The following is a 56,824-nucleotide window of genomic DNA, read 5'->3' on the forward strand; positions in this document are numbered from 1 at the left end:
GATGTCGCCGTTGGCAAACTGATGGTTGGTGTCCACCGCGTCGATCGCGTTGTTGAACCGGAAAGCACCGATGGCCACGCCCATCACGATGAGCACGACGGCGATCGCGCCTGCTGTGGCATACCAGCGACGGCTGGGCCGAAGTTCGATTGCCGGTATCTGCGGCGGTGGGAAGGGCTTCACGAGCACACCCTAGATCGTCCTGTCCGGCCGACGAGCCGCCGGGTCCTGCCCGGCCGATCATGTGACTGGTTCAACGTCGGCTCGTCGGCATGGCCATGGGGCGGCAGACTTGACGAACGCGGGGTGTGCCCGGCTGAAGCCGCAGCTTCGCGCCGCCGGACAGGCTCTAGCGCGTTCGGACCGAGGCGGCTCCTGCATTGGCACGGGTGGGCTTGGACGCCGTGAGCCGGCTTGATCCGAAGACACGGCCGCATAACCCCGGCCCCGCGTGGGGGCGGGCGGGGCTGTCCGGCGCAGTCCCGTGCTGCCCGGGACGGAGAGGACCGGTGGTGATGACCAGAGGGCCGCGTGGGGAGGGGTGCGTCGGCGGGTACGGCCCTTGCCGGATTCGGCCGAAGCCTGGATGGGCACTGACCCGATCGTGCCGCGCCCCCTGAACGGGCACAGGTGATCTTGCGAAGAATGCAGGGCATCCAGGTCGCCGGGTTCTGGCAGCAGCAGGACAAGGCGACCACGAGGGGGCTGGGCGCAGCGCGCCGGCACGCGCGCGGGGTATCACGCGCGGGCCGCGTGCACGGGTGCTCGTGTGCACACGAGTCGGCGCCCCGCGGCCGGTCAGTCGTCAGTGTGGGTGTCGGCCTGTGCCGAGGGTCCGGCGGGCGCCGGTTCGGGCGGGCGGCTCGGCGGCAGCCTGGGCGCCGGGGAGTCGTTCGGCGGCGGTCCGGGGGCCCGGACCGCCGTCCTTGGGCTCGGGGAGGGCGGCGGGCCGGGGGCCGGTGCCCTCGCCGCTCGATTCTCGCCGGACTTCATTATCATCACCTGCCCGGACTGACGGACCTGTGGGTCCAGGGCGCGCATGTCGTGCGCCTGCGGGGGCTCCTGGACCACCACGTCCCCCTCGGCCCGGACCAGGCCGCCGTACGCCTCGGCGTCCGCCGCGCCGATTTCGACCACGTAGTACGCCTCGGCTGGGTGACCCCCGTGGGCGCGGCGGAGGTCGACTACGGCCGGGCGGCCGGGGGAGTGGTGGAGGTCCCGCTGCGCAGCCTGGTCAACGTGTTAACCGGTCCGGAGGCAGCGCCGTCTGCCTCGTGGACGGCGGAGCGGTCCACCTGTACCGGGAGGCGGACCGGTCCGCCGGACAGGCCGAGCGCGGGGGAGCGGGACTCGCTCAGCGGCCGTCGATCAGCGCTTCGGCCAGCTGCGGGGAGAACACGCCAGCCGGCGGGGACCCTGCCGGGCACTGCGAGGAGTTGCCGTCGGAGTCGCCGGGGCTCTTGAGCCAGAGCTGGTACTCCGCGCCGCCCGCGCTGCCGGCCCGCGACGTCGCGCCGAGCTTGCGCCGGGCCGGGTTGCAGAAGCCGACGTGGCCGCTGCCGGGGGAGCCGGGGACGACGTGGCCGCCGTTGCCGTTACGGGACGTGTCCACCACCCATCGGGTGGTGAGGCCGAAGTCCGTCCTGAGCTGGGCCCCCAGTCGCTTCGCGTAGTCGTCGGCGACGGCGGTGTCGTCGAAGTTGGACACGTTGACCGAGACGCCGCGGGCCAGGGAAGCCCCGGAGCGGTTGAGCAGGTAGGCCATCTTCTTGAGGCCGATGCCCTGGTTGCCGCTGAGGTCCGGACCGAGGGTCCAGGTCGCGTTGCCCGCATCGAGGTAGGTCTGCACGAACGTACCCTGCTGCTGGAGGTGCTGGGTGGCATACCACAGCATGTCGAAGCGCTGTTCGGCCGTGCCCTTCATGCAGGCGTCGTCCGAGGACTGGGCCACCGCGTCCGGCTCCAGCACGACGATCGCCGGACGGCCCGCGATGCCCCGGGCGAACTTGTCGGCCCACGCCTTGTACAGGTCGGGAGAGCCGGCGCCGCCCGAAGAGGGACCGCCGCAGTCCCGTCCGGGGATGTTGTAAGCGACCAGGACCGGCACCCGACCCTGTGCCGCGGCGGCACCGACGTAGTCGGACACCTCCGTCTGAATGCCGGTGGCCGCATTGCCGTCGGCGTCCCAGTCCCCGAACCACTTCACGGTGTTCCGGTCCGCGATGGCCGCCTTGATCTTGGCGGCCCGGGCGTCACCCGGGTTGCTCTTGACCCAGGTCGCGGCGTTGTTCGCGGGGTCAACGTAGAAGCCCTCGCGGGCGGTGGAGGTGGTCAGCGAGACGTTGTCGATGACGATGTCCGTCGTGACCGGCTGGCCGCCGAACTGGAACGTGATCGCTCCGGTCGTCGTGTCAATGCTGGAGGTGAACGGCATGGTGAAGCGCTGGGAGACGGTCGTCAGATCGACGGTCCGGTCCAGCGGGGCCGTGTGGGGCGCCGCTCCGAGCTGGGCGGTCGTACGCATCTTCGCCGGCACAGAGGCCTTGGCGTCGAAGGACAAGGTGTAGGCCACTCCGGGACGGAGACGGACGTCGTCCTGCCCGATCATCGCGTCCCACAGCTTGCCAGTACCCCCGTTGACGGTCGCGACCGCCGACCCGCCCGCGGCAGTCAGGGTGGCGCCGCTGGACCACCAGTCGGCGGTCCCGAGGGTGAACGTCCCGTTCTTCGCCAGCTCACCGTAGAGCGCCTGTGGCGCGGCCGCAGCCGGGTTAGCCGGAGCCGCGGTAGAAGGCGGGGCGAGCGATGACAGCAGAGCGGTGGCCAGCACCGGAGCAGCGACCGCCGGGAGCAACCTGGGCCTCACAGTCATGGGAGCCTTCCTTCTTCGGTCGTACGGGCCGGTCGTGACGGGCCGGCCGTTACGGCGCGGAGGCGTACCCCGATGAAGGCCCCCCTCGTGCGTCTACCGAGCCCTCCCCCGTCGCACGAACCCCGCTCCATGATCACCTGGCGCTGCGTCACGACACCACAGAAGAGGGCGATGTGTGACTTCTTCCACAGCGCCCTCCGAACCTCCCTGGCTATCGGGGGAAGCACAGTCGGCGCACCGAACCGCGACGAGGACCCGGGGGTCTTCCGTGCGGTACGGGCATCGATCTGGTGCGGCTGGCGGGATCCGCACCCCGCCCAGAGCAGCTCGCCCGCGGGCGACCCGCCCAGGCCGGCCGCCCCTGAGGCTCCGGCGCTCCGGCGCCCGGCCGGAATGATCTGCCTATCATCAGGATGCATCCATGCCGCCGGGTCCACTCGGGAGCCAAGACGGCGGCTGCACAAGCAACATGAGGGGGAATCAGAACCATGTGGCACGAAGGGAAGCGCCGAATATCCGTCGGTGTCGCGGCGTGCGCCGCGGCCCTGGTCGTGGGCGGGGTCCAGCTGCAGGCCAGCGCGTACGGCGCGGAGGTCACAGCAGCAGCGACGGCCACGTTAGAGGCGCCCTCGCCCGTCCCCGCGTTCCACGAGGGGGACCACGGGTCCTCAAAGAGCGACGGCAACGTCTTCGTGGACGGTGTCATGACGCTCGACGGCCCCCCTGGCCGCGGAGCGGACGCCGAAGTCCAGGAACACCGCACCGGCAGATCCCGCCCCGCAGCCGCCCTCGGGCGAGGGGTGGAAGTCGGGTGGGCCCAGCAAGTGGGTGGCGACCGGCTACACGATCAAGTTCTACGACCAGAAGTCCGCGGACTGGCTGGGCGGTTACGTGAAGGCGTCGGCCGCTGACCTCCAGCGGATCACCAACCTCCCGGTGAAGGTCGACACCGAGCCGGTCGGCTGGGACTACGTCCGCCCCGCGGGCGAGGTCGTCCTCGCCCTCCTGCACCGCCCCTGCAAGCTGCCCCCCGCTGGCAGCAACGAGCCGTGGAAGATCGTCCGGGACGGCAGCGGCACACCGGGCTGGAGCTGCGGTTATGTCAGCTCCTCCCTGCCCGACACCGCCACCAGCGGCCACGCCTACATCAACGACGAGTTCTTCACCGCCGACGGCAAGGCCACGGCCGACATGACCGAGGCGGGCCTGCGCAACCACATCGCCCACGAACTCGGCCACACCTTCGGCTTCGCACACGCCGACCGCAGTGCGACGCGCGGCGACTGCGTCACGGGCACCGACGCCGGGCAGTCCCCGGTGATGTGCTCCGTCGTGACCGCGTACACGGACAAGCGTGCCGGGACGTACGTGCAGCAGTTCGACGCCCAGGGCATGCGCGCGTTCGCGGCCAACACGGGCCTGAAGCCGCCCCCGCAGGGCCCCGTCGGTGGCGTGGGCGGAATGTGCCTGGACGCCAAGAACGGCAAGTCCGCCAACGGCACCGCACTCCAGCTCTGGACCTGCAACGGCAGCGCCGCACAATCCTGGGTGCTCGGCGCCGACGGCACCTTCCGCGCGTTCGGCAAGTGCCGGGACAACGCAGGCAACGAGACCGCCAACGGCAACAAGATCCAGCTCTACGACTGCAACGGCACCGGCGCCCAGAAGTGGTCCGTCAACGCCAAGGGCCAGATCGCGCACGTAGCCTCCGGCAAGGTCCTGGACGCCGCCAACGGCTCCTCGGCCAAGGGCACGGTCATCCAGCTCTACACCGCCAACACGGGCAAGGGACAGCTCTGGACGGTCCCGAAGTAGCTCAGCCCTCCGGAAGGAGGTCACGCAGTCCCGCACGGAAGGTGGGGCAGTCCAGGAGGGAGGAGTGGCAGCAGGTCAGGGCTCGTATGACACTGTGACCTGCGATTTTCTCCGCCTCGATGGACGGGTGCACGTTCACCGGGTCTCCTGAGCAAGGAAAGCCGTCGCACGCTTGAGGACCTCGACGTCCTCCCGCAGCCGGCGGTTCTCCCGCTTGTGCGCGGCCAGCTCCTCACGTTCACTGCTGTCGGGGCTGCGTTGCTCAGCCGCCGCCCGTCGGCAGCCAGCAGCCGTGCAGGCCGAGTGGGACCCGGACCGGGATGCGGGCGCGGGCCACGGGGCCGGAGGCGGGGTCCTGGGCCGGGACGACGAGGAACCACGCGGACCCGTCGGTGCGGTCGGTGGCGAACGTCAGCCAGTAGCCGTGCTCCTCGGAGTCCCGCCCCGGCACCGGTGCGAAGACCGGCTCCCCGACGGACAGGTCCCCGGCATCCCAGACGCGGGCGGTGCCGGTCTCGGTGTCGTGGAAGCGCACGGCGTCGTACTCGCCGGGCAGCAGGTCCCTGCGGCCGGTCTCGGTGGCCAGCGCGGCGTAGCGGTGGCGTCGGCCGATGCGTCGGTCGTCGATGCGGGGGAACTCCACCCGGGCGTCGTCCAGCGTGGTCCGGGCCATGGTGCCCGCCACCGGGTCGATGCGCGCCCGTACGAGTCCACCTCTCGCGGGGGCCGCGCCGGGCTCCGGTTCTCCGCCGACGGTCAGTCGGCTCCACTGCACGTAGTCCAGGACCACCGGGGCATCCGGGCCGGGTCCGTCGTCGTACGCGTTCACCGTGTGCCAGAGCCAGAACGCCTCGTCGGCAGCCCAGCGCGGTGGTCCGCCGTCGCGCGGGACGAGGACCACGCGGGTCCCGCGCTCGGGCCGCCAGGCGAGGAACGAGCCGCCCGCCATGGCCTCGGCAAAGTCGAAGAAGGCGGGCGCGAGGACGATGACCGCGTAGCGCTCGGTCAGGGCCATGTCGTGGATCATCATCGGCTCGTCCACGCCGTCGACCGGCGTGGGCCCCCGCGTGAGCGCACCATCGCGGCCGATGACCGACCAGGTCAGGTACGGCGCCTCCAGGCCGTAACAGAAGAGGACCATCTCGCCGGTGACCGGATCGATCTTGGGGTGGGCGGTGATGCCCATCGGCAGGGCGCCGTCGAAGTCCTCACGGCCGAGGGTCTCCAAGCCGGCGCCGATTCGGTAGGGGCACGCGGACTCGGCGAGAGCCAGCAGCCGGCCGCCGTGCCGTACGACGTTGATATCTGGCATGTCCCTGAAAGCGCCCGCAAGTTCGGGCCCGACCTGGTCGGCGTCCGGCATGATCATCGACTCCAGGCCGCCCCACAGGGCCCGGCCGGCCCGTTCCTCGGCCCGCAGCGCGGGGGTGCGTACGAAGCGGTTGCGGTAGCGGGCGCGGCCCTGCGAGAGCCAGACCCCGTGCAGCATGCCGTCCCCGTCGATGGGGTACAGGTACGAGCCGATCGGGGTGAAACGGGGATTGGGGCCGTTGCGCAGGTACAGCCCGTCCAGCGCCGGCGGGATCTCGCCGGTCACCTCAAGGCCGGCGACGTCGACCTCCTTGCTCACCGGCGCGAACGAGCCCAGTAGGTGGGGAACCCGGGTGGGGTCGAAGCGCGGGGGCGTGTGCGTATTCATGGGACCTCCCGGGGCGTGCTGGCTTCGGTCTTTACCGGCACTTCCCAGTGAAACGCGTTGGCCGCGCCGGTGCCAGCCGTCGGTTACCCGCGGGCCCGGCGGAGCCGGCAGGCGAGCGGAGGGGGCGCGTGCCTGTGCAGGGTGGAATTGAGGCGGGTTCCGGCCCGGGAGAGGGCCAGGAGGGGGGCCGAGGCCAGGAGGGCCGGGGCCAAGAGGGGGCACGTACCGTACGGCGCGTGTGGCTGCTTTCGGGGCGGGGCCACCCGGACGGCGGCTCCGGCCGTCCGCGTGTCAGGCGAGCCGGCGACCTGCTGCGCCTCGCCGACACCACCGCCGCACAGCGCGGGCGCGTCACCCCCAACGCCCAGCTGCTCGCCCACCTTCGGCAACCGGCCTCCCCGCCCCGACACTCCCGGCGCAGCAACCGGCCCCGGCACTGGACGCGGCGAGGTCCTGGCCGCGGCGCAGCGGTGCGCGTGGCCCTTGGCCGAACCGGGCGAGGGTCTGTAAAGTTTAACTGACCGTATAAACCCGATTCCGCCCGCACTCACACCATCAGGCGACGACAGAAAACACTCAAAGACTCACGAACCTCCCTCTTTAGGGCCATGGTGCCGTCGTGTGTGTCGCCATTTGCAGAGCCGCAGGCCGCTCCACGGATGGGCGCGCTGGACTGCCCGGGCGACGGTAGTGCGCTTAACGTCGTGGGTGCTGGAGCCGCGTGTCAACCGGCCGCGATGCGTAGACGAGTGAGAGGGACTTTCCATGGCAGTCGTTATGACCTTTTCCTGGCCCGAGCTCACACCCGACCTCTACGACGCGGTGCGCCAGAGGGTGCGCTGGGAAGAGGATTCTCCGGACGGGTGCGTGCTGCACGCCGCGTGGTTCGTCTCCAACGGTCTCAACGTCCTCGACATCTGGGAGTCGGAGGACCACTTCAAGCGGTTCATCGCCGACAGAGTCGCGCCCGTACTCAAGGGTGAACTGGGCGTGCAGAGCGACCCCGAGCCACAGTTCTTCCCGCTCCACCGCCGTTTCATCGCCCCGGGCATCAGCGGCGGCGGCGCCTGACGTAGTTCACCTCCGAGCAAGGGCCGGGCCGGGGCGGGCAACGCCCTGGGCGACCCCTGCTCAGCTCGGCGACTGCGCTCGGACCGCGTCATACTCCGCGACCCGGCCCACCGCTCCGGGCCCAGGGGCGGCCGGCCCCGCAAGCACCAGCCAGGGTGAAGTGCTCGGCGAGCTCGCGTGCCGCCCGGGGGCGCAGCGGGACGGTCCGGCCGATGGTACGGAGGCGGCCTGGCACGTCGTGGCGGCAGAGAACGAGGAGTTGGGGGCGTGCGAGGGTGCCGATGATTCTTCGGTGGTGTCTCTGCGCCTGATCTTGGTCCAGGCCCGGGATCCGGGAAGGTAGCGCTGGTTCATCCTATCGACGACCAAGCCCTCGACGCCGAAGTTCCACGTCAGCTACAGCGTCTCGGGTGCCACCCGGTTGATGCACCGGCTGGGCTTCAGTCCGCAGGTCCCCGCCCGGCGGGTCGCCGAGCGCGAGGAGCAGGTCGTCGTCGTGTGGAAGGAGGCGACCTGGGCGGAGGTAAAAGGGCGAGGGCGGCCTGTGGGGGCTACGTCTGCTTCGAGGACGAAGCCGGGTTCACCCGCAGGCCGCCCCGGGGCGGACATGGGGCCGGCGCGGAGTGACTCCGGTCGTCACCATCAGCGGCCGGCGCTCGGGACGGCTGTCGGTGGCCGGGCTGATCGCGATGCGGCCGGGTTCCCGGACCCGGCTGTGCCACCGACTTCGATCCCACACCGCGGGCAAAGGCGCACGTCGCAGCATGGGCGAGCGGGACTTCATCGCGCTCCTCGACGGCGCCCACCAGCTGGTCAGGTCCCCGATCGTGCTGGTCTGGGACCGGCTGAACACCCAGGTCTCCCGCAGGATGCGCGACTTCGTCGCCGCGCGGGAGTGGCTGACGGTGTTCCTGCTGCCCGCCTGCTCACCCGACCTCAACCCGGTCGAGTGGGTATGGGCCCACGTCAAGCGCAGCCTCGCCAACCTCGCCGTCTGGCCCTCGACCGCCTCGAAACCCTCGTCCGTAACCGCCTCAAACGCCTTCAATACCGGCCCCACACCCTCGACGGCTTCATAGCCGGCACCGGCCTCACCCTCGACACACCAATCTCACCCTGAAAAGCCGAAGTCAGTAGACACTCCCGCACACCGCCGCCACGGACTTGACTGCGGCCGCTGTCTGCGGCTCCCTCATTCCACCACTGGCAGAGGGTGGGTCGGCGGCTGGTGCTTGACGGCTGCGTTGGTCTGGTGAGGGTGGTGGTGAGTTCTTCACCCACAGCAGCTGCGTTCCGCCTGCCCTCAGTCGCCGAGGATCCGTTCCCACAGCAGGCCGTCCCGCCAGCTCCCGTCGAGGAGGATCGAGGAGTGGGAAACGCCGTACGGGCTGAATCCGTTGCGGCGCAGTACCCGTTGCGATGGCAGGTTCTCCAGGTTGGTGGAGGCCTCGGCGCGGTGCAGGCCGAGTTCGTCCGTCATGACGCGGAGCACGTGGCCGACGGCGCGTCCGGCGTGCCCTTGGTTCTGGGCGACACTGGCGATCCAGTATCCGACGGAGCCGCGGCGCAGGTGTGGCTGCGGCAGGATGCCTCCGACGGTGACCTGTCCGATCACGCGGTCGTCGGCGAGCACCACACCCGGCCAGATGGTGCCGGCCCGGTGTCCGGCGAGCAGGCCGTCAATCCGCTCTGCCTGGCCTTCCGGGGTGAAGAAGTCGGCGGGTTGTGCCGGTTCCCACCGTCGGAAGGCCTCGACGTCCCGCATCCGGTGGGCGGCGATCGGGGTGGCGTCGGCGGGCTCGATCAATCGGATCGCAGTACTGGTGTGCATGGGTCGGTCCTTGTCGCGGTGCATGGGATGAGACGGTCGGGCCAGGGGAGGGCGCACATGTCGGCGCGCCCTACACCCGCCGCAGGATCGAGTCGATCGCGCAGCTCGAGTTCTCGCCGAACAGGTCCAAATACCGGTAGATGTTCGGCCGGGCCTCCGGCGAGCATCCGGATCGGGTGATCAATCTGGGCATCTGCACGAGTTCCGTCTCGGCGTCGGGCCGGTGCCGGCGCAGGCTCCGACTCAATACTCGGCATCGACGTTGACGTCGTGCCAAGAAATACCCAGGTCGAGGGCTTCTCAGTACTACCCCGCCGGTGGGTGGTGGAACGGAGCCTGGGCTGGATCATGATGCACCGCCGACTCGCCCGCGACTACGAGACCAAACGAACCCTCCGAAAGCGTGATCCGCCTCGCCGCAATCTCCACCCTCGCCAAACGCGCAACTGGCGAAACCACCCCAACCTGGCGAGACGCATAAACCACAATCGCCCACGAACTACCTGAACCAGACGTCCTCTTAGAAGGCCGGAGCGTACCGTTGGCAGCGGGCGTAGTGGACTTCTTCGGGCGCGCCGGGCTCGTGCGGCGGTTGACCAGCTTCTCCAGGGCCCCGGCATCACGCGCGGCCCGTCACTCGGTGACGTGCGAGTGGTACAGACGCTCGCGGCGCAGGATCGCGCCCTTCTCATTCTTCGGGGCAGCGTCGTACTCGGCCACGATCCGCAGCTTGTACTCGGGAGAGAAGGAACGAGCTTCGGCCTCGGCGCAGGGTCTATGCCGGCGATGTTCTTGCTGGTCACGAAGGGTGGTACTCCTGTCGTGCCCTCCCAGGCTAACCCCGACAAAGCGGGATGTCTCACCCAAGATTGACAGAAAGAGCAGGCTGGGGGCTGACGTGACACCAGGTGCGTGACACCGGCGCGGGGGTGCGGCCCGGTGCGGCTACGTCGCCTGGGAGTCGCCGCCAGTAAGCAGTTCCTGCTCGATTTCCCGCGCCGCCCTCATCAGCTCCAGGGCCTCGCGGCGCAGGTCGCTGGCGCGCTCGCGCAGCTGCTTCACGCGCCGGCGCTGCTGCTGGGGGCTGAACGCGTTGATGTACTGCCCGCGCGGCCCGACGAGCAGCCCTTCGGCCACCAGCTGGCGTACGGCGGCCGCGGCCTCCTTGCAGCCGATGTCGTAGCGGGTCATGAACCACTCGCTGGGCTCGTAGCTGCGGTGGATCGCGGTGCGCAGCAGCCGGTAGGCGCGCTCGGTCGGCGTCGTCGTGCCGACGCTGTAGGGCCGGTAGCCCTCGAACAGGGTCATCATCCCTTCGGCGGCGAGCTGCTCCAGCGTGGAACGGACCACGTCCGTCGACAGCCGGAGATCGCCCGCGATCTCGGCCAGCGCGGGCAGATGGGTGCCCGGCTCGGTGCACGAGAGCCGCACCCACCGGCGCACCGCCTGGACGTCGTCGTCGCCCGCCACCACGTTGTCCACCGTCGTCATGCCCGCGCCCCCTGCTCTCCGGTGATCCGGTCCGGGGACCAGCCTGGTGGGCGACACGGCGCGCGCGCCATGAACTTGCCGCGGTTTGCCAGGACCGGCCCTACGCGCGGCGGATATGGGTGGATACGTGTTCGACGACAGGTAGGGTCCGAGCCTCCGTACGGAAGGGGCCCTCCGGTGGCGAACCTGGTCTACAAGCGAGTCTCGACTGACCAGCAGTCCACCGCCCGGCAGAAGCTCGTCCTGGACGAGGCCGCAATCGAGAACCCGGTCGTCTTCGAGGAAGAGCACCTCCAGCCGCCTCCACCCCCTCCAACGCCCGAAGTTCCGCGAGCTGCTGACGTACGCGCGGCCGGGCGACACGTGACACCAGATTCGGCTTCACCGAGGGAACGTGCCGGCCGATCCCACCGCCCTTCATTCCGCGGCCGGACCTGCTTTTTGGAAGGTCCTCCAGTACTGGCGTCGCTTCTCGTCCCGCACCACGACGCCGAGACGGGCCAGTTCCCCACCGAGTTCCCAAACGTCCTCGTGGGAGGGCCCCTTCTTCTCCAGCGACTCCTGGCGGGCCTTGAGGAGGGCGTTCGCGCCCTCTGGGAGGCCGGGAGTACCCGGGACCCAGAGGCGGAATTCACCCTGGTGCGGATCGACGTCCGCCCACGCATAGCCGTGCTCGGTGAAGGCGTCCGCAACGCGGCCGGTGTCCAGGTCGCATTCCTGTCGAGTGAGTTCGCCACCGTCGTGGCCGAGCAGGACGAGTTGCTTGCCGTGTCGGAACACCGTGGCGATGACATCGCGCGGGAACACCCGTTCCCGTCCCTTGCTTGTTAGCACAACGCACTCACCCGACAGGCGAATCACCAACTGCTCGTACTGGGCGACAAGTCCGAGGACCAGCCCTGCCACCGCGCCCGCGGCGGGCAGCGTCGGGGCGGGGGCGGAGACAACCAGCTCGGCCGGTCCCTGCAGCGGTGCCCAGGGCAGTGTCACCAGCCAGTCGGCCAGGAAGTCGACGAGCCAGCCGACACCCACCCCCACCAGCACGAAAACGGCGTAAACGCACACGGTGCTCAAAGCCGACTGCCGGAGCACGGTGAGTCGACCCGCCTGCGACTCCCGCCCCGTTTCCTTGCACATGTCCATGTCCCCCCTCGCCTCCAGCACTGCGCAATAATAGACTGAGCACTCGGTCTATTATTATTCGTCCGAGACCGGAGTCAAGAGCTGACCGGAAAGAGGCCCCGATGAGGACAGTCGACCCAGCCAGGCGTCAGGCGCGGCGCCGGCACATCATCAACGCCGCGACCGAACTCTTCGCCGTCAAAGGCTTCGAGCGCACCACCACGGCGGAGATCTGCAAGACCGCTGGCATGAGCGCGGGCAACCTGTTCCACTACTTCCCCAACAAGCGCGCGATCTTCCACGCCGTTTTCGAGGACGACGAGCACGACGGCGCCACCAAAACCGAGCGTTTCGCCGCCGCCCGCACCGCCGACGATCCGTGGACCGCCCTCCTCGACACCGTGGACCTTCTCGCCGCCCCCGCCGCGGAGCCGCTGGTCCCCGCCCTCGTCATGGAGGCGATGATCCAGGCCTACCGCGACCCCGAGCTCGAAGCACTGCTGAGCCGCGACAACGACGAAGAACGGTCCACCATCACCGCCCTGCTGCACAACGCGGCCGCGGCAGGCCAGATCGACCCCGCCCTGGACCCGGACAACACCGCGGCATGGGTCATGGCCCTCATCGCCTCCCTGTACACCAGCGCCGCCACCGATCCCACCTTCAGCCCAGCCGACCAGCTCCCCACCCTGCGCCTGATCCTCCACCGCTTCCTACGGCCCAACACCCACCAGGAGCCTGAGCGATGAACGGGCACCCATAGGACCCAATACAGCGACAGGCACACAGGGTGATCCTCCGGCCGTGTCGGCGGCGAATACGCGACACCTCAACATGCGCGTCTACCAGTCCCGGGGCCGGGTACGTACGGGCGAGGGCTTCGGCGATGGCCGCCGAGAGTTCGTCGACGGTGCGGACCTGGTAGCTGGGCGGGGTAATCCAGGCGGGGGCCATCCGCTCCGACATCAGGACGTGCTCGAACTCGGCTACCGCACCCAGGATCTGCTGGCCTGGGATTTGAACCAGCTGCCCGCGAAGAAGCGGCTCAAGGCGGCCGCCGCCGACCTCCCCGGCCGCTCGAACATGACCGTGTGGGGGTCGGGGTCGGGGTGCGTGGGCTTGTGGTGCGGGGCGCGGCTGTGTTCTGCCGGGGGTGCCTGCGGTGGGTGGCACCCCGCCTCCGGGTTGGCTGGGCTGCGCCGGGCTGTTCGGCGGGCCGGCTGGTCGCGTGCGTGCGGGTGGTGTGGAGCTGGGCGGTGGGGTGGTGCGGCTTGTGCTGGGTGGGTTGGTGCTGCCGGCGGTGTGGGTGCGGGGTTGCCTGACCGTGTGGCTTCTCCGGGGTGGTGCGGCGGTGTCGGTGCCCGGGTGTGGGTGCGGCATGGTGCGGGTGCGGCATGGGGCGGGAATCCTCGACCGTGCGCCCCGGGGCGTGGTGGGGCGGGGGTTGGGCGATGCGGTGGTGCGACGTCGGCCGGTGGCTGCGTGGCCTGGCGTAGCGGACGATGCGGGTGCCGGGTGCCGGGTGCCGGGTGCCGGGGTGCCGGGGTGCCGGGGTACGGGGTACGGGGTACGGGGTACGGGGTACGGGTGGTGCGGGGTGCGCGTGGCGTCAGGGGCGCTCGGTGTCCAGCTTCTGCCCGGAGCTGTCCGGTGGGCTGGCCTCGCCTGGTGGCTGGTGGCTGGTGGCTGGGCGTGGGGTGCCGTGTGGTGTGTTTGTGGTGTGGTGTGGTGTGGCGGGTGCCGGTTCGCCCGGGTGGGGCCGGGCGGCCGTACGGCGTAGGGCTGCTTGCCCGTGACGGTGTGCCGGGTGCTGCGAGGAGCCGGCGCACGGGTGAGCTGGCTGGTGCGGCGCTGCGGCGGTGCGGCGCGGGCAAGTGGGTTTGCTCTTGTGTGGTGCTGGTGTTGTCGTGCCGTGTTGTAGTCGGTAGCCGGTGGTGCGGGTGCGGGTGCGGGTGCGGGTGTGGGTGTGGGTGTGGGTGTGGGTGTGGGTGGGTGGGGGTTAGGGGTGGGTGGTGACGGTGGAGTGGAAGATGGTGCGGTCTTCTTGGTGGCCGGTGATGTCGACGCGGCCGGGGGTGGTGGGGGTGGCGTCGATCCAGCAGGGGGTGTCGAGTTCGGCGTAGTGGTGGAATCGGGTGGCGATGGAGGCGGGGGTGTAGGTGCCGGGGGGGTGGAGGGCGGTGGCGGCCTGGCGGGCGGCTTCGATGAGGACCATGCCGGGGTGGTGGTCGTTGGCGTGTTCGAAGAGGATGGGGTGGTCGAGGTCGGGGTTGAGCTGCCAGCGGCGGGGGTGGTCGGTGGGGGCGAGGACGACGTCGAGGGGGAGGATCCGGCCGGCGGTGGCGGGGGGCAGGGGGGTGTGGCGGGGGAGGGGGTGGGTTGAGCCTTTCTGGCCGTGGTCGCCGCGGAGCCGGCGGTAGGTGGAGGGGGCGACGCAGGAGAAGGTGGCGGTGCCGCGGGCGACGGGTTCGCCGCCGCGGTGGATGGTGACTTCGAGGTGGCCGGAGAAGCGGTTGCCCTTCCAGCCGAAGTCGGTGCAGGAGGCGTGGATGGCGAGGTCGCTGGGGCCGCGGCCGATGCGCAGGCGTTCGGGCCGGGAGGTGAAGTCCAGGCTCCAGAGCAGGACGTTGTGGCCGAGGGGGACGCCGTAGACGGCGTGGCAGAGGTAGAGGCCGGTCTGTCTGACGGTCTCGCCGGCCTGGACGGGGTCGTGGCTGGTGCCGTCGGCGCTGGTGAAGAAGGTGTGGGCGCGGGGCCACTGCCCGGTCAGGAGGTAGGTGTCCTCGCCGGTGCGCTCGCAGCCGGTGAGGAACACCTCGGCGAGGGAGCTGCGGTGGACGTACTCCCGGGGGACGGTGGTGGTCAGGCCCGGTACCTCGTTGCAGCGTGTCCAGGTGTGCCCCGTTTCGGGCAGGGGGGGGACGGGTGTGCTCGTCTGGATCGTCAGCATGGTCATGGACATCTCCCGCGGAACCGTTTGACGGATGGGACGGGTTGCTCACGCGATTCGCAAGATACGGACTCTCCGGTTTTGTTTGCAAGGTCCCAGCGGGGTACGGATGTCGCCCGCCGGCCGGGGCCGGGGGGCGGGGGGCGGGGCGGCGGGGGGCGGGCATGACGCCGACCAGCGGATATCGGGGCGGGAGGCACCGGCCGTGCCGCCAGGCCCGCAACTCCAAGTGGGAGCCGCGCTTCCGGTCGTATGCGCCGGTCCGACAGGGTGTCGGCACGCACTGTTCAGACGGCGGCCGCTCGCCGGGCCCCGGGGGGCGGCGGCGCGCCGGGCCGGGTCCGGCAAACCATTGGCAGGGGGGGTGGGTCGGTGTAAGACTCGGGGGCGCCGCCGGTAAGTTAAGAACCGGATGGGCGGTTTTTTAAACAGGGTGTTGACCGTCCGGTACGCCCTGTCGCCGCCGTCCATCCTGGAGAGCTCCCAGATGAACCGTCAGTGCCCGATGCCGATCGACCTTTCCGGCGCGCAGATGCATGCCGAGGCGGCCCGTTTCCGCGAGCGGGCGCCGGCGGTGTCGGTGCTGCTGCCGGGAGGGGTCGGTGCGTGGGCGGTGACCCGGCACGCGGACATCCGCCGCCTGCTGGTCGATCCGCGGGTGTCCAAGGACGCCTACCGCCACTGGCCCGCGTGGGCCGCGGGGGAGGTCGGCGGCGAGTGGCCGCTGGCGATCTGGGTGTCGGTGCAGAACATGATCACCGCGTACGGGGAGGAGCACACGCGCCTGCGCAGACCGGTGGCCGCCGCGTTCACCTCGCGGCGGGTCGCCGCGATGCGGCCCCGGGTCGAGGAGGTCGTCACCGGGCTCCTGGACCGGCTCCAGGCGCTCCCGCCGGGCCGGGTGGTGGACCTGCGGGGGGAGTTCGCGCACGAGCTGCCGACCCGGATCGTCTCGGAGCTGTTCGGGATACCGGAGCGCTGGTGGGCGCCCCTGCACAAGATAATCAAGGCGTTCTTCGACACGGCGATCACCGCCGAGGACGCCCAGCGCAACGCGGCCGACCTCCACGTCACCATGGCCGGCCTGGTCGCCTACCGGCGCGAGCACCCCGGCGATGACATGACCAGCGCCCTGATCGCCGCCCGCGACGCCGCCGCCGGCGCCGACACCGCCGACACCGCCGATGCCGCCGTCGAGACCGGTTCCGGCCCCGGGACCGGTCCCGGGGCCGCCGGGGAGACCGCCGCCGGTGCCGGTTCCCAGACTGCCGGTGCCGGTGCCGGTGGCGGTGGCGGTGGCAGTGGCAGTGGCAGTGGTGGCGCCCGTGCCGGTGGTGGGGAGCGTTCCGCCGCGGGCTGCCCCGCCGCCGGGCGTGCTGCCCCCGGCCGGCCCGGGGTGGAGGGTGCGGGCGGGGCGGGGGAGCGGTTCAGTGAGAAGGAGCTGGTCGACAACCTGATCCTGCTCTTCACGGCCGGCTATGAGACCTCCGTCAACCTGATCAGCACCGCCCTGTACGAACTGCTCCGCAACCCCGCCCAGTTGAAGCTGGTGCTGGAGGGCGCCGCCTCCTGGGAGGACGTGGTCGAGGAGGCGCTGCGCATCGAGCCGCCGGCCGCGTACGGGCTGCTGCGGTTCGCGGTGGAGGACATCGACATGGGTGGCGGTGTGGTGATCCCGAAGGGGGACCCGATCATCGTCTCGTTCGGGTCGGTGGGGCGGGACCCGGACCTGCACGGGGCGGACGCGGACCGTTTCGACGCCATGCGCCCCAGCCGCGGGCAGCACCTGTCGTTCGGGTTCGGGACGCACTACTGCCTGGGGGCGACCCTGGCCCGCCTGGAGTGCGCGATCGCGGTACGGCGGCTGTTCGAACGGTTCCCCGCAGCGACGCTGGCACTGGGGGAGTCGGGGGAACCGGGGCGGGTGGAGTCGTTCATCTCCAACGGGCTGCGCGAGCTGCCCGTGCTCCTGGGGGACCCCGCACGAGACGCCTGACACCCCCGGCCCCCCTGGGCACCCCCGGCCCCCTGGGCACCCCCGGCCCCCCTGGGCACCCCCGGCCCCCCCTGGGCACCCCCGGCCCCCCCCTGGGCACCCCCGGTTCCGCGGGCACCCCCCCGGCTTCCAGGGCGCCCCCCGGCCCCGGCCCCCGGGCACCCCCCCCGGCCCCGGCACCCCCGGCTTCCCGGGCACCCCGGCCCCCGGGACGCGCCCCGCGCCGTCCGGCGGCCGATGGGGCCGGCTGCGGGGGCCGGGGCGCCCCGGGGGCCGGGGGGAGCGGCATCTGTGGCGCGAGGGCGCGGGGCCGTGCGGGCTGCGGTGTGCGCGGGCCGCGGATGCTGGGGCGTGGGGCGTGGGGCGTGGGGCGTGGGGCGTGGGGGTACGGGCGCGGGGCTCGGCGGGACGTCCGGGGAGCAAGGGCGCGGGGGACCGTCCCGGCGGTGCGCCCGGGGCGCGGCGCGGGACCGTCCGGGCGGTGTTGCGCGGGGTGTTCGGGGTGTGGGGCGCGGGCGTTTCGTGGCGTAGGGGTGCGGGCGGGACGGTTCGGGGTGCCGGTGCGTCCCGGGGCGGGTGGTGGGGTGCGCGGGTGCGGCGCCGGCGCGTGCGGGGGCTCGGGGGCGTTCTGCAGGTCTGCCGGGTGCCGGGTGCCGGGTGCGGGGGTGCGGGGGTGCGGGGGTGTCGGGGTGTCGGGGTGGCGGGCGTGGGGCGTCTGGGGCGTGGGATGCGGGATGTTGGGTGCGGGGGACCGTCCGCGGTGCGTCTGGGCGTGACGGCGCGGGACCGTTCGGGCTGTGGTGCGTGCGGCGCTTGGTGCGCGGGGTGTTCGGGCTGCGGTGCGTGTGGGGCGCGGGCGTTCCGGGTGCGGGGAGCCGGTGCGTCCGGAGCGCACGGGCGGGGGTCGTTCGCGCCGTGGTGTGTCCGGAGCGCACGGGCGGGGGTCGTTCGCGCCGTGGTGTGTCCGGAGCGCACGGGCGGGGGTCGTTCGGGCCGTGGCGCGTCCGGAGCGCGGGCGCGGGGTCCTCCGGCGGGCTCGGGGCCGGGCGGGGGACGTTCGGGGAAGCGGGGTTCGGGGGTGGGGGCCGGGGCGTGGGGCGTTGGGGGCGCGGTGGGTGCGGGTTGCGGCGGGTCCGGGGGTGCCGGGGGTGCCGGGCCGTCCGTGGGGCGTGGGTGCGGGGGTCGTTCGGGGTGGGTGGGGTGTGTTGCGGACGTGAAGGTGCGGCGGGGGGTTCCCGGGTGCGGGGTGTGGGGTGCGGGGGTGGTGCGGGGGTCGGGTGCGGGAGTGGTGCGGGGGTGGTCCGGGGGTGTGGCCAGTGGGGTTGGCGGGGTGCAAGTGGTGGGTGGGGCGGGCGGGTTCGGGGGTGGCGGTGCGGGGCGGGTGTCCGGGGGGCCGTTCACGGCCGCTTGATAAAATACGGACCTTCTGGTTGGTTTTAGTGAGGGTGGCCGATCCGGTATGCGGATCGGGCGGGTACGAGCCCTCGGACAACGGAGGCACCGTGGCACGGCAGGAGCGTGCGGTACGTACGCGGCGCGCGATCTTGGAGGCGGCGGCGTCGGTCTTCGACGAGCGGGGCTACGACGCGGCCACCATCGCCGACATCCTCTCCCGGGCGGGTGTCACCAAGGGCGCCCTCTACTTCCACTTCGCCTCCAAGCAGGAGCTGGCCCAGGGTGTCCTGGACGAGCAGTTCGCCGAGGGCGGGGTGCCCCACCGCGAGAGCAAGCTGCAGGAACTCGTCGACGTGGCGATGGTGCTGGCGTACCGGATGAAGCGCGAGCCGATGCTCAGCGCCGGGGCGCGGCTCTCGCTCGGCCCGGGGATGCGGGAGATCTTCGGCGGGGGGTCGGTGCCGGGCTGGATCGAGTTCACGCGGACCCTGCTGTGCCGGGCCAAGGAGCAGGGAGAGCTGCTGCCGCACGTGGACCCGGCCGAGACGGCGTGGATCCTTTCGGCCTGCTGGACGGGTGTGCAGATCTACTCCCAGACCCTCAGCGACCGTACGGACATCGAGGAGCGGGTCGCGGCCGTCTACCAGCACATCTGCCCCAGCATCGCGACGCCCGCGATGCTCGCGCGCCTGGACATCGCCCCCGACCGGGGGCAGCGCGTGACCGCGGAGATGGGCCCGGGGCCGGGGCGGCCGGTGCCCGAGCCCGACCCGGCGTTCTCCTGAGCCCGCCCCTTCTCCGTACGCGCCGCCGGGAGGGCTGAGCGCGGGCGCGGGGCGCGCCTGCGGGGCGCAATACCGCGGTGCCGCGCCCCGTGCCGGTGTTCCGCGGCGTCCGGCGGGTACGGGAGGTACGGGAGCCCCCGGCGGTACGCGATGCCCGGGCCGTCCCCCGGCGCGGCGGCCGGCCGGGGGCGGAGCGGCGGGTTCCGGCCGGCCGGGCCGCGCCTCCAGCGGGACGCGAGCCGGGCTCCGGTGAGGAGGCCGACTGTGACCGCGAAGATCTTGTACCCCCTGAGGCAAACCGCGTTGGCGGTTTGTGGAGACTCCATGGCGAAGCAGGAGCGTGCGGCGCGCACGCGGGAATCTCTGGTCCGTGCGGCCGCGGAGGTGTTCGCCGAGCAGGGGTTCGTCACCGCCTCGATCGCGGCGATCAGCCGCCGGGCCGGGGTGAGCGCCGGCGGTCTGCACTTCCACTTCGAGAGCAAGACCGCGCTCGCCCAGGCCGTCGAGGACCGTGCGGCCGAGGCCCTGCGGCACATCACCGCAGGCCGGCGCGCCTTCGCGACGGCGACAGCGGCCGGCACGGCGGCGACTGCCACGGCGGCCGGTGGGCCCGGTGGGCCCGGTGGGCCCGGTGCGCCTGGTGGGCCCGGTGGCCCTGACGGGCCTGGTGCGGGGGGAGTTGCGGGCCTGCCGGGTGAGGCCGCGGCGCCGGGTGCGGACGATAGGTCCGGTGCGGGCGACGGGTCGGGTGCGGGGGGTGGTTCCCGTGTGCTGGGTGTGGCGGGCGGGGGAGGGGCCGGCCGGTGTGGGGGGCCGCCGGGGCCGAACGCGCTGCAGGTGCTGGTGGATTCCACGCACGCGCTGATGGCGCTGCTCGCGGGGGACGTGGTGGTACGGGCCGGGTACGGGCTGTGCGCGGACGCCTCCCGCAGGAGCGGGGTCGACCTGCGGCGGCAGTGGACCCTGTGGGTCCAGGAGGCGGTGGGTGCCGCGGCGCGGGAGGGGGCCCTGGCCGAGGGGGTCTGCGCGCGGGACGCGGCGAGTGCGGTGGTCGCCTCGACGGTGGGGCTGGAGGTCCTGGGTGCCGGCGAGCGGGACTGGGTCGCGCCCCACACCCTCACCCGGTTCTGGTCGCTGATGCTGCCGCGGCTCGCGGCGGCCGGCACCCTGGACGCGCTGCTGCCCCAGGGATCGGCGGCCGGCCGCGCCGAGGCCCCCCGCACCCCGGAGACGGCCTGAAACCCCGCCGTCCCCGGGCCCCGGGCCGGGGGGCCCGAGTTGGAGCCGGAGTTCCGAGCTGGTGCAGGCGTCGGGCGCCAGGCCGGAGTTCCGAGTGGCGGCGGGTCGGGAGTGGGCCCCTGAGGCGGAGCCGGAGTCGAGGCCCGCTCGGGGAGCCGGAGCCGGGCTCCGAGCCGGGAGTCCCGAGCTGGAGCCTGAGCCGGGTTCCAGGTCAGGGTGCCGGGGTGGCGGCGAGTCGGGAGCCGTGTCCGAGACGGAGTCAGGCCCCGGGCGGGGAGCCGGGCCCGGGGCCGGGAGTCCTGAGTTGGAGCTGGAGTTCCGAGCTGGTGCAGGCGTCGGGCGCCAGGCCGGAGTTCCGAGTGCCGGCGGGTCGGGAGTGGGCCCCGAGCCGAAGGCGGAGTCAGATCCCGGGTGAGGAGCCCCCGGTCCGGGCCCCGGGCGGGGGCTCTGAGTTCGGCGCGGAGTTCCGTGCCGGTGCCGGCCCCGGGCCCGGGGTCCCGAGGCGGCACCGGGTCAGGAGCCGTGTCCGAGGCGGAGCCGGAGTCAGGGCCCCGGGCGGGGGCCCCGAGTTGGCACCGGGGTCCCCGGGCGGGGGCCCCGAGTTGGCACCGGGGTCGGGAGCCGCCTTCGAGCCGGAGTCAGTGCCCCAGGCCTGCAGACCGAGTTGGACCCGGACCCGGACCCTGTCCCGGAGGGCCGGGGCTCGCGCGCAGAGCTGGGGTCCGGCCCCGAGTCGGAGTCGGGCTCTGAGCCCGGGCCGGCTCGACCGTATGGCTCGTTGGGCTGCCCGGCTGCCCGGCTGCCCGGCTGCCCGGCTGCCCGGCTGCCCGGCTGCCCGAGGGCCCGAGGGCGGTCGGTTGGGGCTGTGGCGCATCCCGCGGTAGCCGTTGGCCGAACGGGGCGGGCGGACAGACCGAGAGGCGCCCGCGCCTGCTCCCGGAGTCTGTCGCGCCGTGCGGCACCCTGGCCGTACGCCTCGCCGGCACCCGCCCCGCAACCCCGCCCGGTGTCCCGCCGCGGTGCCTGTGGCCTGCCGCCCCGCCCACCCGACCGCGTCCCGCCCGCCGACTCCGTTCGTCCGCAGGGGGCTTGCGCCGCCGCGCCCCCGCCCGGTGCGCCGTTGCCGTACGCCCCGGACGGCCGGCCCCCGCCCGTCCTTCCCGGACCCGCCCGTCCTTCCCGGGCCGGGCCGGCAGCAGAGCAGACCGTGTGGTCTCTTTGTGGTGGGGTTGAGGGGGTTCCCCTGTCCGCGTTGAGGGGTGGTCGAGGGGTGCCGGGCCGCCTCCGCTTCATGCGGAGGCGGATGAACGACCTGTTCAGGGGCGGTACTTGAGCGGTGGTGGCGTCCCGCTGGTATCAAAAACAGCACGACCGGTTTGATATTGACAAACCGTCGGTCCTGTTTTCTACTGGCGGTGCGACTCATCCAAGGACAGGGGAGTACGGCGTGGACATCGATGTACTGGGCGCGTTGGCTGTGCGGGAGAACGGACTCTCCATCACACCGACCGCCCCCAAGCCCCGGCAGGTCCTGGCGCTCCTGGCCCTCCATGCCGATCAGGTGGTACCCGTCTCGGCCCTCATAGAGGAGCTGTGGGCGGGTGAACCGCCCCGCAGTGCCCGCACGACGCTCCAGACGTACGTCCTGCAGTTACGCGCCCTCATCGCGACCGCCCTGGAACGCGGCGGCCCCGACGGCGGCCCCGACGGCGGGCCCGGACCGCAGGCCCCGGCGCGGACCGCGAAGGACGTCCTGGCCACCCTGCCCGGCGGCTACCTCCTCTCCAGCGGCGGCGGCACCCTGGACGTCAGGGAGTTCGACCGGCTCGCCGGGACCGGCTACCGGGCGATGGACGCCGGGGACTTCGCCGGCGCGGCCCGGCTGCTGCGCGAGGCCCTGGCCCTGTGGTCCGGGCCCGCGTTCGCCGACGTACAGGGCGGCGTCCAGCTCGACATGGAGACCCGGCGGCTGGAGGAGACGCGCCTGTGCGCCCTGGACCAGCGGATCGACGCCGACCTGCGGCTGGGCCGGCACCGCGAACTCCTGGCCGAGCTGACGGTCCTGGCCAGCCGATACCGCACGCACGAGAACCTCCACGGCCAGTTCATGCTCGCCCTGCACCGCTCGGGCCGCCGCGGCGAGGCACTGGACGTCTACCAGCGGCTGCGCGGAACCCTCGTGCGCGAACTGGGCCTGGAGCCGTCGGTGGCCCTGCGCCGCCTGCAGCGCTCCATCCTGATGGCGGGCCCCGAAAGCCTGACCGAGGCCGGGTCCGGTGCGGACTCCGGGGGCGAGCGGCTCGTACGCGTCTGAGCCCCACGGGCTTCGCAAGCCGCGGGGCCCGCGGGGCCCGCTGTCGGTGGTGAGAGGAGACGGCTCGGTGCAGGAGAGGTCGGAACGGACCCGTAGGCGGCTGGTCTACGCCGGGGCCGAGATGTTCCACCGCAACGGCTACGCCAACGCGACGCTGGGAGAGATCGCGAGCGCGGCCGGAGTGACGAAAGGGGCGCTGTACTTCCACTTCGCCTCCAAGGACGAACTCGCCGAAGCCGTGCAGCAACGCGGGTGCGCGCTGCTGCACGACTCGGTACGGGCCCTGCGCGAGTCCGGGGTCCCGCCCCTGCAGGCCCTCATCGACACCACGCACTGGCTGGCGTGGACGCTCCATGCCGACCCGGCCGTCGCGGCGAGCTTCCGGATCACCAAGGAGTGCGGCGCACCGCCACGGGCACCGGCCGGCACCCGCCCCGCGGTCGTGGACTTCCACGCCGCGTGGATCTCCGCCGTCTCCACCCTGCTGCGCCTGGCGCGGGACGCGGGCGAACTCTCCGCGCAGGGCCGCGCCTGGGACGGCGCGCAGGCCCTGGTCGTGGCCGCCGCGTGCGGGATCGAGGTCATGTCCGGCACCGGGATGCCCTACGGCGAACTCCAGCGCAAGGTGACGGCGCTGTGGGCCCTGCTGCTGCCCGCCCTCGTGGCCGAGGGCCGGGCACGGGAGTACCGCACGCAGGCCGCGGCCGCCGTCGGCGCCGAACGCGCCCCGGACACCCCGGCGACCGCGAACACCCCGTACACCCCGTACACCCCTGACGCCCCCAACACCCCTGACGCCCCGGATGCCGTGGGCGCTCCGGACGGCCGCCCCGCGGACGCGCAAGCCGTACGGAGCAGCCGGTGACCGGGGCCCGGTGGGCGTGAACGGCAGGAGCGTGGTGCCGCTGTGGGCGGCGCCACTGGACACGGCACCCCCGCCCGCAACCCCGGGGAACCCCCGCAACACCCCACCGGAGAGCCCCGCACCGCCGGGTCACACGCGGCCGGGTCCCGCACCACAGCGTCCCGCACCGCCGGGACCCGCACCGCCGGGACCCGCACCGCCGGGACCCGCACCGCCGGGTCACACGCGGCCGGGTACGGCACCGCGGAGTGCGGGGCCGGCGGGCGGCGGGAACCGTACGGGCCAGGCCGGCCCGGACGCCGCGTCCCCCGGCGACACGCCGCCGCAGGACACCCCGGGGGCCGCCTCCGGCCCCGACACCCGCCGCCGCCCGCCGGTAGCGCCCCGCTGGCGCGCCCGTCCCCGCCGCCACGGGAGCCGCCGGCCAGCCCGCCGCGCGCCCGCCGGCCCCCGCCCGCCGGCGGTCGCGGACCGGCCGGTCGCGGATCGGCCGGGGCCAGCCGGCGGGCGGGCCGCACACGGCCCCGGCCCCTCGGTGTCCCCTTGTGCCGCGCCCGTGGAGGCGGGCTCGAAAGGGGCTCGAGGATCCGGTGACACCGGCCGGGGCTCGCTACCGTGCCCGGACCGCACGACACCGCCACACCGGACACACCGCCACACCGGACACCGACCCATCGGCCACACCGCCACACCGAAGTGACCCGCATCCAACACGGACACCGGACACGGACACCGGACACGGGTACGGGACCCCGTGCCCAGACCCCGTGCGCGGGGTGCCGAACAACCCAGGGGAACGCGACGACGTGCGGGGGAGACCGTGAAGATACAGGTGCTGGGTCCGTTGACCGCCGAGGTCAACGGGGGGTCGATCGTTCCGAGTGCCCGCAAGCCGCGGCAGATCCTCACCCTCCTCGCCCTGTACCCGGGGCGGGTGGTGCCGGTGCCCACCCTCATGGAGGAGATCTGGGGCACCGGCCTGCCGCAGAGCGCGCTGACGACCCTGCAGACGTACATCCTCCAGCTGCGCCGCCGTCTGGGAACCGCGATGGGCCCGGGCGGCCCCGGCGGCGCCAAGGAGGTCCTCGCCACCCGGCACGGCGGCTACCTGCTGCAGATACCCGAGGACAGCGTCGACGTGCACGAGTACGAGCGTCTGGTCGTGCGGGGCCGCGGCCTGGTCGGGCGGGGGGACGACGAGGGCGCGGCGGCGGCGCTGCGTGCGGCGCTCGCGCTGTGGCAGGGGCCGGCGCTGGTCGACGTGCGCCTGGGCCCGGTCCTGGAGATCGAGGTGATGCGGCTGCGGGAGAGCCGCCTGGTGACGGTGGAACGCCGCATCGACGCCGACCTGCGGCTGGGCCGCCACAGTGAACTCCTGGCCGAACTCGCCGATCTGACGGCCCGCCACCCCCAGCACGAGGGACTCCACTCCCAGGTCATGGTCGCCCTCTACCGCGCCGGACGCCAGGCCGGCGCCCTGGACGTCTACCGCAGACTCAGAGCCCGCCTCATCGAGGACCTCGGCGTGGAGCCCTCACCGCAACTGCAGCGCCTGCACCAGGCGATGCTCGCCGTCGACCCCGCCCTGGACGTGCAGGCGGGGGCGCGGCGCGGCTCGACGTTCGACCTGTACGCCGTGTGAGGCGGGCCGCCTAGCATGCGGGGCATATGAACCGCGCCGACGAAGACCCGATGCCCTACCGCCTCCACGTGGACCAGGCGGACCTCGACGACCTGGCCGTACGCCTGGACCGCACCCGCTGGCCCGACGAACTGCCCGGTGCGGGAGAGGCGTACGGGATGCCGCTGGGCCGGGCCCGCGACCTCGTCCGGTACTGGCGCCACCGCTACGACTGGCGGGCCGCCGAGGAGCGCCTCAACGCCTGGCCGCAGTTCACCGCCGTCATCGACGGGGCGCGGGTGCACTTCGCGCACCTGCGTTCGCCCGAACCCGGCGCGAGGGCGCTGCTGATGACCCACGGCTGGCCCGGCTCCCTCGTCGAGTTCCAGCAGGTCGCCGGCCCGCTGACCGATCCGCGGGCCCACGGAGGCGATCCGGCCGACGCCTTCCACCTGGTGCTGCCCTCCATCCCCGGCTTCGGTCTGTCGGGGCCGACCCGCGAACGCGGCTGGGAGTTCAAGCGGGTCGCACGGGCCTTCGGGGTGCTGATGGAGCGCCTGGGGTACGCGGCGTACGGGGTCCAGGGCGGCGACTGGGGCGCCGCGATCTCGCGGGAGCTCGGCAGGATCCGGCCCGGGAACGTCACCGGGGTCCACCTGAACCTGCTGCCCGGCGCCGGGGCGAGCGCCGAGCCGGACCCGGCGGAGCTGGCCGCGCTGGAGGGCGTCGAGCGGGAGCGGACGCTGGCCTCCTGGGAACGCCAGCGGACCTGGACGCGCGAGCGGCAGGGGTACGCCGGCATCCAGGCGACCCGCCCCCAGACCCTCGCCTACGGGCTGAACGACTCGCCCGCCGGGCTGCTGGCCTGGATCGGGGAGAAGTTCACCGAGTGGGCCGATCCGCGCTGCCCGGTGGACCGCGACCAGATGCTCACCAACGTGATGCTGTACTGGCTGACCGCAACGGCCGGTTCCGCCGCCCGGATCTACTACGAGCGGGCGCACGCCGACTACGCCGGGCAGCCGCCCGAGGTGTCGCGCACGCCGACCGCGCTGGCCGACTTCCCCCGCGACAACTTCATCCCGCTGCGGCACATCGCCGCCCGCACCGACAACATCGTGCGCTGGACCTCCTACGACCGGGGCGGGCACTTCCCCGCCATGGAGGTCCCCGATCTCCTCGTCGGGGACGTACGGGCCTTCTTCCGCGATCTCGCCTGACACCCCACACCCGCCCCGGCTCACCCCACCCCGACCCGGCCCACCCCCAGTCCGTCCCGCCCCACCCCGCCCCGTCCCGTCCCGTCCCCGCCCCGGGCGGGGCGGGGTCTGCCGGGGCCGGGCGGGGGTTCAGGCCTGGGCCGTGCCCGCCCGGCCCACGGCGTCCAGCGCCGCCTGCCAGGGGAAGTGCGGCGGGGCGTCCTGGCCGGGCGGGCCGGGGGTGAAGCCGCCCTCGCCGTAGAGGACCTCGACGCCGGCGCCGCGCAGCACGGCCAGGGACGGCTCGAACCGGGGGTGCGCGGCCAGGGCGCTGTTGGTGCAGGGCACGGCGACGGCGGGGGTGGCCTTGCCCAGGGCCTCGGCGGCCACCCCGACGACGAACCGGTCGGTCAGGCCCAGGGCCCAGGAGTTGACCGTGTTGAAGGTGGCGGGCGCGAACAGCAGCGCGTCGGCCGCCGGCCACACGTCGTCCTCGCCGGGCAGCTTGTACTGCCAGCGCACGGGGTGCCCGGTCAGCGCGGCCAGCCCGTCCAGGCTCCCCGCCACCCAGTGCGCCGCCGTGGGCGTCAGCCCCAGGCACACATCCCAGCCGCGGGTCTGGGCGTCCTCGATCGCATGGGCCACGTCGAAGACGGGCGGGGCGGCGGAACAGAACAGGTAGAGCGTCCTCGTGGTCATACCGCCATGTGATCATATGGCGCGAACCGCGCCGGCCCCCCCGTACACCGGCCGCGCAATCCGGCCCCCCCGCCAGAGCCCCGTACCCCCCGCGCCGGAGCCCCGCGCCGGGCCCCGTGCACGGTCGCCGGGAGGGCGGCAGGGGGGCGGCCACTACGGCCAGTCGATGTCGTCGTCGGGGTACACGCCGCGGGCCCGTCCCGGTGTCCGGGCCGCGGCCGGCGGGAGCGGGGCGTGTGCTGCGGGTGTCCGGGACACGTGCGGTGCGCACGCCGGTGGCCTCATCGTCGACTCCAAGGCGCTGAATTGCGGGAAGAGCAGGTCAACGGCCGGTCCGACGGCCGGTTCTGGAGAGTCTGCCTCGACCCGGTCGAGAACCGCTCAAGGAACGCACGACGTCCGCACGAGACGGGCGGGCAACCGGTGGCAAAGGTTTGCCCGCGTGTTGCCGCCGCCCCTACGCTCGGTGCCGGTTACCCGACAGAATTGTTTCCCCGCGACCCCAGGGATGCCCATGCTGCGACAGCCCGCGTTCGGACACCGCCTCAGGAGGCTGCGGACGGCCCGGGGCCTGTCACAGACCGCGCTGGCCGGCGAGGGCATGTCCACCAGCTACCTCTCCCGCCTGGAATCCGGCGCACGCCAGCCCACCGACCGCGCCGTGGACTACCTGGCCGGCCGGCTGGGCCTGGAGCCCGGCGACTTCCGGGAACAGGCCACCGGCTCCCTCGCCCACGCCCTGACCCTCGCCGCGTCCACCGGCTCCCACGACGCCGCCGAGGCACTGCGCCGGGCCCTGGCCGCCGAGGGCCACGAAAGCCCGGTACTGCGCTGGCAGGCCCTGTGGCTCCTGGCCCGCGCCGCCCGCCTCCAGGGCGACCACACGGCCGAACGCGACCACCTCACCCGCCTCGTCGCCGTCGGCGAGGAAGTCGACGTCAGCGAGCTGCGCGTCCGCGGCCTGACCCGCCTCGCCCGCTGCCTGCGCTCCATCGGCGAGATCACCCCCGCCCTGGACGCCGCCGTCGAGGCCCACCGCATCGCCCTGGGCGAGCAGTTGGGCGTGGAGGACCGGGCCGCCGCCCTGCTCGCCCTGGTCTCCGTACAGGCCGAGGCCGGCCGGGTCGGCGACGCCCGCGTGTACGCCGACGAGCTGACCGCCCTCGTCGAGGGCCGCACCGACGCCCTGTGGGCCGAGGCCATGTGGACCTCCGCCGCCGTCCGCGCCCGCCAGGGCGACTACGCCGGCGCGCAGGCCTGCCTGGACGAGGCCCTGGACCGCTTCGGCAGCCAGGAGGACCTCATCCTGTGGATCCGGCTGCGCCTGACCACCGCCCGCCTGCACCTGCAGCGGCTGCCCGCCGACCCCGTCCGGGCCGGCCGCCGCGCCGCCGAGGCCGAGGCCGCCCTCGCCTTCGCCGGCACCCCCGCCCTGCGGCAGGACCTCACCGCCCTCAAAGCCGACCTCGCCTTCGCCACCGGCCGCTACGACCAGGCCCGCACCCTGCTCGCCGAACTCGCCGCCGACCAGCCCCGGATGACCTACCGCGGCCAGGTACGGCTGGAGATACTGCGCCACCAGCTGCTGATCCTGGGCGGCGACCCCGCCGGCGTACAGGGCCTGCGGACCCTGGCCCAACAGGCCCAGGACGACGCCAACATCGACCTCGCCGCCGAGATCTGGCGGGTCCTGGCCGACGCCCTCACCCAGGCCGGCACCCCCACACCCCCCGCAGCCTCCACACCCCCCGCAGCCCCCGCAGCCTCCACACCCGCCGCAGCCCCCGCAGCCTCCACACCCGCCGCAGCCCCCGCACCCCTCGCGCCTTCCGCCGCGCCCGCCGCCGGGGGTTGAGGAAGCCTCGAGTCCCCTGGTGCAGGCTGGAGTACAGCCGCACCGACGACCAGGGAAAGGGCCGGTCCATGTCCTCGCAGCGCGTGCACACCAGCGAGCAGACCGTGCCGGTGGCCGCCCCGGCCGGCGTGGTCTACGGCCTGCTGGCCGACGCCGTGCGCTGGCCGCTGCTGCTGCCCTCACCCGTCCACGTCGAGCGGATCGACTTCGACGGGGTGCGCGAACGGCTGCGGCTGTGGGACGTGACGGGCGAACGGGTCCGCTCCTTCCACCTGCGCCGGGTACTGCACCCGCACTCCAGGACCGTCGAGTTCGAACGCGAGGACACCGCCCTCCCGGGCGCCGCAACCACCGGCACCTGGACGGTCCGCGCCCTCGACGACGACCGCTCCGTGCTGACCCTGCGCCAGGACCGCACCCTGGAACACCTGCCCGCCGCCGAGAGCGCCCGCAGCCGCCACCAGTGGCAGCAGGAGCCCGCCGCCGAACTCGCCCACCTCAAGGACATCGCCGAACGCTGGGAACACCTGGACGCCACCCTGCTGTCCTTCGAGGACAGCGTGCACCTCACCGGCCCCGCCGAGTCGGCCTACGACTTCCTCTACCGGATCGCGGACTGGCCCGAACGCCTGCCCCACGTGGAGACCGCCACCGTCGTCGAGGACACCCCCGGCGTGCAGATCGCCTCCGTCGACACCTGCGCCACCCCCGACGGCCGCACCCTCGCCACCCGGGCGGTACGCCTGTGCTTCCCCTCCGCCGCCCGCATCGTCTACAAGGAACTGGTGACACCCCGCCTGATCGCCGCACACAGCGGCGAGTGGTCCCTGGTACCGGACGGCGACGGCGTACGGGCCGTCTGCGCCCGGCAGGTGATGCTCCGCGAGGAGGCCGTCGAAGAGGTCCTGGGCCCCGGCACCGGCCTCGCCGAGGCCCGCCGGTACGTGCGCACCTGGCTGGGACGGGCCGGCGCCCAGACGCTGCGCCTGGCCCGCTGGCACGCCCAGAACACGGTCCGCCGCCTGCGATGAGCACCCGCGGACGGGCACGGGCAGGCAGGGGAACGCGCGGGCGGGCGCAGCCACGTCCGGGAACGCGCGGGCGGGGACGGGGACCTGACGGGTACGTGAGGGGTACATGAGGGGCACGCGAGTACGCGCACGAGAAGGAGGCCGCGGATGAACCCCGCCCGCTCCGGCCCGCCCGGAGCTCCCGCCGCACACGCCGCCGCGCCGGCCGCACCCGCGCCCGGCGCACCCCTGCACGTCCCCGGCCCGGACGGCCCCTGGGACGAGGTCGGCGACCGCCTCGACGACACCGGCCGGGCCGTGGTGTGCACGACGTGGGGGCAGTGGCTGACCGCCGTGCTCCTGGACCCCGCGCTGCGCGCGCTGCTCGGCGACGACTGGCCGCGCTACCGCCAGACCCCGGCCGCGGCCGGGCGGATCCGGTTCGCCGTCTCCCGCGCCGTGGCGAAGTACGCGGCCGCCGCCGCCCTGAACGTACCCGCGCACACCCTGGACCCGGACCCGGACCGCGGCCCCGGCGCACGGCACGTCCTGCGCGGCCCGGACGGGGAGGCGGAGGTCGCCCTGGCACACGCGGGGGAGCTGATCGTGGTCGGCGTCAGCCGCACCGGCCCGATCGGCGTCCACGCCCGCCACACCGACCGCGACACCGCCTTCGGACCGCTCCTGGAACGGGTGTGCACCGCGCAGGAGGGCGCGGCGCTGGCCGCGCTGCCCGAGGAGGAGCGGCGGGCCCGCCTGCTGGCGCTGTGGGGCCTGAAGGAGGCCTGCGCCCGGGCGCTGGGCCCCGGCAGCGGGATCCCCCTGACCGGCTTCGGGTTCACCCGCGACGACCGCGGCCGCCTCACCCCGGCCCCGCTGCCGGGCACCGCGGGGTTCGCGGCCGGGCACTGGAGCGTGGCCGGACACCTCGTCCAGGGCCGCTACCTGGTCAGCGAGGCCCACCACCACCGCCCCGCCGCCCCCGCCGGCGCCCTGCCCGTCCCGGACGCCCCCGCCGTCTCTGCCGGTCCGGCCGGGCCGCCGGCGCCGGTCGACGCCGGTTCGCGGGGCGCTGCAGGCCCGCTCGAGGAACAGGGGCCCGGACCCGGGGCGCTACTACGCTTCCCGCGACCGGTCACCTCCGGCCGGGGCGAGGGAGGGCGTACGCCGTGAACCCGAGGGAACCCGCCACAGCTACCGGCCCGCACACCCCGCCCCGCCCGCACGGCGGGTCCGGCCCGCACACCCCGCCCCGCCCGCACGGCGGGTCCCGCCCGCACACCCCGCCCGGCCCGCACGGCGGGTCCCGCCCGCACGGCCGGTCCGGCCCGACCCTGCCGCCCCTCGCGCCGTGCCCGCCGTGCCCGCCGGACCGTGTCCGTGCCGGGGCCTGAGGGGCACTGCCGCACCCGCCCGCCGGCCCGCACCGTCCGGGGGACCGGATGAGCGGTACGGGCACCGCGGACGGTCCCGGGACGCTCCTCGCGGTGGTGCACGAGGTGCTCCCGGGCGCGCCCGGAGGCGTCCTCACCCTGGAACTGCGCGGGCTGCCCGACGACGCGCACGCCGAACGGTTCGCCGCGTGGATCGCCGGCCGCCACCGCCGCACCCACCTCGCCCTGGAGGGCCGCGGACCCGGCCGGCACACCCTGCGCCTCCTGCCCGGCAACCCCCCGCCGGGCACGCCCCCGACGGCCCCCGCGCAACCCGCCCCCGCCCCGCTGCGCCCCGGACTGCTGGCCGACCTCCTGGGCCCCGGACCGGGAGCCGGCGACCCCGTGGCCCTGACCGGGTACCAGCGCGAGCTGCTCCTGGACTGCGCCGCCGGCCCTCCCGGCCGGGGCGGCGACCTGGAACAGGTGCACTGGAACTGGTCCGGCCCCCTGGACCGGGACCGCTTCCGCGCGGCCTGGCAGTCCCTGTCCGCACGCGAGTCGGTCCTGCGGGCCGCCTTCGACTGGACGGCGCTGCCCCGCCTGGTCCTGCACCCCCGCGCCACCGTCGACATCACCCACCACACCCGCACCACCACCGCCTGGCAGGACCTCCTCGAAGCCGACCGCCGCCGCGGCCTGGACCCCTCCCGCCCGCCGCTGCTGCGCCTGAGCGTCCTGGAGGGACGGACGGCAGAACCCGCCCGGGTCCTGCTGACCTGCCACCGCGCCCTGCTCGACGAGGACGCCGTCCACCTCCTGCTCCGCGAGTTCTACCGCGCCTACCTGGCCGGGGGCCGCCTGCCGGGCGGCGAACGCCGCCCCGACCTGCGCGACCACGCCCGCTGGCTGGCCCGTCAGGACAGCACCGGCGCCCGCGAGCTGTGGACGCGCACCGCGCCCCCCGCCCGCCCGGCGACCGCGGCGGGCCGGCCCGGCCCCGGCACCGGCCAGAGCGGCGCCGGACGCCTGCGCCGCCGCCTCGGCGAGCCGCACAGCTCCCGCCTGCGGTCCTGGGCCGCCGACCGGGGCGCCGGCGAGAGCAGCGCCCTGCACGCGGCCTGGGCCCTGCTGCTGTACCGGGCGGCCGGCCGGCCCGGCCCCCTGCGGGTGACGTTCGCGGTCCGCCTCCACGGCCGGGACACCGCCCTGCCCGGCGCCGCGGGCCTGCCCGGACCGCCCGCCGGACCCCTGCCGGTGACGGTGCGGGTCGACCCGGCGGCGCCCCTGGGAGACCTCCTGCACCAGGTACGCGACGCCCTGCTCGACCTGGCGGCCTACCCGTGGGTCAGCGCCGACCTCATCCGCGCCTGGACCGGCCGGCCCGGCCCGGCACACCTCGCCGAGAGCGCCGTCTCCTTCACCGCCCCGGCCGAACTCCCGCCCGCCGTACGCGCGGAACTGGCCGCCCGCGGCGTCACCGCCGGCCCGCCGCGCACCGCGGGCACCGCCACCGCCCTGCCCGTCACGGTCGGCGCCCGCCACGAGAACGACGGCACACTGCTCCTGGACGCCGTCTACGACCGGGCGCGCCTGGCCGACGCGGACGCCTCGGCGCTCCTGGCCCAGTGCACCACCCTGCTGCGGGGCCTGCCCGGCCTCACCGGCCCCCACTGCACCGCCGGCCGGGCCCTGGACCTCCTCGCCGGCACCGAACCCCCCGCCATGGCCCCCCGCCCGCCCGCACCCCGGCGCCCCGCCCTGGACACGCTGCGCCCGGGGGAGCCCTCGGCCGGCGTGGTCTGCCTGCTCGCGGCCCCGGGCGTCACGGCCGGCGCCTACGCCCTGTTCGCCCGCCGCCACCGCGGCCCCGAGAGGATCGTCGTGCTGGAGTGCGACGGGCCGCCGTACACCGCCGTCCCCGCGGCGCTGGCCGGCCTGCGGGGGCCCGGCGGGCGGCTGGTGCTGGGCGGGTGCGGCCCCGGAGCGGGCGCGGCGTACGCTCTCGCGCGGCTCCTCGCGGACGCCGGGGGCGTCCCGGTGGGCGTGGTCATGACCGGCCTCGCCGGTCCCGGGGACAGCGCGGACGCGCTCGCCCGCGGCCTCGCGGCCCTGCCGGCACGGCGCCCCTGACGGCGCCCGGCCCGCCGGGTCGGCGCCCGGCCGGTCCCGGCCGGGCGGGGGAGGGGCGCCAGGGGTGCTCTAGGCGGCGAAGAGGTCGAAGGTGGAGGTCCGCCGCGGTCCGGCGAGGACGTCCAGGGCGGGGTCGACGGCGAGCATCGCCTGGTGCAGGCGCTGCAGTTGCGGTGAGGGCTCCACGCCGAGGTCCTCGATGAGGCGGGCTCTGAGTCTGCGGTAGACGTCCAGGGCGCCGGCCTGGCGTCCGGCGCGGTAGAGGGCGACCATGACCTGGGAGTGGAGTCCCTCGTGCTGGGGGTGGCGGGCCGTCAGATCGGCGAGTTCGGCCAGGAGTTCACTGTGGCGGCCCAGCCGCAGGTCGGCGTCGATGCGGCGTTCCACCGTCACCAGGCGGCTCTCCTGCAGCCGCATCACCTCGATGTCGAGGATCGGCCCGACCCGTACGTCGACCAGCGCCGGGCCCCGCCACAGGTCCAGCGCGGCCCGCAGGCGGTCGGCGGAGACCTGGCTGTCGCCCGTCTCGAAGGCGGCCTGTCCCTCGCGCACCAGACGCTCGTAGTCGTGCACGTCGACGCTGTCCTCGGGTATCTGCAGCAGGTAGCCGCCGTGCCGGGTGGCGAGGACCTCCTTGGCGCCGCCGGGCGCGTCGGGCCCCATCGCGGTGCCCAGGCGGCGGCGCAGCTGGAGGATGTACGTCTGCAGGGTCGTCAGCGCGCTCTGCGGCGGCTGCGTCCCCCAGATCTCCTCCATGAGGGTGGGCACGGGCATGACACGCCCGGGATAGAGCGCGAGAAGCGACAGCACCTGCCTGGGCTTGCCCGCGGTCGGGACGATCGACCCCCCGTTGACCTCGGCACTCAACGGACCCAGCACCCGAATCCTCATGGTCTCCTCCGTACTCGTCGAGTCCCCTGGCTGTTTTTCCCAGATGGCCAGGGAACTGCCCCCGTTGCGGGCACGCTAGCCGGGGTGGACACCGCCCATCCCCTTCCTGTAGCGGGCCTCAAGTCGCCTTCCAACCACAGGCGTTGAGCGGACGGCGGCGTACGGAACACACACGGGGCGCGGGCAGGCGCGGGCAGGCACGGGCGCGGGTACGGGCGGGCGTGAAGCCGGCGGATACGGCGGGTACGGCGGACCGGCGGCCGGGGGAGCGGGCCGGCTACGGCCAGTCGATGCGGCCGGCCGCCGGGGCGGCCGCGGGACCGGCCTGCGGCGCGGCGGAGACCGAGGCCGGCGGGACCGGCCAGTCGATGGAGCCGCCGCCGTCGGCGGCGGCCACGCCACCCGCGGCCAGGACGGCGGCCGTGGCGAGAGCGGCGGTGGCGACGACGCGGGCGATGTTCCTCATGGTGACCCCTCCAGGGCAACTTCGTGATCCTGCTTGGCAAGTCTTCTGCCAAGAAGATTGGCAACATCCGCTCGGAATTCACTCGTCAATCACTGGAGAAATGCTGGAGCACGGGCCGTAACACCCCCCGAAATCCACCCCCGCCCACCCCCGAAGAACCACCTCAACCACCCTGACCTGCACAGACATTGACATGCCGGGAGCCGGTCCCGGTCTTGCCGGAATGTGCCAAGAACCCCCGGCTGGAGTTTCACCGGAGCGGACATTGCCAAAAACCCCGGCGGCTGGGCAATGTATTGCCAAGCGTGATGGCAATACGTGGAACACCGGGGCCGTGGACGTGCCGCGGCCGACAGCGGGGGAGGCCCCACATGAACGCGCCGACGCACCACGGACAGCGAACGGCCCACCTGGACACCGCGGGCACCGGCCCGATGCCGGCCGCCGTGAGCGCGGTGCTCGCCGACTGCACCGCCCGCGACGACCGCTTCGGGGCCCGCGCACTGGAGGAGCACCTCGCCGCCGCCGGCGGCCCCCCGGTCCGCGAACGCCTCGGCCGCCTCCTGGGCGTACCGGCCGGCGACACCCTCCCGGTCACCAGCGCCGCCGACGCCTTCGACGCCTTCGTCTCCCGCCTGGACCCCGGCCCCCGCGACCGGATCTGGACCACCCCCCACGAGGGCGTCGCCCACCTCGCCACCCTCCAGGCCCTGCGCGACCGCACCCGCTGCCACCTGGACGTCGTCCCGCTGCGCACCGACGGCGACCTCGACCTGGACTGGATGCGCGCCCGCATCGGCCCCGACGTCGCCCTCGTCAGCGCCGTCCACGTCAGCGCCGCCTGCGGAACCGCCAACCCGGTCGAGGAGATCGGCCGGATCCTCGCCCCCCACCGCGCCCGCTACGCCCTCGACGCCTCCCACTCCGCCGGCCGCCTCCCCCTCGACGCCCCCCGCATCGGCTGCGACCTGCTCACCGCCGACGGCTGGAGGTTCCTGCGCGGCCCGCAGGACACCGGGTTCGCCTACACCCGCCCCGGAACCTGGACCACCCCCGCCACCCTCCCCGCCGCCCCGGGCGGTTACCGCAGCCCCGCCGGCCGGCCGGTAGGGCCGGAGCCCGCCGCCGTCGCCGCGCTGAACACCGCCCTGGCCCACCACGCCGCGGCGCCCCCGCCCCGCGGGGACCTCCTGCCGCGGCTGCGCGCCGTCCTGGAGCGGACCCCGGGCATCGAACTCCTCCCGGCGGGCCGCGACCGGGCCGGCATCCTGGCCTTCCGCCACCACGAGGTCCCCGCCGCCCGCCTGCGCCGCGCCCTGGCCCGCCACGGGGCCGTCCTGGCCAAGACCGTCGCGCAGGAGCACCCGCTCCACCCGGCCGCGGCCGGCGGCCCCGCCGTCCGCGCGTCCGTCGGCTCCGCCACCACCGAGCAGGACGTCGACCACTTCGCGCGGGCCCTGCGGGACGCCCTGCGCGAGGAACGCCGCCCCCTGACCCCCGAGGCCCCCGGACCGGCCCTCGCCGCCGCGGCAGCAGCCGGCGCCGGCTCCGGGCGGCCGTCCCCGTACGCGGTGCGCACGGTCCGGCGCGGCCACCTCACCCTGCACCGCGCGACCTGAGAACGCCCCCCACAGCCCCACACCCCACAGCCACCCGCCCCCCTCAGCCACCCCGAAACCGCCGAACGGGCGGCCCGCCCCGGCCGCCGGATGACCGAACAGCCGACCGCGGGGCCGCCCAACCCCCCTCTCGTGCCGGGCTCGAGCGGACTTCCACGATGTCTTGAGCCCCGCACGCGACGGTGGCCGGATCCGGCCCCAGACCTGGAGGAGCCACATGACCACGAGCGACGCGCCACCCCTGCCGGTCCTGGACCGCGCGGCCGAACTGGCCGGCATCAAAGCCCTGGCGCTGGCCGGCCCGGACGCGCGGGCCACCGAACGCCAGCACGCCAAGGGCAAGCTCACCGCCCGCGAGCGGATCGCCCTGCTGCTCGACCCGGACTCGTTCCACGAGATCGAGACCCTGCGCCGGCACCGCGCCAGCGGCCTGGGACTGGAGGACAAACGCCCCTACACCGACGGGGTGATCACCGGATGGGGCACGGTCGAGGGCCGTACCGTCTTCGTGTACGCGCACGACTTCCGCATCTTCGGCGGAGCCCTCGGCGAGGCCCACGCGGAGAAGATCCACAAGGTGATGGACCTGGCCGAGTCGACCGGCGCCCCGCTGGTCTCCCTCAACGACGGGGCCGGCGCCCGCATCCAGGAGGGCGTCTGCGCGCTGGCCGGCTACGGCGGCATCTTCCAGCGCAACACCCGCGCCTCCGGCGTCATCCCGCAGATCAGCGTGATGGTGGGCCCCTGCGCGGGCGGCGCGGCCTACTCCCCGGCCCTGACCGACTTCGTGTTCATGGTCCGCGGCACCTCGCAGATGTTCATCACCGGCCCCGACGTCGTCAAGGCCGTCACCGGCGAGGAGATCACCCACAACGGCCTCGGCGGCGCCGACGTCCACGCCGCGGTCTCCGGCGTGGCCGCCTTCGCCTACGACGACGAGGCGAGCTGCCTGGAAGACGTACGGCACCTGCTCTCGCTGCTGCCCGCCAACAACCGCGAGACCCCGCCGCGCGAACACGGCGCCGACCGGCCCGGCCGGCGCACCGACGCGCTGTCGCGGATCGTGCCCGCCAACCCCCAGCAGGCCTACGACATCCGCAAGGTCATCGAGGAAGTCGTCGACGACGGCGACCACTTCGAGATCCAGCCCGCCTGGGCCACCAACGTGGTGTGCTCCCTGGCCCGGATGGACGGCCACGTCACCGGCTTCGTCGCCAACCAGCCCGCCAGCCTCGCCGGGGTCCTGGACATCCACGCGAGCGAGAAGGCCGCCCGCTTCGTGCAGTTCTGCGACGCCTTCAACATCCCGCTCGTCACCCTCGTCGACGTCCCCGGCTTCCTGCCCGGCGTCGACCAGGAACACAACGGCATCATCCGCCACGGCGCCAAACTGCTCTACGCCTACTGCAACGCCACCGTCCCGCGCATCTCCCTCGTCCTGCGCAAGGCCTACGGCGGCGCGTACATCGTCATGGACTCCCGCTCCATCGGCGCCGACCTCGCCCTGGCCTGGCCCACCAACGAGATCGCCGTCATGGGCGCCGAAGGCGCCGCGAACGTCATCTTCCGCCGGGAGATCGCCGCCGCCGCCGACCCCGACGCGATGCGCGCACAGAAGATCAAGGAGTACACGGCCGAGCTCATGCACCCCTACTACGCCGCCGAACGCGGCCTCGTCGACGACGTCATCGACCCCGGCGAGACCCGCTCGGTCCTCGTCGACGCCCTGGCGATGCTCCGCCCCAAGTACGCCGACCTGCCGTCGCGCAAGCACGGCAACCCGCCCGTATGAGCGCCCCCGCCGCCGCAGCGACCACGGCAGAAGCTACGGCAGCAACCGCGGCAGCGACCACGCCGGAGACCACAGCGGCAGCCGCGGGTGCGCCGGCGGGGCACCCCCCGCCGCCCCCCGCCTCCGCCCCCGGCCCCGCCCCCGGCCCCGGGCCGGTGTCCGGTGCGGCGCCGGCCTGGAGGATCATCCGGGGCCGGCCCGCCGCCGAGGAGACCGCCGCCCTCCTGGCGGTCCTGACCGCCCTGCTCGACCGGCCCCCGCCCCCGCCCCCGGCCCCGCGCACCGAACCCTCCCTCTGGGACCGCGCCCCGGCCGCCCCCCGCCCCGGCCGCCCCGGCTCCTGGCGCGGCCGCTGAACCCCGCCCGGCACACCCCCCACCCGCCGGACGGACCCTCCCGCCCCGCCGCGGACACCCCCGGCGGGGCGCCGGCACGCCCCGCCCCCGCCGCCTCCATCCGCCTTCCGCCACGCCCCGAGTGCCCCCCGGCACGCTCAGAGCGTCCTGGCGACGATGAAGGGATACGAGGAATGACGGTGAAGGCGATCGACAAGGCCCCCGAAAGGCCCGTGGCACTGGTCACCGGGGCCACCAGCGGCATCGGCCTGGCCGTCGCCCGCGACCTGGGCGCCCGCGGGCACCGGGTGTTCCTCTGCGCCCGCACCGAGACCGCGGTCAAACAGACCGTGGCCGACCTGCAGGCCGAGGGCTTCAGCGCGGAGGGCGCCGCCGCCGACGTACGCGACGCGGCCGCCGTACGGGCCCTGGTCGCCGCGGCCGTCGCGGCGTACGGAGAACCCGTCAGCATCCTGGTCAACAACGCCGGCCGCAGCGGCGGCGGCGCCACCGCCGGCATCACCGACGAGCTGTGGGACGACGTCATCGACACCAACCTCAACAGCGTCTTCCGGCTCACCCGCGAAGTCCTCAACAACGGCGGCCTGGGCTCCGAGCCCTGGGGCCGCATCATCAACATCGCCTCCACCGCCGGCAAGCAGGGCGTCCTGCTCGGCGCCCCCTACTCCGCCTCCAAACACGCCGTGATCGGCTTCACCAAGGCCCTCGGCAAGGAACTCGCACCCACCGGCACCACCGTCAACGCCGTCTGCCCCGGCTACGTGGAGACCCCCATGGCCGCCCGCGTGCGCAGCGGCTACGCACAGGTCTGGGACACCACCGAGGAGTACGTGCAGGAGCAGTTCGAGGCGAAGATACCCCTGGGCCGCTACTCCACCTCCGAAGAGGTCGCCGGCCTCGTCGGCTACCTCACCACCGACCTCGCGGCCTCCATCACCGCCCAGGCCCTCAACGTCTGCGGCGGCATGGGCAACGCCTGAACCCCGCAGCCCGCCCGGCAGCCCGCACCGGACACACCAACGCCCCCCCGGCAGAGCACGCGCGACAGCACGCACGAGGGCACGCGCGAGGGCGTACGTGAGGGGCCCCGGACGGCGACCGCCGCCCGGGGCCCCTCACGTACGCCTCACAGCACCGTCGCGGCCCCCGACACGTCCCGCACCACGGCACCCGGCGCGATCCCCGCGGACCGCCAGCCGGCCACCACGCCCGCGTCCACCGGCTCGTCCGCCAGCAGGACGTGCCGCAGCTCCGGCAGGCTCCCCGGCCGCGCCACCGCCGCCAGCCGCGCGAACGCCGACGGCAGCTGCGTCACCACCGTCACCCCCCGCTCCGCCAGCAGCCGGGCGAAGCCGCCCGTATCACCCGCCGTGTCCCGGTCCACCACGACGGCGCACCCGCCCGACAGCAGCGGACCCCACAGCTCCCGCATGCCCAGGTCCAGGCTCAGCGAGTGGACGCAACCCCACACGTCCTGCGGCCCCACCCCCAGCACCGGCACACAGCCGTCCACCCACGACAGCACGTCCAGGTGGGTCACCGGCCGCACCGCCACCGCCCGGCCCGGAGCACCGGCCGCCGGCAGCGCCAGGAACGCCGTGTCCGGGGCGACCTCCCGGCGCACCGCCGCCTGCGGCCGGACCGCGATGACGAACCGGCCCGCCTTCGCCACCGGGATCTCCTCACGCAGCAGCCCGCCGTCCGAGACGACCACCCCGGCCCCCGCGTCACGCATCAAGAACTCCTGCAGCCCCGCGTTGTGCCCGGGCTCCAGCGGCAACACCGCCGCCCCCGCCCGCAGCACGCCCACCACGGCCGCCGCCGCCTCACACGAGCGCAGCACCCGCACCGCGACCGCCCCACCGGGACCACTGCGCCCCGACAGGCGCCGCGCGATGTCGTCCGCCAGCCACTCCAGTTCCAGATAGGTCGCCTGCCCCTCCCCGTCACGGGCGGCGACCCGCCCCGGATGGCGTGCGGCCGCAGCCGCGAAACGGATGTCGATGCGGTCCCGGCGCACCGGCCACCCGCCGGCCGGGTCGAGCCCGATCCGTCCGAGCAGACCGGCCAGGTCGGCAGACAACCGGTCGAGCTCCGGATGGTCCGGAGTGGCGTTCATACGGCCTCCAGCGAGCGGGTCGGTACTCCGGCGCCGATCGTGCCCGGCCCCACCGGAGAACCGCTCAAGTCCCGCCGCACACAACCGCCCGGCACCCGGTCGCAGCCCGCTCAAGACCCTCTCGAAGACCGCTCCACGAAGAGTCGAGGACGACTCGGAAGGCTATGGCCCGACCCCGCGGGGCATGCCTACGATTCCCTGGCTCATGCCGAAGCCACACTCTCCCCGTCGCGCTCCGGGACACCACTCGTAGACGCACGCACATGGAACTGAGCTTTGTGGCTATGGCCCGTCTCACGAGACTGGACTTGACTGTACTCATGACTCAGAACACGCAGATCACCCTCGTTATCGGCGGTCACGGCAAGACCGGCCGCCGCGTCGCCGACAAGCTCACCGCCCAGGGCCGCCAGGTCCGCATCGGCTCCCGCACCGGCGAGCCCCCCTTCGACTGGCACGAGCCCGCCACCTGGGACGCCGCGCTGGAGGGCGTCGACCGCGTCTACGTCACCTACTACCCCGACCTCGCCTTCCCCGGCGCCGCCGAGCAGGTCGGCGCGTTCTCCAAGGCCGCCGTCGCCAAGGGCGCCCGCCGCCTGGTCCTGCTCTCGGGCCGCGGCGAGGAGGCCGCCGAGGTCAGCGAGGACAACCTGAAGGCGTCCGGCGCCGACTGGACCATCGTCCGCTCCAGCTGGTTCAACCAGAACTTCTCCGAGAGCTTCTTCCTGGAGCCCGTACTCGCCGGCGAGATCGCCCTGCCGACCGGGGACGCCGTGGAGGCCTTCGTCGACGCCGACGACATCGCCGACGTCGTCGTCGCCTCCCTCACCGACGACAAGCACATCGGCAAGACCTACGAGCTCTCCGGCCCCCGCCTCCTGAGCTACACCGACGTCGCCGCCGAACTGTCCAAGGCCACCGGACGCGACATCAAGTACATCTCCGTCACCAACGAGGAGTACCGCGCCGTCCTGCGCGAGAACGACCTCCCCGAGGAGTTCGCCGACCTGTTCACCATGATCCTCGACGGCCGCAACGCCCACCTGGTGCACGGCGTCGAGGAAGCCCTGGGCCGCAAGCCCAAGGACTTCGCGGAATTCGCCCGCGACGCGGCCGCCGCGGGAGTCTGGAACGTCTGACCACCCCACCGCCGGCACCGCCGGCAGCACCCCCGTCACTCCCTGACCGGGCGGCGACTCTGGTACGGCCGCCGCCCGGTGCTCGGAACACCCCGGGGGACGCACACGCGCACCGCGCACGACCGACCGGCAGGAGGCTGCCATGCCCGCACCCAAGTCGTTCTCCAGCGAACACGGCCTGGAATCACTGCCCCCCTACTTCCACGGCTTCGCCCTCATGCACATCGCGATGCGGCGCGACGCGGCCCGGCTGCGCACCGCCGCCCCCGCATGGAACGCGGCGGGCGCCCCCTGGTGGCAGCGCCTGCGCGAGACCATCGAATGGCACCACACCAGCGAGGACGACGTCCTGTGGCCCGGACTGCGCCGCAAGGACCCCGACTTCGACGCCCAGGCCCGCGAACTCCACGAGGACCACGAGGAACTCGACGCCGCCATGGACGCCGTCTCCACCGCCGTCGCCCACCGCGGCGACGGCCTGGTCCGCGCCTCCGACACCTTCGAGTCGGTGCTCCGCGACCACCTCCGCGACGAGGAACGGATCATCTTCCCCGTCTTCGGACGCCTCGGCGAACGCGCCTACCTCGCCGAGGAGCGCAAGGTCGTCGCCAGCGCCCCGATGCGCGTGATGACCCACCTCCAGCCCTGGATGTTCGACGGCGCACCACGCCGCTCCGTCGCCCACGTCTCCGCCACCATCCCGCCGCCCGTCCGCCTGATCGGGGCGACGCTCCTGCACAAGCGCTACGAGCGCACCCTGAAGGGAATCCTGAAGTGACAGCCACGACCACCCAGTCCGTCACCCTGGTCGCGGCGACGGTCGGCACCGGACTGATGGCAGGCCTCTACTTCGCCTTCGACATCTCCGTGATGCCGGGCCTGGGCCGCGGCGACGACCACACCTACGTCACCGCCATGCGCAACATCAACGAGGCCATCGACAACGGCCTGTTCGGCCTCCTGTTCCTCGGCGCGTTCCTCGCCACCGGCGTCGCCTCCGTCCAGCAGCAGCGCGGCGGCCGCCCCGACGCCGCCCGCTGGAGCTGGGCCGCCTTCGCCCTCTACGGCCTCTCCCTGGCCGTGACCGCCGCCGTCAACATCCCCCTCAACCACCAGCTCGCCCGCGCCGGCGCCGACGCCGCCGCCGCCCGCACCCGCTTCGGCGGCCGCTGGACCACCGGCAACCTCGTACGCACCGCGGCCTGCACGGCGGCCCTCGCCGCCCTCGGCCGCGCCCTGACCCTCCACGGCCGCGGATCGGCATAGACCCCGCCCGCCGGCGCCCCCCACGCCGCCACGGCCACCGCACCAACCGCACCACCCCCGTGAACGGCGCCCGCTCTCTATTCTCCGTCCCCCGCGGGAGAGCGGGCGCTTCGCCGTTCTCCCGGAGAGGATGTACGCATGGACACGCTGACCGGCCTCCTCGAAGGCCCCAAAGCCCGGGGCGCCTTCCTCCTCAAATCCGTCTTCAACCCGCCCTGGTCCCTGCGCGTCGAAGACCGGGCCCCGCTCTCCGTGGTCACCATGGTCCACGGCGACGCCTGGCTCATCCCCGACCACGGCGACCCCGTCCCCATCCGCCCCGGAGACGTCGCCGTCGTACGCGGCCCCGACCCCTACACCGTCGCCGACACCCCCACCACCCCCGTCCAGATCACCGTCGGCCCCGAACAGCGCTGCAGCACCGAAGAGGGCCAGGACGTCACCGACACCATGGCACTGGGCGTCCGCACCTGGGGCGACACCTTCCAGGACGCCGGCTCCGCCGTCATGCTCAGCGGCACCTACCAGGCCCCCAGCGAGATCGGCCGCCGCCTCCTCAGCGCCCTGCCCTCCCTCCTGGTACGCCCCGCCGAAGCCGCCGACAACACCCTGGTCACCCTGCTCACCTCGGAGATCTCCAAAGACGAACCCGGCCAGGAGATCGTCCTGGACCGCCTCCTGGACCTGCTCCTCATCGGCGTCCTGCGGACCTGGCTCGCCGCCCCCGCCAGCGGCGCCCCCTCCTGGTACCGCGCCCAGGGCGACCCCGTCGTCGGCCCCGCCCTGCGGCTCCTCCACGAGAACCCCGCCCACGGCTGGACCGTCGCCGAACTCGCCCTGAAAGTCGGCGTCTCACGCGCCTCCATGGCCCGCCGCTTCACCGACATCGTCGGCGAACCCCCGGTCGCCTACCTCACCGGCTGGCGCCTCGCACTCGCCGCCGACCTGCTGCGCGAACCCGACGCCACCGTCGCCACCGTCGCCCGGCGCGTCGGCTACAGCTCCGCCTTCGCCCTCTCCACCGCCTTCAAACGCGTCCGCGGCGTCAGCCCCCAGGAATTCCGCACCGGCACCGGCCCCGACACCCCGCAGGAAGCCCCCCGCACCCCGCGCACCGTCGTCCTGCCCGCCCCCTGACACCCGCCCGGCCCCGGCCCCGCGCCTCCGGCCCGCGCCCGCCTGCCCGGGCCGAGCGGCACGTACGGCGCGCCGGCACGTACGGCGCGCGGACACGCACGGCCCGCGGACACGTACGGCCCGCGGGCACGTACGGCGCGCGCGGGCACGTACGGTGCGGCCGTACGGCGGCGGGTTCGACCGCTACCGGGCGGGCCCGCGGACCACCGCCGTCAGCACCAGCCCGCCCCCCGCCAGCCAGCGGCCCTCGTACACCGGGTCCACCGGCGCCGGGACCGGCGGCCGCATCGTGACGGCGAACGTACCCCCCGGGGACAGCACCAGCGAGGCGTCACGGAACCCCAGCCAGACCCCCGTCGCCGGATACCACGCCTTGTACGCGGCCTCCTTCGCGGAGAAGAACACCCGCTCCCAGGGCAGCGAGGGGTCCGCCGCGGCCAGCCCCGCCAGATGCGCACGCTCCGCCCCGGACGCGATCAGCCCCAGCACCCCGGCCGGCAGCGGCCCGGCCGGCTCCGCGTCGATCCCCACCGCCGCCGCCACCGACGCCGGCGCCGCCACCGCCGCCCGGTAGCCCTCGCAGTGGGTGATGCTCCCGACCACCCCCGCCGGCCACCCCGGCGCACCGCCCGCCCCCGGCAGCATCGCCACCGGCCGCCGCCGCAACTGCGCCAGACACCGCCGGGCACACGCCCGCGCCGTCGCGAACTGCCGCCGCCGGCCCTCCCGGCGGCCCTCCATCACGGCCGCCTCCGCCGCGAACAGCACAGCGGGCGCCGCGTCGTCGAAAGCCTCCGACGACGTGACGCCCGGGGGGAGGAGTTCCTCGATCATCTCGAGGCGAGCTCCGACACGGCCGCGACCGCCACCAGCGGACGCTCCAGCGGCAGCATGTGCCCCGCACCGGGAACCCGTTCGAAGCGCGCACCCGGCAACACCTGCGCCAGCGCCTCGGCCAGCCCGACACCGATCACCTTGTCGCCCTCACCGTGCAGGACCACCGCCGGAACACTCACCGACCTCAGCGCCTCGCGCACGTCCCAGCCCCGCGTACAGCGGAAGAAGTCCGCCCGAACCCGGGGCACGGTCGCCGCGAACAGCTGCCGGTTCACATCCAGCACCACCGGATCCACCCCCTTGCCCATCGTGGAACCCAGCAGCTTCCCACCCAGCCACCGCCGGCGAAGCGCCCACGAGAACACCGGGTTGCCCATCATCTTCACCTCGCTCTCCGGCGTGTCCTGACCGTGCGCCGCCGTCCCCAGCAGCACCAGACCGCGCAGCCGGCCCGCCGAAGGCGACGTCGCCGCGTACGCCAGGGCGGCGAACCCGCCGCCCGAATGCCCCACGACCACCGCCTCCCGCGCACCCGTCTCGCCCAGCACCGACGCCAGGTCCGCACCCAGCCGCTCCACCGACACCGGCGTACGGCCCAGCGTGGACGCACCGTGCCCGCGCTGGTCGTACAGCACCACCCGGTGCCCGGCCCGGATCAGCCGGTCCGCGACCGTCCCCCACGCCCGGCGCGAATGCGCCCAGCCGTGCACCAGCACCACGTCACAGACCGCCACCGAACCCGCCAGCGGCGCCAGCACCGTCACCGCCAGCTCCGCGCCGTCGTCCGTACGCACCGTCACCTCGTGCGTGACCTCCGAAGCCGTACTCACCGCCGCACCCCCGACAGCTGCCGGTTCAGCGACTTGAACGCCGCCAGGGTGCCCTTGGAGTGCTCCGCACCCAGGTCCGCGACCTTGGCCAGCACCTTCAGCCAGCCGTGCGGACTGCCCGTGAAGTGCATCGCGATCCGCGTCCGGCCGTCCGCCAGCGGCTCCAGCACGAAACTGCCCGGACCGCGGAAGACACCCGACACGTACTCGATGTCCAGGCGCCGGCCCCGCTCCACCGCCACCGTCCGCGACGTGAAGCGCAGCTTCAGACCCCCCTTGTCGGACCCCTTGGTGTGCACCGTCACACCGACCTCGCCGCCCACCGCGTCCGGCGCACCGGACACCGAGGTGAACGTGTTGTGCGGCACCCACCACTGCTTCGCGCCGCGGAACTCCGCGACGAGCGCCTCCCAGACGTCATCCGCCGGGGCGTCGATCACCGCCTCGTCGATCAGGTCGTACGTCGTCATCTCCAGGCCTCCACTCGGTACAGGGGACAAAAAACGGGACGGCGGGGACGGGGATGCCTCACCCCGCCCCCGCCGCCGGACCACACGGCCGCCGCAGCCGCCGACCACCACCGTCAGGCGAAGAAGCCCTGACCCGGCGTGAACATGCTGTTCGGGTCGTACTTCCGCTTGGCGTTGACGAACCCGCTCCACCGGGTGCCGAAGTGCTGCTTCCAGTCCGCACCCGACATCGGGATCGAACCCACCAGGTAGCGCTTCGCGCCCAGACCCACCGCGATGTCGTACAGCCGCCGGTTCTGGTCGATCATGCCCTGGATGTTGGGCTCACCCGGGTTCGGGAACCGCAGCAGGTCGAACAGGTAGACCACCGACTCGTTCGGCATCATCGCCAGCGGCCGCTTGATCTTCGAGGAATGGAACGGGTAGAAGAGCAGGAACCCCCCGCCCAGCGAACTCGCGTCCAGCTCCTGCTCCACCAGCTTCATGAACGCCTTCGTCTTCGACGCGGGCAGGAACATGCTCAGCCACGGCTTGGGCGTGTACCAGTGGCCGCCCTCCTTCAGGTACGCCTCGTACGCGTCGAGCCGGAACATGTAGTCCCGGTACGTCACGTCCTCGATGACCGCCTCCGCCCGCACGTCCTTCAGGTCGCACAGCAGCCGCGTCCGGTTCGGCGGCGTCGTGGTGTACGTCGCCCCGACCTCCAGCTTGTACCGCCAGCCCGAGTTGTCCGCAGTGCGCTGCATCTCACCCGCGTGGACCTCGAACCGGCCATCGGCCAGCACCCGCTCGGAGTCGATCAGGTACTGCTCCACCGTGGTGTAGTACAGGCTGAAGATGACGGCCCGCTTCGGCGCCGGAATCAGCTTCACCTTGGCCCGCACGATGATGCCGACCTGACCGCCACCCGACAGCGCCGCGTTGAACAGGTCCGGGCGCACCGACGCCGTCGCCGTCACCAGCCTGCCGTCACCCGTCACGATGTCGATCGACTGCACCGTGTCGCACAGCAGACCGTAACGCTGCACGGTCCCGCCGATCCCGCCGATGCTGATCGTCCCGCCCACCGAGATGTACAGGTAGTCGGGCAGCGCCGGCGGGGTCTTGCCCACCTGCAGCGTGGCGTCCGTCAGCTGACCCCACGTCACCCCGGCCTCGACCACCGCGTGGTCGCTGCCGATGGACACGATCCGGGACATGCCCTTGGCGTCGATCGAGATGCCGCCCGGCACCCGCGCCTGGCCGTACACCGAGTGCGACTCGATGTCGTCACCCGTACCGCCCTGACCGTTGACGGCGACCTTGATGCCGTTGGCACGGGCGTAGTTGACGATCGTCACGATGTCCTCGACACCGCCCGGACGCAGCACCGCCCACGGCTTGCTCGGCGCACCGTCGAAGAGGTGACCGAAGTCGTTGGCGAAGGCGTCCACCGTGGCCGGTGTCGTCTCCAGGGTGCCGGTCAGGCCCGGCACCGGAACCACGTTGGGGTTGCCCGCCGCCTCGGCGGCCGTCGCCCACGTCTGGTCCACCACGTTCCAGCCGACGACGGCCACGGCCGTCGCCGCCATACCGCCGAGGACCCGGCGGCGGGAGGGCCCGGCGCTCGCGCCGGCGTCGGTTCTAGGGGTGCTGCTCATCTGCGTGCGTCTCCTACTGGTGAGGTACCGGCTTGGTGCTGCGCACCCGGGAAGCGAGCTGGTACTCGCTCAGGTCCAGGCGCTTGGTGCCGCGGCGGAAGCGCCAGGTGTACGTCGGGAAGATCGACGTGTTGCGGCCGTTCGCGTCGAGATACCAGCTCTTGCAGCCGCCCGACATCCAGACCGTGCCCGCCAGATGCCCGTCGAGCTTGCGGTTGTAGGCGTCCTGCGCCTCCCGGCGCACCTCGATGCTGGCCAGGCCCCGCTTCTCGGCCTGCTGCAGCGAGTCCACGACGTACTGGACCTGCGCCTCGATCATCACGGTCTGCGAGGAGTGCCCCAGCGCCGTGTTCGGGCCCAGCAGCATGAACAGGTTGGGGAACCCGGCGATAGTGGTACCCCGGTGCGCGGACATGCCGTCCTTCCACGCATCGCGCAGCCGCACCCCCTCCCGCCCCCAGATCCGGCGGGCGACCGGCCGGTCGGTGGCCGTGAAGCCCGTACCCAGGATGATCGTGTCGACCTCGCGCTCCACACCGTCCAACCCGACGATCGACTTCGCGCGGACCTCCGCGATGCCCTCGCTGACGATCTCCACGTTGGGCTGCTGGATCGCCGGGTACCAGGTGTTGGAGAACAGCAGCCGCTTGCACGCCACCAGGTAGTCCGGCGTCAGCCGGGCCCGCAGCGCCTCGTCCGGCACCGACTTCGCCAGGTGGTCGCTCGCCATCTTCTGGACCTTCTCGGCGAGCTTGGGCCGCTTCCAGAAGAACGCCAGGACCTCCCGGCCCCACTGGTTGAAGCCCCGCCGGAACTGCTGGTAGCCGGGCAGCGAACGCAGCATCTTCGTGTGCAGCTCGCTGTTGGCCTTGTCGGGCTTGGGCCCGATCCACGGGGGAGTGCGCTGGTAGAGGTCCAGCTGCCCGACCTCGGGCTGGATCGCCGGCACGAACTGGATCGCCGAGGCACCCGTACCGATGACGGCCACGCGGCGGCCGGACAGATCGTGGTCGTGGTTCCAGTTCGAGGAGTGGAAGACCGTGCCCTCGAACCCGTCCAGCCCCTTGATGTCCGGGACCGCCGCCTCACTGAGGTAGCCCGTACCGGTGACCAGGAACTGGGCCGTGTACCGGCCCTGCGAGGTCTCCACGATCCAGTGCCGCTCGCCCTCGTCCCAGCGGGCGGCCTCCAGCTCGTGCCCGAACCGGATGTGCGGGCGCACCCCGAAGCGGTCGGCGGTGTCCCGCAGATAGGCGAACAGCTCGTCCCGCGAGGCGAACGTCGACTTCCACTCCGGGTTCCGGGCGAAGGAGAACGAGTAGAGGTGGGACATGACGTCGCACGCACAACCCGGATAGCTGTTGTCGCGCCAGGTGCCGCCGACCTCGTCGGCCCGCTCGAACACCAGGAAGTCGTCGATGCCCGACTGCAGCAGCCGGATGGCGGTGCCCAGGCCCGAGAACCCGGTGCCGATGACCGCGACCCGCAGGTGCCGGGTCGGGCCGCGGCCGCCGGGAGCCGGCTCGGTGCCCGTACGTGCCCCGCCGTCCTTGGCCGGCTCGAGAATGCTCGTCACGTCTGGCTCCTTAGCGGCGCGTGATGGTGACGCGGAAGTTGTTGAAGAACTTGTCTTCGAGCGTGTACGCGAAGATGTCCAGGTAGCGCTCGAAGCGCGAGACGACCTCCTCGCCCTCCAGGGCCACGGCCTCGTCCCGGCGCTCGGCCAGCAGCACCAGCCACGCCCGGCACGCCATCGCGAACGACTCGCGCTCGTTGACGACCTCGTCGATCTCGAAGAGACCCTCGGCCGCCGCGCTCAGCTCGCTCAGGTGCGGGATGTGGCAGCCCTCGAACTCCGAACGCTGCAGGAACTTCAGGTCGTCCAGCAGCGCACGCGTCATCGGCAGCGCCTCGGCCGTCATCGTGTGCAGCACGAACTTCGCACCCGGGTTCAGGGCATTGGCGACCTGCTGGAAGAAGAACCGGTAGCGCTTGGTGCGCTCCTTCGGCGGCAGGTTGGAGGACACGAAGTGCTCCAGCGCGTTGATGCAGAACGCCGCGTCGTACTTCTCGCTGTCGTCGGCGACCTTGTAGTCCGCCCAGCTCTGCACCAGCGTGGTGATCCGCGGGTTGTCCAGGCCGGCGATGAACGCCTCCTGCGTCCGCGACAGGGTCAGGCCCACGGCCTGCCCCGCACCGTGCACGGTGGTGAGGCGGTTGAGCATCGTGCCCCAGCCGCAGCCGATGTCCAGGACGCGCCCGGTGGCCGGGCTGACGTTCGCCAGCTCGGCGAACTTGTCGAGCTTGCGGTACTGCGCCTCGTCGAGCGCGGCGTTGAGGTCCTCGCCGGCCTCCCAGTAACCGCCGGAATACATCATCGAGGGGCCCAGCAGGAGCCGGTAGAAATCGTTGCTGACCTCGTAGTGGTGCCTGATCGCATCGACCTCGGGGTCCACCGACTTGGGGGCGACCGTTGTCATCCTGATCCTCTTTCCTGCGTGTCCGGCGGGCCGTATTTCCTCATTTCGCGTCCGAGAAAACCCGATGCCCCGCAAGGCCTGCGCAAGACGGACCGCATTCAGGACAGCAGCCCGTGTTGCGCCTTCCTTGCGGGGGCGGCTATTTCATCGCTATCGAAACCAGACACGCACTGCCGAGTTGCATTGCCGAGAGAGGACCGACCCCATGTCGCTGCCCACCATCGAAGAACTGGCGAGCCAGCTCGAGGCCGTTTCGGGTGCCGCGGAGGTCAGCCCCGACGCCCCGCTCCAGCACATCGCGGACGTCGACTCGCTTGACCTGATGGAGTGGCTGTACGGATTCCAGAACCAGTACCCGCACATCCCGGCCGACGAGTCCCTCTTCGCCGACCTCGACGACACGACGACCCTGCGCGACGTGTACGCCAAGATCGTCGACCTCGTCCCGGCTCAGGCGTAGCGAGGGGTGACGTGACCGGCTTCGACATCACCGGGTGGGGCATGTCCGTACCCGAACGCGTCGTCACCAGTGCCGAGCTCGCCAAGCGCTTCGGCGTCGACGAGCACTGGGTCGTCAGCCGCTGCGGCATCCGCGAGCGGCGGGCGGTCAACCCGGGGCAGACCACCGCCTCCCTGGCCGTCGAGGCCGGCCGGCGCGCGCTGGACAAAGCGGGCCTGACCGGCGCCGACATCGCCCACCTCATCGTGGCGACCGCCACACCCGAGCAGCCGTCCCCGGCGACGTCCGCGTTCGTCCACCACGAACTGGGCATCTCCGGGAGCGCGCACGACGTCAACTCCGAGTGCGCGGGATTCGTCTACGGGCTGGTGTCCGCGATGGCGCTCATCGCCATCGACCCCCGGCCGATCCTGCTCATCGGATCCGACACCCACACCCTGACGGCCAACCCGGCCGACCGGGACCTGTCCATCCTCGTCGGCGACGGCGCGGGCGCGATCGTCCTCCAGCCGGGCCCCGAGAACCGCGTCAAGGCGTGGAACCTGGGCGCCGACGGCGCCTGCACCGGCTCCCTGAAGGTCCTCGCCGGCGGCAGCCGGATGCCCACCACCCAGGAGACCCTGGACGCGGGCCTGCACTACGCGCAGATCAACGGCAACGAGATCTACCTCAACGCCGTCCGCTACACCGTGCGCACCGTCCGCGAGACCCTGGAGAGCGCCAAGGTCGACGCGGCCGACATCGACCACGTCGTACCCCACCAGGCGAACATCAGGATCATCAACTCGATCCTCTCGCACACCGGGCTGCGGCAGGAGGCTCTGATCACCAACCTCCAGAAGTACGGCAACACGGCCTCGGCGTCGATCCCCATCGCGCTGACCGAGGCCCTCGAAGAGGGCCGCATCAAGGCCGGTGACAAGGTCCTGCTGGCCGGCTTCGGAGCTGGCATGACCTGGGGTTCGATCCTCATGGAATGGGGCGGTGTCGCCGCATGAGCAAGAAGAGCACCGGCCGGCGCCCGGACTCCCCGGTCGCCCTGGTCACCGGCGCGTCGGGCGGCCTCGGCCAGGCCCTGGCGCTGGAACTGGACGCGCTGGGCTGCCGGGTCGCCGTCCACTACAACAGCTCCAGGGAGGCCGCCGAGGCCGTCCGGGAGAAGCTGTCCAACCCCTCGGCGCTGGTCACCGGCGACGTCGGCTCGTGGGAGGCCACGCAGGCCCTCTACGAGCAGATCTCCGCCGAACTCGGCCCGGTGGACGTCCTCGTCAACAACGGGGCCATCCGCAAGGACAGCCTCATGGCGATGCAGAACCCCGCCGACTGGGCGCAGGTCATCCAGACCAACCTCATCGGCTCCTTCCACACCGCCCGCGTCTCGGTGCCGTACATGCTGCGCCAGCGGTGGGGCCGGGTGATCAACATCGTGTCGCCCTCCGGCATCATCGCCACCGCCGGCCAGACCGCCTACTCGGCGTCCAAGGCGGGCCTCATCGGCTTCACCCGCACCCTCGCCGCGGAGTGCGGCCGGCGCGGGGTGACGGTGAACGCCCTGTCACCCGGCTTCATGATCACCGGCATGACGAACACCCTCCCGGACCGGGTGATAGAGGGCATGGAGGACAAGGCCCCCATTCCCCGCTTCGTCACCGTCGAGGAGGTCGCCCGCAGCGCCGGCCTCTTCCTCGACCAGGACTGCATGACCGGCCAGGTCATCAGCATCGACAGCGGCGTCTCCATCACCTGACCCCCGCCGCACCCCCGGCCCCGGCCCCCCACCCCCCAGGGAGGCCGGGGCCGCCCCACGTCCCGGCCCGCCGCCGCACCGGCCCGCCGCCGCACCGGCGTACCGGCGTACCGGCGTACGGGCATACCGGCGTACGGGCATACCGGCGTACCGGCGCATCGGAGCACCGGCGTTCGCGGCCGTACACCCGCCCCGGCGCCGCACCCCGCGTCCGGGCCCCACCCGCGTCCGGGCGCACGAAGGCCGCCGCCGCGCAATCCGCGGCGGCGGCCCCCTTCCCGTACGACCGCTCAGGCGGCGGGGGAGGAGCGCACCGGGTGCGTCACGCACCCGTGGTCCGCCAGCGAGCACGGCCGCGGCGCCGGCGCCCGGTGGTCCACCTCGAAGACCCCCATCAGCACCGGGTCCAGGCACGTGAACGACCGCAGCGCCGGCCGCGGCTCCGGCGTCCGCAGCAGCTCCAGGTACGCCGCCTCCGTCTCCGGCGCCGGATCGATGCCCAGCTCCTCCGCCAGGACCTCCCGCAGCTGCTGGTAACTGCGCAGCGCCTCCGCCCGGTTCCCGGCCCGCGTGTGCGCCGCCATCCGGCAGCGGTAGGCGCTCTCCCGGAACGGGGCCCGGCGCACCGCCTCCTCCGCGTACCGCAGCGCGTGGTGCTCGTCGCCCAGCGCCGAGGACGCCAGGCTCGCCGTCTCCAGCGCCTTCAGCCGCAACTCCTCCAGCTGCTCGCGCATCGCGTTGACCCACTCGCCCTCGTGCGAGGGCAGGAACGAGCCGCGCAGGTTCGACACCGCGCCGGCCGCCAGCTGCTGGGCCACCGCGAAGGCGCCCTCCGCGTACGCCTCCGACGCCTCGGCCACCGCGATCTCCGCGCACTCCACGTCCACGGCCGCGTCCGGCGGGATCCGCAGCAGGTACCGGCCGCTCTGCGCGACCAGCGGAATCACCCCCGGCTGGTCCTGCGGCGTCGAGACGAACGTACGCACCCGGCTCACCAGGCTCCGCAGCGCCGACGCCCAGGTGTCCGGCAGCCCCTCGGGCCACACGGTCTCGGCCAGCTGGTCGCGGTCCGTCCCCCCGTTGCGCTCGATCAGCAGCCGGGCGAACGCCACCTGCGCCTGGGCGCTGGAGAGGTGCTGCGGCGGTGCTCCGTCCGGCTCGATCGTGACAAGACCTATCAGTCTGATCAGCACTATGCACTCTCCGAAACGGTCGGCTTCCGGCCGTGTCCCCCTAGTTCGTGCGATTCAGAGGATACCGGCGGGCCGTCTCCGCATGTCAACAGCGGTCGGCAAACATTTCCCCGCGAATGAAACCCCGGCTCCGGGCGATCCCTTTACGTCTTCGAGTGCAGCTGTAGCCCCGCTGTCGTTCCACCGTGGCCCCGCTCTTGCGCCGCTATTGCGCCCCACGAGTCTTAATGGAATTCCACTAGAGCCCCGCCGGAACAACGGCGGAGTACAGATGGAGTTCCGGGTCCGCCGGACGATCGCGAACGAGGAGAAGAACGTGAACGCATCCGCTGCCTGGAGCCGACTCGAGCCGAAGCTGGCCTACTTCAGGGACCGCGTCCAGTCCCTGGAGTACGAGCCCAACCGCAAGAACAGCTTCGTCGCCTACACCGTCGAGCGCGACTCCGCCTACGCGGACCAGGACGGCCAGCGCCTCCTCATGATGTCCGGCTACAGCTACCTCGGCCTGGCCGGCGACGAACGCGTCGTCTCGGCCGCCAAGGCCGCCGTCGACCGCTACGGCACCGGCAACCACGGGGTGCGCGCCCTCGCCGGCTCCACCCCCCTCCACGAGGAACTGGAGGCCGAGGTCGCCAAGTTCGCCGGCCGCCAGCAGGCCCTCGTCTTCGGCTCCGGCTACGCCGCGAACGTCGGCACCGTCGGCGCCCTGGTCGGCCCCGGCGACACCGTCTTCATCGACAAGTACGACCACGCCAGCATCGTCGACGGCTGCAAGCTCTCCGGCGCCACCGTCACCCGCTTCCGCCACAACGACGTCGCCCACCTGGAGCGCCGCCTGGCCGCCGCCCCCGACACCGGCGTCCGCCTGGTCATCGTCGACAGCGTCTACTCCATGGACGGCGACATCGCCCCCCTCGTCGACCTCCGCAAGGTCTGCGACGCCCACAACGCCCTCCTGATGGTCGACGAGGCCCACGCGCTCGGCGTCATCGGCGCCACCGGCAAGGGCATCGAGGAGCACTTCGACTACGAGGTGAAGGTCGACGTCAAACTCGGCACCCTCTCCAAGGCCATCCCCTCCATGGGCGGCTGGGTCGCCGGCTCCGCCGAACTCATCCACCACCTCAAGTACGCCGCCCGCCCCTTCCTCTTCTCCGCCGCCCTGGGCCCCGCCCAGTCCGCCGCCGCCCTGGAGTCCCTGCGCATCCTGCAGCGCGAGCCGGAGCGCGTGGAGTTCATCCAGCGCGAGTCCGAGCGCTTCCGCACCACCCTCCACGACGCCGGCATCAGCACCGTCGACAGCGAGACCGCCGTCGTCCCCGTCATCGCCGGCTCCGACACCGCCGCCTACGACTACGCCACCGTCTGCCGCAAGAACGGCGTCATCGGCCTCCCCGTCGTCACCCCGGCCGTCCCCAACGACCTGGCCCGGCTGCGCATCGCCATCACCGCCGCCCACACCAAGGCCGACCTCGAATTCGCCGCCGAGGCCTTCATCAAGTCGGCACGCGAGTGCCGCATCATCTGACGCCCCCACGACGACCCCACACCCCCAAGGGAGCACACATGCCTGGACCGTCCAGGGGCAGTTCGGCGCGGCCGCCCGTAGCCATCACCGGCATGGGCGTGGTCACCCCCGGCGGGTGCACCCCCGACGACCTGTGGGACACGCTGCGGGCCGGCCGGTCCACCGCCGCCACCCTCACCCACTTCGACCTCAGCCGCCACCGGGTCCGCATCGGCTGCCGCGTCCGCGGCCTGGACGGCCTCGCCGGCCTCGTCCCCGCCAAGGAAGCCCGCCGGATGGACCCCTTCGCCCACTACGGCACCGCCGCCGCCCTCGCCGCCCACCGCGACGCCGGCTCACCCACCGCCGAACCCGGCCGCACCGCCATCGTCGTCGGCAACGCCGTCGGCGGCCGCGCCACCAGCGACCTGGAGTCCGCCCACTTCACCGAAGGCGGCCCCGCCCGCGTCAACCCGCTGATGCCGCTGATGACGATGCCCAACGCGGCCGCCGCCCACATCGCCATCCGCCTCGGCTGGACCGGCCCCGCCCTGACCGTCGCCAACACCTGCGCCAGCGGCGCCGACGCCATCGGCCACGCCCTGATGCTGCTGCAGACCCACCGCGCCGACCTCGTCATCGCCGGCGGCACCGAACACACCCTCACCCCCGTCACCCTGGCCGGCTTCGGCAACCTCAACGCCGTCTCCTTCCGCAACGACGACCCCGAACACGCCTCGCGCCCCTTCGACAAGGACCGCGACGGATTCGTCATGGGGGAGGGCGCCGGATTCGTCGTCCTGGAACGCCTGGACGACGCCCGCGCCCGCGGCGCGACCACCTACGGCCTGGTCGCCGGATACGCCGCCACCGCCGACGCCCACCACCTCGCCATGCCGCTGCCCGACGGCGCGGGCGCCGCCGCCGCCATGGCCGGCGCCATCGCCGACGCCGGACTCGACGCCCACGACATCGTCCACGTCAACGCCCACGGCACCTCCACCCCCCACAACGACCGCTCCGAAGCCGCCGCCCTCACCAAGGTCTTCGGCACCGCCCAACCCCCCGTCACCGCACCCAAGTCGGTCATCGGCCACCTCATCGGCGCCGCCGGCGCCGTCGAACTCATCGCCACCGTGCAGGCCATGCGGCACTGCGAGGTGCCCCCCACCGCCAACCACGAACAGCAGGAGCCAGGAATGCACATCGACGTCGTCCACGGCGCCCCCCGCGCCGTGCGCCCCGGACCCGCGATCACGAACTCCTTCGGGTTCGGCGGCCACAACTCCTCCGTGGTGGTGGTGCCCGCATGACGCTCCTCACGCTCCCCTCCCCGGTCCGCACCCTGACCGTCACCGAACCGCAGATCACCGACTACCGCGGCGCCGCCCGCAGCGGCCTGCCCACCGCCCGACCCGGCCAGGCCTCACCCGTCCACACCTTCGTCCTGGCCCACACCCTCGCCGAACAGACCGTCGCCGCCCTCACCGCCGGCGAACCCGGCCCCGTCTCCGTGGTCCACCTCGGCCAGGACATCCGC

At 73.3% G+C, this 56,824-nt stretch carries 49 protein-coding genes and 3 pseudogenes (2 of these 52 cut by a window edge); 31 read left to right on the forward strand and 21 right to left on the reverse strand.

The annotated features are described in order from the left end of the window. The 3 genes from ACFWTC_RS20785 to ACFWTC_RS20795 all read right to left on the reverse strand — a co-directional run. On the reverse strand, positions 1–189 hold the start of the coding sequence (locus tag ACFWTC_RS20785; protein WP_384074340.1) for a hypothetical protein. The gene continues 453 nt to the left of window position 1, outside the view; only the first 189 of its 642 coding nucleotides appear in the window; the start codon lies at positions 187–189; the stop codon falls past the left edge of the window. Positions 190–798: 609 nt separating this feature from the next. After that, complete coding sequence (locus ACFWTC_RS20790; protein ID WP_383932328.1) at positions 799–1,137, reverse strand: hypothetical protein; 339 nt, start codon at positions 1,135–1,137, stop codon at positions 799–801. Positions 1,138–1,354: 217 nt separating this feature from the next. Further along, on the reverse strand, positions 1,355–2,872 hold the full coding sequence (locus ACFWTC_RS20795; RefSeq protein ID WP_384074343.1) for a glycoside hydrolase family 6 protein: 1,518 nt from the start codon (positions 2,870–2,872) through the stop codon (positions 1,355–1,357). An 828-nt stretch (positions 2,873–3,700) separates the two neighbouring features. Here ACFWTC_RS20795 and ACFWTC_RS20800 point away from each other — a divergent pair. Continuing rightward, positions 3,701–4,687 (forward strand): ricin-type beta-trefoil lectin domain protein, encoded by a 987-nt coding sequence (locus ACFWTC_RS20800; protein ID WP_384074345.1) that lies wholly within the window; start codon positions 3,701–3,703, stop codon positions 4,685–4,687. Position 4,688: 1 nt separating this feature from the next. Here ACFWTC_RS20800 and ACFWTC_RS20805 read toward each other — a convergent pair whose 3' ends face one another. After that, on the reverse strand, positions 4,689–4,826 hold the full coding sequence (locus tag ACFWTC_RS20805; RefSeq protein WP_383932334.1) for a hypothetical protein: 138 nt from the start codon (positions 4,824–4,826) through the stop codon (positions 4,689–4,691). Positions 4,827–4,949: 123 nt separating this feature from the next. Further along, entirely contained in the window at positions 4,950–6,386 is a 1,437-nt protein-coding gene (locus ACFWTC_RS20810) for a carotenoid oxygenase family protein (protein WP_384074348.1), read from the reverse strand. 765 nt (positions 6,387–7,151) lie between these two features. Between ACFWTC_RS20810 and ACFWTC_RS20815 the strand changes: the two genes are divergently transcribed. From ACFWTC_RS20815 to ACFWTC_RS20825, 3 genes and pseudogenes are all read left to right on the forward strand, one after another. Next, a complete protein-coding gene (locus ACFWTC_RS20815; protein ID WP_383932338.1) occupies positions 7,152–7,457 on the forward strand; it encodes a hypothetical protein in 306 nt (101 codons plus the stop codon). A 352-nt stretch (positions 7,458–7,809) separates the two neighbouring features. Next, a pseudogene (locus ACFWTC_RS20820) lies at positions 7,810–7,956 on the forward strand (winged helix-turn-helix domain-containing protein); the annotation flags it as partial. Positions 7,957–8,080: 124 nt separating this feature from the next. After that, positions 8,081–8,577, forward strand: a pseudogene (locus ACFWTC_RS20825) (transposase). Positions 8,578–8,760: 183 nt separating this feature from the next. On the opposite strand, the gene ACFWTC_RS20830 reads toward ACFWTC_RS20825, so the two are convergent. Both ACFWTC_RS20830 and ACFWTC_RS20835 read right to left on the reverse strand, forming a co-directional pair. After that, on the reverse strand, positions 8,761–9,288 hold the full coding sequence (locus ACFWTC_RS20830; RefSeq protein ID WP_383932340.1) for a GNAT family N-acetyltransferase: 528 nt from the start codon (positions 9,286–9,288) through the stop codon (positions 8,761–8,763). 70 nt (positions 9,289–9,358) lie between these two features. Beyond that, positions 9,359–9,481 (reverse strand): hypothetical protein, encoded by a 123-nt coding sequence (locus tag ACFWTC_RS20835; protein ID WP_383932342.1) that lies wholly within the window; start codon positions 9,479–9,481, stop codon positions 9,359–9,361. Positions 9,482–9,537: 56 nt separating this feature from the next. Between ACFWTC_RS20835 and ACFWTC_RS20840 the strand changes: the two are divergent. After that, positions 9,538–9,769, forward strand: a pseudogene (locus tag ACFWTC_RS20840) (IS5/IS1182 family transposase); the annotation flags it as partial. A 464-nt stretch (positions 9,770–10,233) separates the two neighbouring features. Here the strand turns inward: ACFWTC_RS20840 and ACFWTC_RS20845 are convergent. Together ACFWTC_RS20845 and ACFWTC_RS20850 are read right to left on the reverse strand one after the other, a co-directional pair. Beyond that, positions 10,234–10,779, reverse strand: coding sequence for a hypothetical protein (locus ACFWTC_RS20845; RefSeq protein WP_384030114.1), 546 nt, complete (start codon positions 10,777–10,779; stop codon positions 10,234–10,236). Between the two features lie 417 nt (positions 10,780–11,196). Beyond that, complete coding sequence (locus tag ACFWTC_RS20850; protein ID WP_383932345.1) at positions 11,197–11,943, reverse strand: hypothetical protein; 747 nt, start codon at positions 11,941–11,943, stop codon at positions 11,197–11,199. 80 nt (positions 11,944–12,023) lie between these two features. Between ACFWTC_RS20850 and ACFWTC_RS20855 the strand changes: the two genes are divergently transcribed. Beyond that, complete coding sequence (locus ACFWTC_RS20855; RefSeq protein WP_383932347.1) at positions 12,024–12,650, forward strand: TetR/AcrR family transcriptional regulator; 627 nt, start codon at positions 12,024–12,026, stop codon at positions 12,648–12,650. 1,250 nt (positions 12,651–13,900) lie between these two features. On the opposite strand, the gene ACFWTC_RS20860 is transcribed toward ACFWTC_RS20855, so the two are convergent. Then, positions 13,901–14,857, reverse strand: a complete 957-nt coding sequence (locus ACFWTC_RS20860) for a ScbA/BarX family gamma-butyrolactone biosynthesis protein (RefSeq protein WP_384030112.1) — start codon at positions 14,855–14,857, stop codon at positions 13,901–13,903. Positions 14,858–15,287: 430 nt separating this feature from the next. Here ACFWTC_RS20860 and ACFWTC_RS20865 point away from each other — a divergent pair, with 430 nt between their 5' ends. The 7 genes from ACFWTC_RS20865 to ACFWTC_RS20895 all read left to right on the forward strand — a co-directional run bounded on the left by ACFWTC_RS20865 (position 15,288) and on the right by ACFWTC_RS20895 (position 26,286). After that, positions 15,288–16,847 carry a cytochrome P450 gene (locus ACFWTC_RS20865; RefSeq protein WP_384074351.1) on the forward strand — a complete coding sequence of 520 codons (1,560 nt, stop codon included), beginning with the start codon at positions 15,288–15,290 and terminating at the stop codon, positions 16,845–16,847. Positions 16,848–18,349: 1,502 nt separating this feature from the next. Then, complete coding sequence (locus tag ACFWTC_RS20870) at positions 18,350–19,027, forward strand: ScbR family autoregulator-binding transcription factor (protein ID WP_383923389.1); 678 nt, start codon at positions 18,350–18,352, stop codon at positions 19,025–19,027. Between the two features lie 324 nt (positions 19,028–19,351). Next, positions 19,352–20,266, forward strand: coding sequence for a TetR family transcriptional regulator (locus ACFWTC_RS20875; protein WP_384030109.1), 915 nt, complete (start codon positions 19,352–19,354; stop codon positions 20,264–20,266). Positions 20,267–21,713: 1,447 nt separating this feature from the next. Further along, on the forward strand, positions 21,714–22,580 hold the full coding sequence (locus ACFWTC_RS20880) for a BTAD domain-containing putative transcriptional regulator (RefSeq protein WP_384030107.1): 867 nt from the start codon (positions 21,714–21,716) through the stop codon (positions 22,578–22,580). Between the two features lie 67 nt (positions 22,581–22,647). Beyond that, positions 22,648–23,445 carry a ScbR family autoregulator-binding transcription factor gene (locus tag ACFWTC_RS20885; RefSeq protein WP_383923398.1) on the forward strand — a complete coding sequence of 266 codons (798 nt, stop codon included), beginning with the start codon at positions 22,648–22,650 and terminating at the stop codon, positions 23,443–23,445. A gap of 820 nt (positions 23,446–24,265) precedes the next feature. Then, positions 24,266–25,087 (forward strand): BTAD domain-containing putative transcriptional regulator, encoded by an 822-nt coding sequence (locus ACFWTC_RS20890; RefSeq protein ID WP_384074354.1) that lies wholly within the window; start codon positions 24,266–24,268, stop codon positions 25,085–25,087. Positions 25,088–25,113: 26 nt separating this feature from the next. Then, the gene (locus ACFWTC_RS20895; RefSeq protein WP_383923402.1) at positions 25,114–26,286 is read left to right on the forward strand and encodes an epoxide hydrolase family protein; all 1,173 of its coding nucleotides are present in this window, start codon (positions 25,114–25,116) and stop codon (positions 26,284–26,286) included. A gap of 129 nt (positions 26,287–26,415) precedes the next feature. On the opposite strand, the gene ACFWTC_RS20900 is transcribed toward ACFWTC_RS20895, so the two are convergent. After that, positions 26,416–26,964, reverse strand: coding sequence for a flavoprotein (locus ACFWTC_RS20900; protein WP_383923405.1), 549 nt, complete (start codon positions 26,962–26,964; stop codon positions 26,416–26,418). Between the two features lie 514 nt (positions 26,965–27,478). On the opposite strand from ACFWTC_RS20900, the gene ACFWTC_RS20905 reads away from it, so the two are divergent. The 4 genes from ACFWTC_RS20905 (at position 27,479) to ACFWTC_RS20920 (ending at position 33,335) form a co-directional block, all read left to right on the forward strand. Then, on the forward strand, positions 27,479–28,819 hold the full coding sequence (locus tag ACFWTC_RS20905) for a helix-turn-helix domain-containing protein (protein ID WP_384030493.1): 1,341 nt from the start codon (positions 27,479–27,481) through the stop codon (positions 28,817–28,819). Positions 28,820–28,887: 68 nt separating this feature from the next. Then, positions 28,888–29,850, forward strand: a complete 963-nt coding sequence (locus tag ACFWTC_RS20910) for an SRPBCC family protein (RefSeq protein ID WP_383923411.1) — start codon at positions 28,888–28,890, stop codon at positions 29,848–29,850. 147 nt (positions 29,851–29,997) lie between these two features. Further along, a complete protein-coding gene (locus tag ACFWTC_RS20915; protein WP_384030491.1) occupies positions 29,998–31,002 on the forward strand; it encodes a 4'-phosphopantetheinyl transferase family protein in 1,005 nt (334 codons plus the stop codon). Between the two features lie 269 nt (positions 31,003–31,271). Continuing rightward, positions 31,272–33,335, forward strand: a complete 2,064-nt coding sequence (locus ACFWTC_RS20920) for a condensation domain-containing protein (RefSeq protein WP_383923417.1) — start codon at positions 31,272–31,274, stop codon at positions 33,333–33,335. Between the two features lie 69 nt (positions 33,336–33,404). On the opposite strand, the gene ACFWTC_RS20925 is transcribed toward ACFWTC_RS20920, so the two are convergent. Further along, complete coding sequence (locus ACFWTC_RS20925; protein WP_383923419.1) at positions 33,405–34,226, reverse strand: BTAD domain-containing putative transcriptional regulator; 822 nt, start codon at positions 34,224–34,226, stop codon at positions 33,405–33,407. 277 nt (positions 34,227–34,503) lie between these two features. Further along, a complete protein-coding gene (locus ACFWTC_RS20930) occupies positions 34,504–34,692 on the reverse strand; it encodes a hypothetical protein (protein ID WP_384029418.1) in 189 nt (62 codons plus the stop codon). A gap of 371 nt (positions 34,693–35,063) precedes the next feature. Between ACFWTC_RS20930 and ACFWTC_RS20935 the strand changes: the two genes are divergently transcribed. The 4 genes from ACFWTC_RS20935 to ACFWTC_RS20950 all read left to right on the forward strand — a co-directional run bounded on the left by ACFWTC_RS20935 (position 35,064) and on the right by ACFWTC_RS20950 (position 39,439). Then, positions 35,064–36,311, forward strand: coding sequence for an aminotransferase class V-fold PLP-dependent enzyme (locus ACFWTC_RS20935; RefSeq protein ID WP_384029420.1), 1,248 nt, complete (start codon positions 35,064–35,066; stop codon positions 36,309–36,311). Positions 36,312–36,528: 217 nt separating this feature from the next. Then, positions 36,529–38,103, forward strand: coding sequence for an acyl-CoA carboxylase subunit beta (locus ACFWTC_RS20940; RefSeq protein ID WP_384029422.1), 1,575 nt, complete (start codon positions 36,529–36,531; stop codon positions 38,101–38,103). A gap of 155 nt (positions 38,104–38,258) precedes the next feature. After that, entirely contained in the window at positions 38,259–38,459 is a 201-nt protein-coding gene (locus ACFWTC_RS20945; protein WP_384029424.1) for an acyl-CoA carboxylase epsilon subunit, read from the forward strand. 173 nt (positions 38,460–38,632) lie between these two features. Continuing rightward, positions 38,633–39,439 carry an SDR family NAD(P)-dependent oxidoreductase gene (locus ACFWTC_RS20950; protein WP_383923433.1) on the forward strand — a complete coding sequence of 269 codons (807 nt, stop codon included), beginning with the start codon at positions 38,633–38,635 and terminating at the stop codon, positions 39,437–39,439. 146 nt (positions 39,440–39,585) lie between these two features. Here the strand turns inward: ACFWTC_RS20950 and ACFWTC_RS20955 are convergent, their stop codons facing one another. Next, positions 39,586–40,578, reverse strand: a complete 993-nt coding sequence (locus ACFWTC_RS20955; protein WP_383923436.1) for an AMP-binding protein — start codon at positions 40,576–40,578, stop codon at positions 39,586–39,588. 320 nt (positions 40,579–40,898) lie between these two features. Here ACFWTC_RS20955 and ACFWTC_RS20960 point away from each other — a divergent pair, with 320 nt between their 5' ends. The 4 genes from ACFWTC_RS20960 to ACFWTC_RS20975 all read left to right on the forward strand — a co-directional run bounded on the left by ACFWTC_RS20960 (position 40,899) and on the right by ACFWTC_RS20975 (position 44,120). Continuing rightward, positions 40,899–41,717 carry an NAD(P)H-binding protein gene (locus ACFWTC_RS20960; RefSeq protein ID WP_383923438.1) on the forward strand — a complete coding sequence of 273 codons (819 nt, stop codon included), beginning with the start codon at positions 40,899–40,901 and terminating at the stop codon, positions 41,715–41,717. A 142-nt stretch (positions 41,718–41,859) separates the two neighbouring features. Further along, on the forward strand, positions 41,860–42,495 hold the full coding sequence (locus ACFWTC_RS20965; protein ID WP_384029426.1) for a hemerythrin domain-containing protein: 636 nt from the start codon (positions 41,860–41,862) through the stop codon (positions 42,493–42,495). After that, positions 42,492–42,983 (forward strand): DUF1772 domain-containing protein, encoded by a 492-nt coding sequence (locus tag ACFWTC_RS20970; RefSeq protein ID WP_383923442.1) that lies wholly within the window; start codon positions 42,492–42,494, stop codon positions 42,981–42,983. Before ACFWTC_RS20965 ends, ACFWTC_RS20970 begins: the two co-directional genes overlap by 4 nt. 138 nt (positions 42,984–43,121) lie before the next feature. Beyond that, on the forward strand, positions 43,122–44,120 hold the full coding sequence (locus tag ACFWTC_RS20975) for an AraC family transcriptional regulator (protein WP_267844131.1): 999 nt from the start codon (positions 43,122–43,124) through the stop codon (positions 44,118–44,120). A 183-nt stretch (positions 44,121–44,303) separates the two neighbouring features. On the opposite strand, the gene ACFWTC_RS20980 is transcribed toward ACFWTC_RS20975, so the two are convergent. From ACFWTC_RS20980 to ACFWTC_RS21005, 6 genes are all read right to left on the reverse strand, one after another. After that, positions 44,304–44,954: a 4'-phosphopantetheinyl transferase gene (locus ACFWTC_RS20980; RefSeq protein ID WP_383923444.1), complete on the reverse strand. Its 651-nt coding sequence runs from the start codon at positions 44,952–44,954 to the stop codon at positions 44,304–44,306. After that, complete coding sequence (locus tag ACFWTC_RS20985; RefSeq protein ID WP_383923447.1) at positions 44,951–45,787, reverse strand: alpha/beta fold hydrolase; 837 nt, start codon at positions 45,785–45,787, stop codon at positions 44,951–44,953. Before ACFWTC_RS20985 ends, ACFWTC_RS20980 begins: the two co-directional genes overlap by 4 nt. Beyond that, positions 45,784–46,257: an SRPBCC family protein gene (locus ACFWTC_RS20990; RefSeq protein WP_383923449.1), complete on the reverse strand. Its 474-nt coding sequence runs from the start codon at positions 46,255–46,257 to the stop codon at positions 45,784–45,786. Before ACFWTC_RS20990 ends, ACFWTC_RS20985 begins: the two co-directional genes overlap by 4 nt. 113 nt (positions 46,258–46,370) lie before the next feature. Further along, complete coding sequence (locus ACFWTC_RS20995) at positions 46,371–47,897, reverse strand: FAD-binding protein (protein ID WP_383923452.1); 1,527 nt, start codon at positions 47,895–47,897, stop codon at positions 46,371–46,373. A 13-nt stretch (positions 47,898–47,910) separates the two neighbouring features. Then, positions 47,911–49,473 (reverse strand): flavin-containing monooxygenase, encoded by a 1,563-nt coding sequence (locus ACFWTC_RS21000; RefSeq protein ID WP_383923455.1) that lies wholly within the window; start codon positions 49,471–49,473, stop codon positions 47,911–47,913. A 10-nt stretch (positions 49,474–49,483) separates the two neighbouring features. Next, positions 49,484–50,377 carry a class I SAM-dependent methyltransferase gene (locus ACFWTC_RS21005; protein ID WP_383923458.1) on the reverse strand — a complete coding sequence of 298 codons (894 nt, stop codon included), beginning with the start codon at positions 50,375–50,377 and terminating at the stop codon, positions 49,484–49,486. 205 nt (positions 50,378–50,582) lie between these two features. Between ACFWTC_RS21005 and ACFWTC_RS21010 the strand changes: the two genes are divergently transcribed. The 3 genes from ACFWTC_RS21010 to ACFWTC_RS21020 are packed head-to-tail and all read left to right on the forward strand — an operon-like array spanning position 50,583 to position 52,584. Further along, positions 50,583–50,837, forward strand: a complete 255-nt coding sequence (locus tag ACFWTC_RS21010; protein WP_030390264.1) for a hypothetical protein — start codon at positions 50,583–50,585, stop codon at positions 50,835–50,837. Between the two features lie 11 nt (positions 50,838–50,848). Continuing rightward, positions 50,849–51,835: a 3-oxoacyl-ACP synthase III family protein gene (locus tag ACFWTC_RS21015; RefSeq protein WP_383923461.1), complete on the forward strand. Its 987-nt coding sequence runs from the start codon at positions 50,849–50,851 to the stop codon at positions 51,833–51,835. Next, positions 51,832–52,584: an SDR family NAD(P)-dependent oxidoreductase gene (locus tag ACFWTC_RS21020; RefSeq protein WP_383923464.1), complete on the forward strand. Its 753-nt coding sequence runs from the start codon at positions 51,832–51,834 to the stop codon at positions 52,582–52,584. Before ACFWTC_RS21015 ends, ACFWTC_RS21020 begins: the two co-directional genes overlap by 4 nt. A 290-nt stretch (positions 52,585–52,874) precedes the next feature. Here the strand turns inward: ACFWTC_RS21020 and ACFWTC_RS21025 are convergent, their stop codons facing one another. Further along, complete coding sequence (locus tag ACFWTC_RS21025) at positions 52,875–53,777, reverse strand: BTAD domain-containing putative transcriptional regulator (protein ID WP_383923467.1); 903 nt, start codon at positions 53,775–53,777, stop codon at positions 52,875–52,877. A gap of 316 nt (positions 53,778–54,093) precedes the next feature. Here ACFWTC_RS21025 and ACFWTC_RS21030 point away from each other — a divergent pair, with 316 nt between their 5' ends. The 3 genes in view from ACFWTC_RS21030 to ACFWTC_RS21040 are tightly spaced (at most 38 nt apart) and all read left to right on the forward strand, a layout consistent with a single transcriptional unit that may run on beyond the window. Next, positions 54,094–55,305: an aminotransferase class I/II-fold pyridoxal phosphate-dependent enzyme gene (locus tag ACFWTC_RS21030; RefSeq protein WP_384029428.1), complete on the forward strand. Its 1,212-nt coding sequence runs from the start codon at positions 54,094–54,096 to the stop codon at positions 55,303–55,305. A gap of 38 nt (positions 55,306–55,343) precedes the next feature. Next, positions 55,344–56,597: a beta-ketoacyl-[acyl-carrier-protein] synthase family protein gene (locus ACFWTC_RS21035; RefSeq protein ID WP_383923473.1), complete on the forward strand. Its 1,254-nt coding sequence runs from the start codon at positions 55,344–55,346 to the stop codon at positions 56,595–56,597. Next, a protein-coding gene (locus ACFWTC_RS21040) for a MaoC/PaaZ C-terminal domain-containing protein (RefSeq protein WP_383923476.1) crosses the window boundary here: on the forward strand, positions 56,594–56,824 show its start. Its footprint extends 630 nt past the window's final position; only the first 231 of its 861 coding nucleotides appear in the window; the start codon lies at positions 56,594–56,596; its stop codon lies beyond the right edge, outside the window. The genes ACFWTC_RS21035 and ACFWTC_RS21040 overlap by 4 nt, the downstream gene beginning before the upstream one ends.

It is taken from the genome of Streptomyces sp. NPDC058619 (assembly GCF_042717785.1).
Lineage (GTDB): Bacteria > Actinomycetota > Actinomycetes > Streptomycetales > Streptomycetaceae > Streptomyces.

Bases quoted from the DNA above. Each gene is read 5' to 3' on its own strand.
- ACFWTC_RS20920 (WP_383923417.1), top strand. From the start codon at position 31,272: ATGAGCGGTACGGGCACCGCGGACGGTCCCGGGACGCTCCTCGCGGTG.
- ACFWTC_RS20950 (WP_383923433.1), top strand. From the start codon at position 38,633: ATGACGGTGAAGGCGATCGACAAGGCCCCCGAAAGGCCCGTGGCACTG.
- ACFWTC_RS20980 (WP_383923444.1), bottom strand. From the start codon at position 44,954: ATGATCGAGGAACTCCTCCCCCCGGGCGTCACGTCGTCGGAGGCTTTC.
- ACFWTC_RS20930 (WP_384029418.1), bottom strand. From the start codon at position 34,692: ATGAGGAACATCGCCCGCGTCGTCGCCACCGCCGCTCTCGCCACGGCC.
- ACFWTC_RS21005 (WP_383923458.1), bottom strand. From the start codon at position 50,377: ATGACAACGGTCGCCCCCAAGTCGGTGGACCCCGAGGTCGATGCGATC.
- ACFWTC_RS20940 (WP_384029422.1), top strand. From the start codon at position 36,529: ATGACCACGAGCGACGCGCCACCCCTGCCGGTCCTGGACCGCGCGGCC.
- ACFWTC_RS20855 (WP_383932347.1), top strand. From the start codon at position 12,024: ATGAGGACAGTCGACCCAGCCAGGCGTCAGGCGCGGCGCCGGCACATC.
- ACFWTC_RS20935 (WP_384029420.1), top strand. From the start codon at position 35,064: ATGAACGCGCCGACGCACCACGGACAGCGAACGGCCCACCTGGACACC.
- ACFWTC_RS20995 (WP_383923452.1), bottom strand. From the start codon at position 47,897: ATGAGCAGCACCCCTAGAACCGACGCCGGCGCGAGCGCCGGGCCCTCC.
- ACFWTC_RS20925 (WP_383923419.1), bottom strand. From the start codon at position 34,226: ATGAGGATTCGGGTGCTGGGTCCGTTGAGTGCCGAGGTCAACGGGGGG.
- ACFWTC_RS20875 (WP_384030109.1), top strand. From the start codon at position 19,352: ATGGCGAAGCAGGAGCGTGCGGCGCGCACGCGGGAATCTCTGGTCCGT.
- ACFWTC_RS20975 (WP_267844131.1), top strand. From the start codon at position 43,122: ATGGACACGCTGACCGGCCTCCTCGAAGGCCCCAAAGCCCGGGGCGCC.
- ACFWTC_RS20905 (WP_384030493.1), top strand. From the start codon at position 27,479: ATGCTGCGACAGCCCGCGTTCGGACACCGCCTCAGGAGGCTGCGGACG.
- ACFWTC_RS20860 (WP_384030112.1), bottom strand. From the start codon at position 14,857: ATGACCATGCTGACGATCCAGACGAGCACACCCGTCCCCCCCCTGCCC.
- ACFWTC_RS20795 (WP_384074343.1), bottom strand. From the start codon at position 2,872: ATGACTGTGAGGCCCAGGTTGCTCCCGGCGGTCGCTGCTCCGGTGCTG.
- ACFWTC_RS20835 (WP_383932342.1), bottom strand. From the start codon at position 9,481: ATGCCCAGATTGATCACCCGATCCGGATGCTCGCCGGAGGCCCGGCCG.
- ACFWTC_RS21035 (WP_383923473.1), top strand. From the start codon at position 55,344: ATGCCTGGACCGTCCAGGGGCAGTTCGGCGCGGCCGCCCGTAGCCATC.
- ACFWTC_RS20960 (WP_383923438.1), top strand. From the start codon at position 40,899: ATGACTCAGAACACGCAGATCACCCTCGTTATCGGCGGTCACGGCAAG.
- ACFWTC_RS20915 (WP_384030491.1), top strand. From the start codon at position 29,998: ATGAACCCCGCCCGCTCCGGCCCGCCCGGAGCTCCCGCCGCACACGCC.
- ACFWTC_RS20810 (WP_384074348.1), bottom strand. From the start codon at position 6,386: ATGAATACGCACACGCCCCCGCGCTTCGACCCCACCCGGGTTCCCCAC.
- ACFWTC_RS21010 (WP_030390264.1), top strand. From the start codon at position 50,583: ATGTCGCTGCCCACCATCGAAGAACTGGCGAGCCAGCTCGAGGCCGTT.
- ACFWTC_RS20955 (WP_383923436.1), bottom strand. From the start codon at position 40,578: ATGAACGCCACTCCGGACCATCCGGAGCTCGACCGGTTGTCTGCCGAC.
- ACFWTC_RS21020 (WP_383923464.1), top strand. From the start codon at position 51,832: ATGAGCAAGAAGAGCACCGGCCGGCGCCCGGACTCCCCGGTCGCCCTG.
- ACFWTC_RS20895 (WP_383923402.1), top strand. From the start codon at position 25,114: ATGAACCGCGCCGACGAAGACCCGATGCCCTACCGCCTCCACGTGGAC.
- ACFWTC_RS20990 (WP_383923449.1), bottom strand. From the start codon at position 46,257: ATGACGACGTACGACCTGATCGACGAGGCGGTGATCGACGCCCCGGCG.
- ACFWTC_RS20965 (WP_384029426.1), top strand. From the start codon at position 41,860: ATGCCCGCACCCAAGTCGTTCTCCAGCGAACACGGCCTGGAATCACTG.
- ACFWTC_RS20900 (WP_383923405.1), bottom strand. From the start codon at position 26,964: ATGACCACGAGGACGCTCTACCTGTTCTGTTCCGCCGCCCCGCCCGTC.
- ACFWTC_RS20845 (WP_384030114.1), bottom strand. From the start codon at position 10,779: ATGACGACGGTGGACAACGTGGTGGCGGGCGACGACGACGTCCAGGCG.
- ACFWTC_RS20815 (WP_383932338.1), top strand. From the start codon at position 7,152: ATGGCAGTCGTTATGACCTTTTCCTGGCCCGAGCTCACACCCGACCTC.
- ACFWTC_RS20910 (WP_383923411.1), top strand. From the start codon at position 28,888: ATGTCCTCGCAGCGCGTGCACACCAGCGAGCAGACCGTGCCGGTGGCC.
- ACFWTC_RS20830 (WP_383932340.1), bottom strand. From the start codon at position 9,288: ATGCACACCAGTACTGCGATCCGATTGATCGAGCCCGCCGACGCCACC.